Below are 54,680 nucleotides of genomic sequence, written 5' to 3' on the forward strand. Positions count from 1 at the left end.
CGCCTACGCCATCACCCTCTACCGCGAACTCGGCGACCACCGCGGCGCCGGCCTCGCCGGGATCCTGCTGGGCTCCGCCACCGCCCGCCAGGGCAACACCACCCTCGGCGTGGCCCTGCTCCATCAGGCCCGCACCGACCTCACCGCCCTCCAGCCGCCCGACCCGCTCAACTCGGCCCGCTCGCTGGCCTACCTCGGCGAAGCACACTCCCTCGACGGCCGGCACGACCTCGCCGTCACCACGCTCACGCAGGCCCGCCACGCGTTCGCCGCCATCGGCCACCGCCACTGGCAGGCCCGCACCACCGAATTCCTCGGCCAGGACGCCGAACGCTCCGGCCTGCCGGACGCCGCGACCGCCTGGTACACCGCCAGCCTCACCCAGTACCAGGCCCTGCGCAGCAGCCGCGACACCAACCGCCTCGAACACCACCTCCGACGGGTACAACCGTGAACCGCAGCACCCAGCGGGCACGCGCCCCACCGTGGAAACGCCGACCCGGTCAAGCCGACGGCGCTCCTATGACCAACCGCAAATCCGTCAGAGAAAGAAACCCAATGCTTCGTCGTACCATCGCGGCCGCAGCCGTAACCGCTGCCATCGCATCCGTAGCCGTGCTCGCCTCCTCCTCCGCCTCCGCCGCGACCGGCGAGCTGCCGATCTGGGCTGCACCGTCGTCCACGGAAATCCCGATCTGGACCGCTCCGTCGACCGGCGAGCTGCCGATCTGGACCGCTCCGACGTCCACGGAAATCCCGGTCTGACCGGCGGCTAGCCGCTAACTGGCTGGTCTGACCAGCGCCGTGGTCGCGCGGCAGCGGCCCTGCCGCGCGACCACGGCGTCCGGCCGTCGGCTCCGCGTGTACGGTCCACGGCCGATCTGCCCATCACGTCTTCCTGGGAGGAAGCCTTGTACCGTTCCCCCGCGCGGCCCCCCTTTGTCGAGGGCCGACCGTGCACCACATGCGGCACCCGCCTCGTCCTGACCGCCCGCGAGTCAGACGTGCTCGATCTGATCGCTCTCGGCAAGACGAACGATCAGATCGCCGACGCCCATAAAGCGTCCCTGCACGCGGCACGCACCTGGGTCGACAACATCCTCGACGCCCTCCACGCCACCGGACGGGTCCAGGCCGTCGACACCGCCTGCCGGGTGGGGCTCCTCAACCCGCCGGCGACCCTTCGCTCGTCGGACGAGGAACCCAAGGTGCCCGAGCTGGAACTGGAGGCCTTCCGACTCAAGGCAGTCGGACGCTCCAAAAAGAGGATCGCACAGGAACTCAGCCTCAGCCCCCACACCGTCAAATCCCGTCTCCACCGCCTCTACAAACGGCTCGGAGCCGACGGCGCCGCCCACGCCGCCCTCATCCTGCACGGACTCAAACTGCTCCCCAGCAGCCACCCCTGCCACACCAGCGAAACCACCGGAGCCGCCAGGTGATCTCCCCCACCGGCACCGCAACCCACCCCGCACGCCGACCATGCGGGCCGACTTCGTCGAGGACTGGGGAGTGGTGATGGATCCGATCTCGGCGGCCGCGCTGGCTGCTCTGGCAGGGGGCATCGGCGGCGAAGCCGGCCGACAGGCGTGGACCGCGCTGAGCGCGCTGATCCACCGCCCGGTCCGGCGCGGCGAGGCCAACGGTGAGCCCGATACGCTCGTGGTGAGTCCCGGTGAGGCTGAACTCGCGGCGCTGGCACAGGAACCCGACACGTTGGAGCGAGCCCAGCGGTTGAGCACGGCTCTTGCTGTGCGCGCTGCGCTCGACACTGATTTCCGCCTCGCCCTGGAGAGCTGGTGGCAGCAGGCGCAGTCGGTACGCACGAGTGAAGGTACGGTGACGAACCAGATCTGCGGGGGCGCGCAGTACGGCCCCGTCGTCCAGGGCAGAGACTTCTCCAGCCTCACCATCACCGCCCATAGCTCGGCCGGGCCGCGTGCGGCACCCGCCGACACACACGGACCGTCGCGCCCCGCCCCGGATGGGGCGGGGCCTTCCGACACGGGTTATGGCTCGCAAGGAGACTGAACCGGCTCGCGCCCCCAGCGAGGCGACATGGGCAGGGCGCCCCCGCCCCTGGGCCGAGCACCGCATCGGCCTCGTCTTCGTAACCTGGCCTGTCGCCCCCGCCCTTGTCCGCTACGGCGTCCACGTCAGCACGGCCGGCGAGCCAGCGTCCGGCCACCGGCCGGTCTACGTCGACATCGACCCCAGCAAGAACCCCAAGGAGGCAACGTGAGGGAGTTCATGACCGCCGCTCGCCGCTGGGGCCGCGCGGGCGAGCCGGACGAGGACTGGGTGCGCCCGCACGTCCTGTGGCTGCCGCAGGACCAGCCGCAGGTCCTGGCTTACTTCGCTCGGCTGGGCGAGATCACCTCCCGATACCCGGGCGTGATCGCCCCGATCGCCTCCGATGACCTGCACATGACGATCCAAAAGATCGAGCCCACGGTCGCCGACGGCAGCCGGGTGGCCGGCTCGATGCTCAAGACGGCTGCTGTCACGGTCCAGAACGAACTGGCCGAGCTGGAACCGTTCACCATCGAGATCGGCCCGGCCCGGCCCCGCATCACCGCGGACCTTCCCGCCCACCTGCACGAGCCGGCCATGCTCACCGCCGCCCTCTTCGCCACCCACCAGCGGACCAGCGGCTCCGCACTCCGGTACGGACACACCCCACTGCCCCGCCTGGCCCGCGCGATCGGCTCCGGCCGGGCATACGCACCCGCCCGCCGCACGCGCCACCGCCTGACCCGCCTGATGAGCCGGACGACCCGCGGCAAGTGGGGGAAGGTCCGAGCCCCCGGCGACGTCGCCGCGCCGCTGCTCAGCCTGGAACGCGCCGGCTCCCACCCTGGTGACGTCGCCGCCTGGACGGCCGACGGGCACACCCCGCCCGCCGGTCGGCAGCTCCCCTCTGCAGACCGGGCCCCGGCCGTGATCGAGTACGGCGGTGTGGTCCGTGTCCCCCGCACCGGCACCGCCGCGCACGAGAGCCGCCGGCCGTGAGGCGCACCGGCCGCAGACCGGCCCACCACACGCCCACCACCCACCTCCTCAGCCCCAAGCGCCGCCGAGGCGGCCCTGAGCACACACCGGGCACACCATGATCAATTTCCTTCCCTCCGGCGAGACGCCCCTGGCGGACCGCATCCTCGGCGAACACCTACGGCACCTGCTTGAATGCCAGGACGACACCGTCACCGCCGTCGCCGAGCGCCTCCCCGCCCACCTCCGGCCCGCACCCGAGACCCTCACCGCGGTGGAAGCCGGACGCCACCCCCTGCTGCGCAGCGCGGTGCTGGCGGGCGAAGGCCTGACGCTGGCCCGCGCCTACGGCGCCGGCCAGCACGCCGCCGACGACTGGCAAGACTGCGTCCTGGGCCACCAACGACACCTCATGGCCGGCTTCACGCGCCACTGCTACATCGACTCCGGCTTCGGATGGCCGCACCGGTACCAGCTGATCGAGGAGCGCGCCGACAGCATCCTGATCGCCAGCAGCCACCAGATTCCGCCGGTGCCGCTGCGCACCGCCGACTTGGAGGAAGCCGTGTGGCAGAGCAGGCCCGGCACCACGGCACGTCACCACCGTGAGCACGCGTCACTGGGCGCCCTACCGGGCACCGGATGCCGGCTGTGCCAGCCGTACTGCGGCAACCTGCTGGCGGACTGGTCCGCCGTCGAAGCCTGGCAGCGCGAGGCTCACCGGGTCCGCACGGCCGCCTTCGCCGCACGGCTCCGGGCTCCGGGCGCACCGAGCACCGTCGTCCTCCTGGACGAGACGCTGCTCCACCGCCGGTTCGGCGGCACCCAGCTCCACGCCGGGCAGATGGAACACCTCGTTCACCTTGCCGAGGAGACGGCACTGGAGATCCGCGTCGTCCCGATGTCCGCCTGCCTCCCGATCGACACGGAACGAATCCAGCTCGACCTTCCCGAAGGGCCCCTCACCGCCCACGTCAACGGGATGGAAGCCTTCTACGAGGACCTCGTGGACCCGAGGCTGGCCGATCTGCGAAGCCACGCACTTGAGCCCAAGACGAGCCTCGACATGATCCGGCGCGCAGCCGATGGCACGCCGTGGTAGCCCCCGACGCGCCCCAGGGCCACGCGCGCAAGGACGCGATCCCCGCGGCGGACGCGACAACCGGCCTGCCCGCGCCGAACAGGCGTCCGTCACGCACAGACAGTCCGGGAGCCTCATTGGAAGCTTCCGGAACCACCTTCACAACGGATTAGGTATGGACGACATGACTCACCCGGAGGAGCCACGGGAGTCACGGGCCCGGACCGTCGTGCCGCTCCTGTACCACCTGCTGGACGCTCCAGAGCTCAACTGCGCTTCACCTAACAAGTTCCGGGTCCTCTGGCCGATCATGGCCGAAGACGCCGCGAAAGCGTTACAAGAGCCGCGACTCGCTAGGGTCCGGCCCTCCCCGGCTACCTACAAACGGTGGCTGGCCGGCACCCACATCCCCCGCGGAGACCTGCGCACCATCCTCGAGGCCTATTTCGGCAAGAAGGTCGAGGCCCTCTTCCAGCTCGTCCCCGCACGCGACGTCGTCCGCCCCCGCCCCCTGGACCGAAGGACGCGCACCGCGGTACGAACCCTGGACTACACCTGGCCCACGTCCCGGCACGTCCCCGGCGAACCGGACGCTGGCGTCTTCGGCAGCTGGGAGCTCGCCGGCGGACGGCACTTCGACGGCACCTCGATCGGTGTGCAGATCTATGAAGCTGAGCCCCGCGGCGACCTCATGGAGATCAGCTCCGCAGACCTCCCCCACCTGGAGACCTTCGTCCGCTCCTCGCGCAGGGGCGTGATTCTGGCCTCCCCCGGTGCCGCCGGCGGGTCCGGCCTGTACGTGATGGACGCCGCGCTCGCCCGCCAGAACCTCTGTGCGGGCCAGGGCCCGCGCGTACCGCTCGCCTACCAGCTGGACGACCTGGTCTACGCCATCATCTGGGCGCTGTACGTCATGGACGACGGCCTGCTGGCGGACGACAGTCCGCTCTCCGACCGTGCCGAGCAACTTCGGCACTACGTCAGGATCAGCAACTCGGCGCCCCCGCGATCCGAGATGCCCGACCTCTCCCCCATCGGCGCCGCATGGCTGGGCTCCAGTCTCTGCGCCCAGTACATCGTCCGCCATCTCCGTGACCTTCCCGAGGCGCCGGCGTTCTGGACCCGCGAAGCCACCGGGGAGGAATGCGCACCATGGTTGCTCTTCAGGCACAAACACGACTACTTGCAGAACGTCGCCGATCGCTTCTCGGGACCAGGAAGCGCGCTCGGTCGCGCGTTTTGCGTCCCAGAGTCCGCCGTGCGCTCAAGTGAGAGTTATGAGCGGATTCTCCTGTTTCTCACGATCGCCATGATGGAGATGTACGGGGTCAAAGTGTGGCTGACCACCGAGCAGGAGTACCAAGAGGTCGAGGGGTTCGTCCTGGCACTCAACCAGGCCATCCTGGCGAACTGGGTGCGCGAGGAATCCGTCTGGCGGGTCGCCACCACCAGCGCGCGACGGGAGGTGGCTCCCTACCAGGAGGTGATCGGCCACGTGCGGGCCCACAGTCTGGTCGACGGGCCGACGCCGACGGCCCGGCTGCAGGCCCTGGCCGACTACCTCGAGCTGGACTGGAACTGGCTGACCGGCCGGAGCCACGGCCTCGCCGAGGAGGGGCTCACCAGCATGCTGCGCCCCCGCAGCCGCCTTCTCACGCTCAAGGCACTCGACCAGACGCTTCGCTTCATCGGCAGCCTGGGCAGCCAAAATGACGGCGGATAAGCTCAACTCGCCCTGCTCCAACCGCGATCCGAGGAATGTGCGTTGACGAAGCCAAGCCCCCCTTCTCCCAAGGTGCTCGCGATCAGCCTCGGCGGCACCATCACAATGACCCCCACCACCCCGGAGGGCGCGGCGCACCCCACGCTGAGTGCGGAGGACCTGCTCGCGGCCGTGCCGCAGCTGGCCGGCATCGGCATCGTCGTCAAGACGCAGTCCTTCACGACCAAGCCGGGCGCCTCCCTGGCCTTCGACGAGATCGAGGACCTCGCCGGCCAGCTGCAGGCCCTGGACAGTGAGAGCACCTTCGACGGCTTCGTAGTGGCCCAGAGGACCGACACCCTGGAGGAGACGTCCTACCTGCTGAGCCTGCTGTACGCGGGCGAGACGCCTCTGGTCATCACGGGCGCGATGCGCGCCCCCTACCTGGCCGGGGCCGACGGACCGGCCAACCTGCTCGCCTCCGTCACCGTCGCGGCCAGCCCCCAGGCCCGCGGCCTGGGCGTCCTGGTCGTCTTCAACGACCAGGTCTTCGACGCCACGCGGGTCCGCAAAACCCACAGCACCAGCACGAACGCGTTCACCGCACCCGACACCGGCCCCCTGGGCACCGTGGCCGAAGGCCGCCTGCGGCTCCTGGCGATCCCCGCGCACAAGCCCCTCCCGCTGGCCGCGGCGATGACCCGCCCGGCGCGCGTCGGCTTGTACACCGCGTCCCTCGGTGACGACGGCACGCTGCTGGCGCCGCTCCTCGAACAGGTCGACGGCATGGTCATCGCCGGCTTCGGAGTCGGTCACGTGCCCGCCGCCTGGGTGCCCGTCCTCCAGGAGGCCGGTCAGCGGATCCCGGTCGTCCTCGCCTCCCGCGCCGAGGGCGGCACCACCCTCACACGCGCGTACGGATTCCCCGGCTCGGAGAAGGACCTGCTGGACCGGGGCCTGATCGGGGCCGGGCACCTCGACCCGTACAAGGCCCGTCTTCTGCTGACGGTCCTGCTGCGCAGCGGCGCCCACCGCGACGCGATCCTCGCCACCTTCGCTCCCGCCGGGACGACCGCGGAGGGACGTGGCTGATGCGGCACGCAGAACTGACGATGGGGCGCAGCTTCGTGCTGGCTTTCGATGACGGCGACGACTTCGTCGCGGGGCTGACCGGCTTCTGCGCGGAGATGGGGATCCGGCAGGCGATCATCCCGATGTTCCTCGGCGGGTTCCGGCAGGTGAGTCTGGTGGGGATGAACGGCCCGCTGGAGGACCCGGAGGCTCCTGTGTGGGAGGAGACGGTCCTGCACACGGTGGAGGCCGTCGGCTCCGCCACCCTCGCCTGGAGCCCGGAGAACGACGCCCTCGCCCCGCACATCCATGTCGCGGTCGGACGCAAGAACCTCGCCGCCGCGGGGAGCACGTCTCATCTGCTGCGGGCCGAGGTGCAGTTCATCCAGGAGGTGTTCCTTCAGGAGGTCGTCTCCCCCCAGATGCTGCGACCGCTGTGCGGACCACACGCCGTCCCGACCCTGTCCTTCGCCCTGCTCCCCGAGGCCGACACCCTGTGACCCCCGCTCCGCACCGAGCTCGGCGTGACGGCCTCGGCGCCGGTTCCCGCGCCTCCCCGGCGAGCCGGGCCGGGGCGGTCGGGCCAGCATGGCCTCGCCAGGTGAGGAGTGGTCCACGTACGAGGTGCTCTGGCCCTGGCAGGATTTCCGTGAAGCAGGGCGTGCCACCGTATGCCGGTGACGTTCAGGCCCCACGAGGAGCGAGACCATGAAGACCTGCGACAACACCTCGGTCGGCATCGTCATCACCGATCACCAGGGCCGTTTCCTGATGTTCGACCGCGCCACCTTCCCGCCCGGCACGGCACCAACCGTCGGCCACATCGACGACCACGGGACCGCTGAGGACGCGGGCCGCGCCGAGGTCGAGGAAGAACTCGGCCTCACCGTCACCGGCCTCACCCACGTCGGAGGCTGTTGGCGGGGCAACCGATGCCGCCGCCTCCCCGGCGCACGCGGCACCGGCCACGACTGGACCATCTACCAGGCCACCGTCACCGGCGACCTCACCCCGAGCGCCCGCGAGACGAAGAACGTCCGCTGGATCACGCCCGACGCCCTACAGGAGCTGGCAGACCGGACGGTCGCCTACGCCAAGGGACGCGTGACGGACGCCGAGTTCGAGGCTGCGCCCGGCATCGAGCCGGTGTGGGTACAGTGGCTCGCCGACATCGCCGCGATCCACGTCGGTCCCGACGAGCTGCTTCAGGTGGAGCGGCTCATCTGATGATCACCGCCCCGCCCTCCTGACCCACTGCGGTCGCCTCCACTCCACCTCCACTCACTCTCCGGGCGCGGCGGCCGCGCCGTCGGCCGGCCCTGAGTGCCCTGCTGCTACAGCAGGCCCGGGCAGTCGAGTGCGCTGTCCGGGCCCGCGGGTTGCGCGAGTACGCCGGCCATGAGGGTCATGGACTCAGCGAAGAGCATCGCGCAGGGCCGCCTCCAGGACAGGCAGCTGCTCCAGCAGCGTCAGAGCGGCCTCGTGCCGTGCCCGCGCGTAGGACTCGAGTGCGGCATCGACGAGGTGGGGTCGTTCCACGGGTGCCGACAGCGGAAAGGTCGAGCAGAGCATGGCTGCACAGCCGACGCGAAGCGAGGACAGGAGGTCGTCTGCGGGCGCCGTGGGGTTGGCGTCTCGATAGGCAAGGGCGAGGTCGGCGTATCCCTGGAGCCACCTCTCGACGCCGTTGGACTGGAAGCTCTTGGGGTCACAGCCAAGGCGCATGATTTCCCAGGCGAGGTACCCGGGTGTGGGTGGTCCGAAGTCCACGATCGCGGCGACGTCGTCGGTCTTCAGCAGGACGTTGGGGCCGGCCAGGTCGCCGTGCATGACCTGGACCGTCAGCGGTGGAAGTGAAGCGAGGATGCGCTCGACGTCCCCCAGGACGGCGTGTCGCTCACACGCCGCCCGCAGAGCCCAAGTCTCGAACTCCCCCTGCCTGGGCCTGTGCTGGTACGCGAGAATCAGCCTGTCGAGGCGGTCACGTGCGGCGGTAACGTCGCACACCGCGGCACCAGGTTCCAGGGTGGGTGCGGCGGCGGGGTGAGTGGCGAGTCGGCTGTGGAGACGACCCATCGCTGCGCCGACCGCTGCCCAGCGTGCACCAGTCAGGGTGCCCTCGGCAGTCTCGGTGTGCGGCACGTACGACCACAGGGACATCGGCAGGCGGCCGTGGGTCGCGATCAGTTCGTGCTGGCGCGTGCGGGTCGCCCGCGCGGTGGCGACGCCCCCGTCGGCGGCGTACTCGGACAGCTCGACTGACGCCAGATCCAGATCCAAGCTACTTCGAGTGCGATAGACCTTGACGAAGTGCCGACGGCCCGTCTGGTCGACGATGGCGTAGTTGTCCGTCGCGGTGCCCTCCGGGATCCGCGTGATTTCTGCCGGGTGCAGTCCGTAAGCGAGCACCAGCGTGTCGGCGACCGCCATGATCTGCTCCTGCGCGCCGGGTGTGGAAGGCGCGGCGACAGTCTCGGTGGGGCTGCCGAGGCCGGGCTGGTGAGATGCGGTGGACATGGTCTCCTCGTCGAAGCGCACAGCGCTCGTGGTCAGTGAGCGGGCGGCAGGTGGTCGGGTCGATCAGGGCGCGGGCACGGGGTGCCGGTGAGGCGTTCGGCCCGGCGGGCGATGTACGGGGTGAGCGTTGGGAGAACTGGGCCGGCTCCCGTTCGGCTACGACGTTGGACTTCTGGGGGCCTACTCCCTGACTGCGCCCGCGACTGCTGCCCGCATCTACCACGAGTTCAGGCACATCCTCGACACGGCGGCCGGGCCGGGCCAGGGAACTGGCCCGGCCCGCAGTTGCAGGCATGCAGCAGAGGTGATCGCCAGCGGACAACCCTCCGTCAATGCGGTCATCTGATTGCGTTTCCCTCGTTCGGGTGGTGCCAGTGCCCGAGCCCGACCCGGCACCGCCACCAGCTGCCGGCAGGGGACCGGCGGGCCAAGCCGACACCGCGGCGCATTGCCGCGTGAATCGGCTGATCAAGGCGGTGAACGCGGTGAGCGACGCCGGCTCTTCGTGGCGAGGGTGACCAGTGCGGCATCGCACTGGCGGGGCGTAGGGCCGGCCGGCGGGCGACGCGGCACCAGCCAGGGATCGCATAGAGTGCGGGCGCGTGGGCGTGCACGTGGTTCGCCGTAAGGTGATCTTGGACGCCTTCGTTCGCATCTCCGCAGGCATCCCTCGGGCAGCACCACCAGGAGGAACAGTGTCATCCCCGCAAGTGATCACCCCCGCGGACCGGCTCGCCGAGGCGAAGAAGCAGCTGAACTTCCCGCGTATCGTCGCGATCTGCGGCTCCACCCGCTTCATGGCCGAGATGGCCGAGGCCGATCTGCGGGAGACCAAGGCCGGGAGGATTGTCGTCAAGCCGGGCTGCGACCTGAAGTCGCCGCACGAGCTCTGGTCCAATCCTGTCGAGGCCGAGGCGCTGAAGATTCGACTCGACGAGCTGCACCGGTCGAAGATCCTTCTCGCTGATGAGGTGCTCGTGGTCGGCGACTACATCGGAGACAGCACCCGAGCCGAGATCGTCTACGCCCGGTCGTTGGGCAGGCCCGTGCGGTTCACGCATCCCGAGGTCGACCCCGACGCCTGAGGGCCCACCCCCACACCATCCGCAGGCGCTCTTGGAATAGATCATCTAGCGGGTGGCGTGGTGGTGGGAGCGAGCTCAAGCAGCGGCGGAACGCATCGCGGCCGTGATGGCGGCCGCGAGTGGCCGCCGGTGGTTCATCACGTAGAAGTGGTCGCCCTCGTACCTTTCGAGTCCGCGGAAGTGCGTGGTGACCGCTTGCCAGGCGAGTAGGCGGTCCTCGCCGATCAGCTTGTCGCGGCGGCCCCCGAATACCGAGAGCGGAACGGGCAGCGGTTCGGGGTCGCGAGGAGGAGCCCAGGTGTCCATGAGTTTGAAGTCGTTACGGAACACCGGGGCGAACGTGCGCCAGACGGCGTCGTTGTCGAGGAGCTGCGGGGGGCTGCCGCCCACGTTCCGCAGCCAGCCGCGCAGTTCGTCGTCGGACATCAGGTGAGGGCGGCCGTCGGCGCCGGCCTCGCCTCGCGGGGCGCCGTAGGCGGACACACCCAGCCAGGCCGGGAGCTGGGCCCCCTCGTGGTGAAGTCGGCGGGTCAGCTGGTAGGCGATGGGGGCGCCCATGCTGTGGCCGAAGAACCCGAAGGGTCGGTCGAGCAAGGGAACGAGAGCGGTGTGGAAGAAGTCGACCAGCCGGTCGCAGTCGTCGATCAGCGGCAAGGTCTGCAACTGGCCTCGGCCGGGGGCCTCCAGGAGGCAGAGCTCCCAGTCCTTCGGGAAGTGCTCCGCCCAGCCCCGGTAGAGCAGGTGTGAGCCGCCGGCGTGGTGGAACAGGAACAGGCGTGCCGCTGGGTCGCTCAGCGGCCTGGCGCGGATGACCGGGCCAACAGGCGTCTCGCCGACGAGCTTCGAGATGACGAAGGCGTGCAGCTCGGCGAGGGTCTTGGCACCGCTGATGACCACGGTGTTCTCCGGGACGCCGAACGCAGTCTCCACGCGGGTCGAGATCTCGAGCGTCAGCAGCGAGTCGATGTCGAGTTCGTCGGTGAGGTGCGCCTCGTCGGTGACCTCCTCGGGTTCGATCTCCAGTACGCCAGCTATCAGCGCGCGGAGATCCTCGATGTTCACGGACGCAGTGGTCATGGGGGTTCCCTCGTTCCTGCGTGGATGGACGAGTGGTCGGTCAAGGGGTCAGCAGCAGAGCGGATGCCGCGTCGTGGCGAGGGCCCCCAGCCGTGGCGAGCACGTTCCCGGTGGCGTCGCTCTCCAGATGGGCAGCCGCCGCCGCGCACTGCAGGACGCCCAATGCCCCGGACAGTGGGCCCAGCTGGGCTTCCAGGTCGATCCGGCGCGTGGCCGCGAGAAACTGGCCCGCCCCGGCACCCGCCTCGTCCACGAGCCACAGTCCGACGGACTCCTCCTCCGTCACACCGGCGGAGGTCAGCGCCGCGGCGAGATCCCGGGCCCGTGCGTACCCGGCAATCACGGCGCGCGGCCGTGCGCCACGGGACGCGGCCGCAGTCGCTGGTTCGAGGACGATCGCGACCGCCGCGTCGGTGGACTGCTCGCCGAGCAGCTTCGTCGCCACGTCGTTGGCCGGTTCGACGCCGAGGACGACGGCTGCTTCGGCGCGCCCGGCCACGATGAGGTTGCGGGCCCAGGCGAGGGCGTCCAGACCGCTGGTGACGCCGTTGCAGACGGTGAGGTTGGGGCCGCGCAGCCCGTAGCGGATGGCCACCCAGCCGGCGATGACGTTGCTGGATGTCTGAGGCAGGCCCAAGGGGCTGAGGCCCCTGACGCCTTCCCTGGCGATGGTGTCGGTGGCTTCGCAGACGCTGTCCGCGTTGCCCAGGTTGGTGCTGACCACGACGGCGGTCGAGTCGACCACGCCCGTGAACGTGGCGTGGGCGTCGGTCAGGCCCGCGTCGTGGAGGGCGGACTCGGCAGCCCTCAGGGCGAGCCGGGACGCGCGGTCCTTGTGGCGCATCTCGCGTCCGCTGAGCCCGGCTGCCGGGTCGAAGCCGCCCTCGCCGGGCAGCGGTCCGAGGAGGTCGCCGTACGTCGCGACACCGGGCAGCGCCAGTCCGATGCCCGTGACGACGACCTCCCGGGCGCTCGGGTTACTCATCCGTGCGGTACTCGTCCCGCTCATCCGGCTGCCTCCACGATCGCGACGGCGTTGATCCCCCCGAAGCCGAACGCGTCGATCTGAGCGATGGCCAGGTCGACGGATGCGGGAACGCCCTGCACCAGGCCCAGTCCCGCGGCCTCGGGGATCGGGGCGAGGAGTCCCAGGACCGGGGGTACCGTCCCTGCCTTCATAGCGAGCACCGCCATCACGAGGCTGAGCAGTCCCGAACCGCCCAGGGTGTGGCCGGTCATCGCCTTGATAGCGGTCATCCGCGGACCCGCACCCGCGCCGGTAAAGATCCGGCGAAGGACGCTCGCCTCCGTCGTGTCGTTGCGGGGGGTGCCGCTGCCGTGCAGCATCACCAGGTCGATGTCGCTCGCCCGCACCCCGGCTCTGCTGTGGGCGTCGAGTACCGCGCGGGTGATGCCGTCGGGGTCGGGCGCGGTGGCGTGGTGGGCGTCGCAGCCCATGGACACCCCGCGCACCCGGGCGTGCACGGGCCCGCTCCCGGTGCCGGCGCGCTGGACGACGACGGCCGCCGCGCCCTCCCCCATCAGCATGCCCTTGTGGGTCGCGTCGAAAGGGCGCAGCGCGTCGGGGAGGTCGTTCTGCACCCGGTCGAGCGTGCCGAAGCCGCTCTCGGTGGCGGCGTCGGTGCCCGCGACGACGACCGTGTCGGCCAGGCCGGCCTCGATCATGTCGGTGGCCATGCCGAGCGCGTACAGCGACGCGGAGCAGGCGTTGGCGAAGGTGTATGTAGTGCACGCCCCGAAGGCCGCCTTCAGCGCGGTGCCGAAGTGCAGGTCGGCGAGAGCGATATCCGCGCCGTCGCGCCACCACAGTTCGAGGCTGCGCTGCTCGCGCATGGTCGTGCCGACCAGCACGGGCACCTGGGCCAGGTCCTCGCCCAGGCCGGCGTCGGCGGCCGCCTGGCGCACGACGGTGGTCAGCCAGCGGGTGGCGCGCCGCGGCAGGTCGCCGCCACCCTCGGGCCGGTCGTCGATCTCGTAGGCGTAGGCCGCCCGGTACTTGTCCAGGTCGAACGCCATCAGGGGCCTGCGGCTCTCCTGGCCCGCGCACAGCGCGGTGAAGATCTCCTGGGGGCTGGCTCCGATGTTGGCGACGGCGGCCATGCCCGTGATGTCCCAGGTCACGGTCGGGCTGCCGCCTTCCTCAGCTCGAAGGCGGCCACCTTGCCGGTCGACGTGGTCGGGAGCTCGTCGAGGAACTCCAGACGGGCGGGCCGCTTGAAGGCGGCGAGACTGCCACGGATCGCGGCGGTCACCGCGCGCCGCACCACGGCCTCGTCGGATCCTGGCCGGGCCACCAGGTACGCCACGGCCTGCTCCAGGCCGTCGGCGTCGCGGCTGCCGACCACCACGCAGTCCTGGACCCCGTCGACACCGCGGACGACGCTCTCGATCTCACTCGGCACGACCTTGTAGCCGCCCAGGTTGAGCACGTCATCGGCGCGGCACAGATGGGTGAACGTGCCGTCCGGCGCACGGCGCACCACGTCGCCGGTGTAGGCGCCACCGTCGGCGAAGGTGACCGCCGCTGCCTCCGGCCGGCCGATGTAGCCCAGCGCGACGGTCGGACCGGCGATGTGCAGCCGACCCTGCTCCCCGTCGGCGACGGGCGTGCCGTCGGCCGTGCGGACGGTCGCGGTGATCCCGGGCACCGGGACCCCGAAGGTCCCCGGCCGGCCCTCCTCCGGCGGGGTGCCGACGACGATGTAGAGGACCTCGGTCGCGCCGAGGCCGTTGAGCAGCTCGGCGTGGAAGGCGGCGCGGATCCGCTCGCCGAGCGGACCGGGCAGGTTCTCGCCCGCCGCCACGCACAGCCGCACGGAGTCGACGCTGCCGGGGGCGAGCTCCGTTGCGGAGGCGTTCAGCAGTGCCGCGTACAGCCGCGGGACGGAGAACAGCACGGTAGGCCGGTGGTGCTGCAGCGCGGCGGCAAGGGAGTGGACGTCGACGGTGCCGCTGATGAGCGCGACGCGGGCGCCGGCCGCCAGGGGGCACAGGACGGAGCTGCCGAAGCCGTAGCCGAAGGACATGCGGGCGCTGGACAGCACGGTGTCGTCAGGCGTCAGTGCCAGGACCGTGCCGACGCCGTCGGCCATGGCCGCGATCGCGCCCGCCGAGTGCCGCACCCCCTTGGGCATACCGGTGCTGCCGGAGGTGTACTGCATGAGCGCCTCGCTCCCCGCACTCCACTCGGTCGGCGGCCCGGCCGCTTCGGGGTGGTACGCGGGGCTGGCCGAGGCAGTCGTCAGGCCGGCGCGGACGTCGGCGCCGACGAAGCGGGTGGTCGGGGTGAACAGTTCCTCCAGGGCGCGCTGGCGCGCGGGCGCTGCGTCCAGGTGCACCATCGCGGCGGCGCAGTCGGCGGCGATGTAGCGGACTTCGTCGTCCCTGAGCACCGGGCTGACCACGACGGGGATGCAGCCGTGCCACCACAGGCCGAGGACGGCGACCACGGTCGCCGCGGAGTCGTCGGCGACCAGGAGGCCGCGGGCGCCTTCAGGTACTCCTGCGGCCCGCAGGGCGCCCGCGTACCCCCGGGCCGCCTCCAGGAGGCCCGCGTAGGTGATCTCCCCGGCCTGGGGGTCGAGGTAGCTGGCTCGGTCGCCCCGGCCGGCGGAGACATGGCGCGCCACCAGGCGGTCGATCAGGTCGATCCGCTGGAGGCTCCTCACCCGCTCGCCGAGCACGGCCACCGCGGCGTCCAGGCTGGTGAAGGCTGCCGCTTCCTGCGCGGACAGGGCTCCGAAATCGCGCTCGACCGCGACCACGACCTCGGTCTTCTCCAAGGAGCTCATGCCGAGTTCCTCGTAGAACTGGGCACCAGGCTCGATGGCGTCCTTGTCCACCTCAAGGACAGACGCCACGATCTCTCGCAGCCTGTCGCGCGCTATGTCAATGTGTTCCACCGGCGGGAGTCCTTTCCGTATCTTCGTAGCCGAGAAGCGGGGTCGGGCTGGGCAGAGAGGACGAGCAGGCGACCTGCTTCCGGGGACTGCACCGTTCACCGCGACACGATCCGGGCGTGGATTCGGGAACGGGGCGGGTGCGGCGGTCCTCAGCGGGTCGGGCTCAGGCGCCCAGGCCCACCTCGCAGGGGAAGGACACCGACACGCCCTGGGGCTCCTCCGTGAAGATGACCCTCTTGCCGAGCGCGGACATGAAGCCGAGCTCGAAGACAGTGCCGCTTCCGACGCGACCGCCCGGGTTGCACACGACGATGGCGTCGGCCTGCCGAAACGCGTCCATGTGCACGTACTTGTGCCGCCAGGTGTCGCGGTGGTTCTTCAGCAGGTCCTGGTAGTCGAAGAGGATGAAGTCGGTGCCCTCGGTCTCCGGCTTGATCCTGGTGCTGCGGGGGCTGAGCACCTCGGTGCCGGTTTCGCGCAGCCGGGCGATGGTGCCCTCGATGTCCCCCAGCGACTGCTGGAAGCTGCCGCAGACGACGGCCGTCCGGAACTCGCCCCGGACCAGGCCGTCCAGCATGTCGGTCGACCCGCAGGCGGCCAGGGCCGTGTCCAGGTAGAACCGCTCCAGCTCGGGCCCGACGATGTTGAAGTACAGGCTCGTGTCGACGTAGACGCTGTTGACCAGCGCGGCCGCTTCCGGCTGCGGGAGCTGCTGGAAGACCCCGGTGGCGTGCAGTCGCGTGGTCTTGTTGTCGATGGCCTCGGCGTACTCCTTGAGCCCGGCGCAGAACTCGCCGACGTGCTCCGCCAGGGCCTCGCCGGCGAGGCCGGCTCCGAACGGAAGCCGTTCCCTCGTGAGCAGCTGCAGCTCGCCGTCCCGGGAGCGGTGGACGCTGACGTGTTGCGGGCCGAAGTGGACCAGGATCCTGCCGTCTGACACCACGGTGCTGTTCTCCTTCTTCTCGATCCGTCGCGTTGGGAGCCCTCGGCCGGGGAGCCGGCCGAGGGTGGCACTACGTTGGGCGCCGCTGCTAGTCGCCTTATCCGCGCAGAGCGCTGAGGTACTTCTCGGCGAATTCTTCTTTTCTGCCGCCGTTGTATTGCGCGATGAACCGCGGGTGCTCCAAGGGCACGATCTTCTTGAAGTACCCCTGGGTGTCGTTTAGCGCCGAGAGGAATTTGAAGTTCTCGCTGCTGCCGATGCAGTAGCACACCGAGGTGTCGGTCCCGAATGTCAGCTGGCGCTCCAGGGTGTCCACAAGGAAGGCTCGCAGGGACTCCGCCAGCTTCTTGTTCTCGTAGTAGTTGCAGTTGACCTCCCTGCCCTGGGGGTTCGTTCTCACTAGGCCGAGCGGGCACACGAAGCTCATGACGAAGTCGGCGTAGAACCGTGTCCGGCCCCCGTAGCGCGCGATGACGTCGTGCAGGAACCCGGCGGAGGGCCGGCTCACCGCGTAGCCGTCGGCGATGTCGATTCCCGTGTCGCTTTCCAGGAGCTTCGCGTCTTCGAACGGGACCCCGGTCACGGCCGTGCCCCGCCGGGCGGGCGAGCTGCCTAGGACCAGCCGGCGGGGCCTGTCGTCGTCGTAGTACCTGCGGTAGAACGCGGTCGTCACCTCGCGGACGCGCTCCTTCTGGGGGCCGCTGAAAGGGTTGACGACCCTGAACCCGGGGGGCGGTTCGAGCGTCGTGCCCGCGAGTCCCTCGTTGAACTGCAGGATGCGGTCGGCGACCGTCGTTGGCTCGTTCATTGCAGAAGCCCTTCCTTCACGCTGCCCCTCCGGGCCGTCCGGCCGCCCCTGCCCTTCGCCGTCCTTCCCGCGGAACCGACGGGACGTCGAGACCGTGGCCGGCCGGGCGGGTGGGAGCGTCAGACGGTGACCGCCGACAGGTAGATCTCGGTACTTGTGGGGAGCATTCGAACGTCTTTGAATCCGGCGCACTCGAGGTCCGCGCCGATCAGGTTCGCCGTTTCCATTCCCCGGTAGAGGTCGACGAATTCAGTTCCGGGAATGATCAGCCCCGGCACGACGCAGCCCCGCTGAGTATACAGAAAACCGTTGGCCACGGAGACGATAATTACCGCACCGGGCTTCAGTACCCTGTGCGCTTCCCGGGCCGCTGCGGACGTGTCGAAGAATGACGAGTTGTACGTCCTCAAGGACACATAGAGATCGAAACTGTCGTCCGCCAGGGCGGACAGATCCTCAGCGCTGGAGACGACGGTTCTCGCGCGGGAAATGCGTCCGCTTATGTTTGCGAGGCCGCTTTCCGCGATGTCGGCGAAGGTGATTTGAGGGCAGTCGGAGAACAGGGCCGTGGCCTCGTGGCCGGCGCCGACGCCGACGTTGAGGACGCTGACGGCGGACAGAGGCCTTGTGGAGGTCCTCCCGTACACCGACATGAAGTCGTCGGCCCACCCCGCGTTGGCGGTGCGGGCGTCGAACGCGTAGTCGTAGGTGCCGTACTTCGCGTCGAACGCGGCGGCCAGTGCATCGCCCACGGCGCGATCCGCCTCCGTGTACTCCGCTCCGTACCGTTGGGAGATGAGAGAGGCGAGCGCCGTCCGTCCCCGGTGTGCGTTGACGTCGTCCTTGGTCAGCGCGAACCCCATGGACACCAGCGTGGCGGTGACGGCTTCACTGATCCGGTGGGTGGAGTAGTGGGGGTTGCATTCGATGCTCTGCCCGCTCGCAGCATAGAGGGCTCGGTTCTGGTCCAGGATCTGGCGCTGGAGTTCGTCGGGGAAGCGCAGGACGTGGCCTCGCTCGGTGACGGGATCGCCGCTGAGGTAGCTCGTCAGCGCGGGGTCCGGCAGACCGATGTACACCCTGTCGATCCGCACGTCGTTCAGGAGCTCGGCCAGTTCGAACGCGCCGGCCTCCGACAGGGTGTTGATCGTCAGATAGATGCTGTGCGCGTTGGACACTCCGAGTTCTTGCACCTTGTGCCGCAGAATGCGGGACCAGGACGTGCCGGGCACTTCGCCTTCGAAGGCGGAGCAGATCAACCGGCCGTGTTCGGAGACGAGCGCGGCGCCGACCCGCCGGCCCGGCGGTGGAGTCTCTTGCGCGAGGCCGATGGCGTAAGTCATCCAGTAGGTGCTGTCTGGGTTCATGGGGTCTGCGGCGTGCACGGGGCGTCATCGCTCCTCGGGGACGTGGGTAGGCTGGCCGGCTCCGGGGGTGCACGGCACGGGCGCCGCCTCGCGACAGCGGGGTTGCTGGCCGACCTCCTCCAGCTCGGCCCGCATAGCCGCGTACGCGGAGTCGACGAACTCGTAGTCCGGTTCGCTCAGCTCGGTCTTGAGGCCCTGGTAGTTCAGGGCCACCTGCTGCGCACTGGTGAATCCGGTCAGGACGATCGAGTCCGGGCAGCGCCGGAGGCAGTACAGGAGGGCGACCCGGGCGAGGTCGTGCGGGGCGGATCCGAACCGGTCCCGCAGGGGCTGCAGGCCTCGCTGGACGGCGTCCAGGACCGGCGCGGTGAGGGGCGAGCGGACGTCCCCGGGGCCGAAAGCCGTGCCAGGACGGTGCTTGCCGGTGAGTAGGCCCAGCCCCAGAGGCCGGGTGATCATGGTGGCGGCGCCGTGGCGACGGGCGAAGCTGAAGATGTCCTCGTCATCTTCGCGGCCGCCGGCCCCGTGTTCGGGCGGTGGCTGGCTGAGGGGGCTGAAGGGGACGGTGATGACCTTGGGGTCGAACTGCTGGACGAGGAACGCGAACCGGGCCGTGGCCACCTGGTGGCGGTTGCCCGAGGTCCCGGCGCCTGCCCTCAGCCGTTTCGGCGCCCTCATTCCGAGCGCCTTGACCCTGCCGAGGTCACGCAGGGCCTCCAGCGTCTCCCGAGCTTCCGGGAGGTACTGATCGCGAGGGCCGAAGTCGGTGTGGTGCAGCGTCAGGACATCCAGCGATTCCACGCCGAGGTTCTCGAGGCTCTGCTCCACCTGCCCGTGCAGGGCCAGGGAGCGGTAGGCGTTGTCGCTGGTGCCCTTGAAGGCCCCGACCATGCTGGTGATGCGGACGCTTGCGCGGGGCACCTGGGCAAGCATGCGGCCCAACAGCCTCTGGGAGTGCCCGAGACCGTAGACGTCCGAGGTGTCGAAGACAGTCGCTCCCTCTTCGCGGGCGCGCAGGAGGGCATCGACCGCGCAGTCGTCGTCCACGGAGGCCCATCCTGCGACCAGGCGTCGCCGGGGCAAGTGTGAAGCGGTCACGACGGGGCTCGCTCTCATCGCGAAGGACAGGGCGCCGGCTCGGATCGCCGTGGTGCGGCACAGCGACGAGGCAGTGGGCCCGGGGAATCTGGAGAGAAGTGGGGCGGAGCACGGCTCTCGTCAGCCCCGCCCTCACCGTCACATTTGTCCGAACGGGAAGTCCAGCTGCCCACCGGCTCATATCGGGGGTCATCTCCAAGAAGAGACGACCCGCCTACAAGCAATTTGCCCGAATATGCCAGGATTTGAGGCTTCCTGCCGCGTGGTGGAAGGCGGAACTGAATGACCCTCGATATGAGCCCCCGCGCCTCTGGCCCGACCGATGGCGGCAGGGCGGGCTGGTGATTCGACGTGCCGGGGCGTCGCCCCTGTCCCCCGTTCACCCCTAGCCACCGGGGCTTCGGACATTAGGCACCCCGTGGTGACCCTGGTCTCCGAAGCTCCGGTTTCACTCCCCGAGGAACCTGTACCCGTGACTGCGACTGCGACCACCCTGCCGTACTCGGTCATCACCCCCGGCGAGGGTGGTGAGACGCGCTTCGCCGACGCCACCCGCGCCTACGCTGCCCTGCCGGCCGACCTCCGGGCACGGGTTGACGACCTGAGCGCCGTCCACTCCGTCCAGCACCTCGGCGCCCAGCAGGCCGAAGCCGCCGACGGCCGCTCCTCCACCCAGGCCAGCACCCTCGCACAACTGCCCGAGGTCATCCACCCGCTCGCCCCCGTCCACCCGGCCACCGGCGCCCGAGCGCTCCTGCTCGGCTCCATGGTCATCCCCCGATCGAGGGCCTGCCCGAGACCGAAGGCCGGATGCTGCTGGCCAACCTCCTCACCCACACCACCGGCCCCGACTGCCTCTACACCCACCGCTGGGAGCAGGGCGACCTGGTCGTCTGGGACAACCTCGCCGTCCTGCACACCGCCTTCCCTTCACGGACGAGCCCGAGCTGCAGCTCGGCTGCCGGCCGCCGGGCCCGCTCCTGGCCGGGGGCGAGTACGTTGGTGTCCCGACCGGGCAGAGCTCGGGCGCCGGCTTGCTGGCCGTCGCCCTCCAAGATGTCCGTCTCGGGCCGGGCGACCGGTTCGTGGAGCTCGGGGCGTGCACCGGCTACCTGTGCGCGGTCGCCGCCGAGCTGACGGGTCGGCAGGCGAACGGGGTGGAGATCGACCGGGAGCTGGCGCGCGATGCCGCGCCGCGCCTGGCAGCGATCGGCGCGGACGTGCATCTGGTGGTCCGCGACGGGCTGCGAGGACTGCCCGACGGCCCGTGGGATGCGATCGCCGCCTCGTTCGCAGTCCGGCGCATCCCCGCCGCCTGGCTGCACCGCCTCGCTCCGGGCGGGCGGCTGCGCACCACCATCACCACCGGTGCGCCAGGCTGGCACGCTACCGCTCTCGTCCACCGAGACGAGGCGGGGGCGTTGTCCGGGCGGCTCGCCGGGGAGCGGTGGGGGCATGTGCCGGACCGGGTCGGCGGGTGGATCCCGCTGCCGAACGCGCCGGTCGGCACCGGGTGAAGCCGTTCCGAGGTGCTGGTGCCGCCCGCACCGGCCGAGCGCGGCTTCTGGGTCGCGCTCGGCCACACCCTGCCAGGGGTGCGGACCAGCATGGCCGGGGACTCGTTCACAGCGCCATCCCGTCGCAGTCGACATAGCCGTCGGCCGAGCGGTGCGGTTCGATGCACCCGGCGTGCGTGTCTTCGTGGTCGTACTCGTCCTCGTCGTCCGGCCCGTCCTGCGAAGCCAGCTCGGCGCTCGCCTCCAGGTCGACCTCGCCGCGCCCGTGGTAGATGATCATGGTGTCGTCGGAGCAAGTCTCGGTGTACGTCGGCAGCGCGCCGTCGTCGTCCTCGTTGCCGGTGCCGTACGTCCGGCGTCCGCACGCGGGGCAGCGCCAGATGTCCTCACCGTCGACCGAGAACGGGAGAGTCGAGCCCGAGCACTCCGGGCAGTCGGGTGCGGCGTCGGCCACCGACTCGGCCGGGTCGGTCGCGTTGGTCATCCCAGCTCCCCGGTCAGCCGTTCCGCGGCGGCAGCCAGCTCGCCGTTCTCGGCGGCTTCCTCCGCCTCGGCACACTTCCAGACCGACCGTTCCGGTGTGGTCGATGGCGTCATTTCCGGTCCTCTCATGGGGAGTTGGTCAGAACTGGCGGCGCATCCAGGCCGGAAAGGCGTCCGCGTAGCCGCGGCGCAGGAGGCGTCCCAGCACCCGGCGCCACCCGGCGCCGGCCGCGTGGACGAAGGTGAGATCCGTCGTCCCGCAGTCGGCGCACGCGGGCTGCACCGGACGGCTGGTGCTCACGGCTGTTCCTGCGTGGTCTCGGGGAGCGGCTCCCACGTACCGGTCAGCCGGTCGAGGGCCGTCCAGGTGCCGTCAGCGGCCCGGGTGGCGTAGGCGTTGGTCTGGTTGCCACCGCGCTCCGTCCAGACGGTGACGCCGCCGGATGACCGTCCCGTCGGGCTTGGTTCTGGTGATGCTCTCGGTGGCGTAGAACACCTTCTTCGCGTTGCGCGGGATGCGGGTGATCACGGGTCAGCTCCGCGGGGTGCAGTCGGTGTCGAGTCGGGTGTCGAGGTGGGAGAGGTTGTTCTCCTCGTCGTCCTGGTCGGCGTCGGCCGGTCGGCCGGCCATGCTCCGTGCTGCCCAGGGAGGTTGCCAGGCGGCGGGCCCACCACAGCGAGGCCGGATCGGTCGGCATCCGCACGTCGTCCGGGACGCGGATCACCGGGCACCGCCCCCAGCCGCCCGTGCTAGGCGACGGTCAGCAGCGTTCGGATCCGGTCCGCCCCGAGCGCCAGCAGCAGGGTAGGCAACCGGGGGCCGGTGTCCCGGCCGACCAGCAGCTCGTACAGCAGCACGAATAGCTCCCGCTGGGCCACCTTCAGCTCCGGCGACGCAGGAGCGTCCAGCGGAAGCCCCGCCTGGACCTTCGGCACCCCGTACACCAGCGACGTCAGACCGTCGAACGACCAATGCCTGTCCAAGCCGTCCAACAGCAACTTCAGCGCCTCCCGCTTCGCCGCAGGCAACTGCTCCAGCCGCTCCCGGTCCGGCTCGGTACGTACCTGGGTCCGCTCCTCGGCCGGGACGTAGGTGCTCACCCACGCCTGTGCGCGGTCCAGCCGGGGCCGGGCCTCGTCCAGGTCCGCCAGCGGCTCCTCAATGGTGACGTCCCGCAGGATACGAAGGGTCTGCTCCGGGTCGCCGGCCGCCACGTCCGCAACCGAGGCCAGCGTGCGGAACGGCAGCGGGCGAGGCGTGGTCGACAGCGGCCCGGACGCCGGGCCCACCGAGCGGGCCCGCACCGCCACCTCAAGGTCCGTCGCCGTGCCCGAGGACACCTTACGGCCAAGCGCGTCCCACTCGTCGTAGACCCGCAGGATCTCTGCGTCCAAATCGATCTGAAACGACTGTCGGGGCTGGCGCCGGTTGTAGAGCCAGCGAAGCACCGAGGGCTCCAGCACCTCCAGGATGTCGATCGGGGTGGGAACGCCGCCCTTCGAGCTGCTCATCTTGGCCATGCCGCTGATGCCGACGAAGCTGTACCCAAGGTACGACGGCGGCAGCCCGTCGAAGACCTCGCGCGCCAGCTGCGACCCGACGGTGAAGGACGAGCCAGGAGAGGAGTGGTCGACCCCGCCGGCCTCGAAGGTCACCCCTTCGAAGACCCAGCGCATCGGCCAGTCCACCTTCCACACCAGCTTCCCGCCGTCCGCCTCGGACAGTGCGAAGCCGCCCTCGTGTCCGCACTCGCATCGGTACCGCATGTCCGTACTAACGTCCTCGAAGCTGACGACGACTGTGGAGTCCCGGCCGCAGACCTCGCAATACGGCCGGTACGGGTAGTACCCCCCGGCGCCGGCGGCGACCAGGTCCTCGTCGTCCTGCTCCACCTCCACGTCGGCTTCGGTCTTCTTCGTCCGGTACCGGCAGAGGACCCCGTCGATCTGCTGCCGGTGCCGCATCGCGTGCACGATCTGCTCACGGTAGGTCCCGGAGCTGTACATCTGCGTCTGGCTGACCTCATCGGCCTCGACACCCAGCTGGGCAAGTGCCGCGCGCAAGGGTGCCTTGAAGTGCTCCGCCCAACTGTCGTGCTCGCCGCAGGGGTCGGGCACTGCCATCAGCGGTCGGCCGATGTGCTCGGCGAAGCCAGCCGGGACGCCAGCTGGCACCTTGCGGAGCCGGTCGTAGTCGTCCCATGACAGCAGGTGTCGGCACTCCACACCACGGCGGCGAATCTCGTCCGCTACGAAGTGCGGCACCATGATCTCGCGCAGGTTCCCCAGATGCACTGGCCCGGACGGGCTGATCCCGGATGCGCACACCAGCGGAGCGCCACCCCGACGTTTACCTTCGGCGATCACCTGGTCCGCAGCGGCGGCCACCCAATCGCTCTGCTTCACGCCCACGACAATTCCTCCGGCTGATGGGGATTCAGATGGTCATAGATATGGTCAGCGCGTCTCGCTGTAGCCGCACTCGGGACACGTGTGCGTGACGCCCTTGCGGGCGTGCACACCGTAGGCGTCGGACTCCATGGGTGCATCGTCGTTGGGGCAGGTGATGTTGTGCATGGCGGTCTCCAGACGTGACGAACGAGGATGTTCTTCCTCGCCAGATCCGGATCAGCTCCGCTGATCCCCGTGCATCTCCACCGCGCGACCGGCGCAGGTGGACGGAGACCAGAAGAAGGGAGGGAGAGCGAGAAGCCCCCGCTAGCACTTGCCGCTCAGCGGAGGGCCTTATGCAGGACAGCGGGGGCTTCAGGCGAGCGGATGCGGGTTCAAGAACCAGTTGCCGGGCTGGTGGGCTCCGCGTCCTCGGGCTCACCGGAGGACGACGGCGCGTCCGGGACGGCGTCCTGGGGCAGGTGCGCCCACCAGATCTTGGTGGTGAGCTTGATCATGGCGTAGGTCTTGTCCGTGGCCGGGTCCCACAGGATGTAGAGGCCCTCGTCCGTGTACACGACGTTGACGGGCGCGGACTGAGTCGGCCCGGTGGAGCGGGCACCGCCCTTGCCGCCGTACAGGATGCGGGTGTTGTGGCTGTTGGCCTTCACCCCGGGGACGTAGCGGAGCTCGGTCATCGACCACTTCCCGGGTTCCGGTTCCGGGGTGCGCTCCACGGAGCCCGCGTCGGGGAAGAGGGTGGTCCAGGTGGAGCGTTCGGCGGGGTCGGTGCCCGTCGCGCCGATGCACAACCGGAGCCCCTTGGCCGGGGATTCGCTGCGCCGGGCGTTGACGAGCTTCGGTTCGGCAAGCAGGTAGCCGGTGCGGGTGACCTCGTGGCCACGGGTATCGGAGCCTACGGCGGTGACGTGGTCTCCGGCCGAGAGGCCGTCGATCATCTCCTGAAATTCGGCCTTCATGCGTGCGCTCCTTCGTCTGGGGGTCAGGGCGAGTTCGTGCTCGGGGATGTCTTCGAGGACGGTGAGCCGCGGGGCGTGCAGGGTGCCAGCGCACACCGCGCAGTCACAGGTGTGGCAGCAGTAGCGGCAGTTCGTGTCGTCGCAGAACGGGTCGGGACCGTGGTGGTGACTGGGATCGGGTTCTTCGCAGCCCCAGCTGCGGCAGGACCGGTCTCCCGACTTCGGGAAGACCCGGTGTTCGGGGGTCATTCCGTGGGCGAGCGGCACGCCAGGGCAAGCGAATGTCGAGTGGCGGGCGGCAGCTTCAGTGGGCCAGGCCGCGCGGCATGCGGTGCACTGGTACCGGCCCTCCGGGTGGAGGCGTGTGGAGTGGGTCATGGGGAATGGCCTTTCAGCGTTCCGTCGGCGGGAAGCGGCCGTTGGGATCGAGAATTGGTTCCCGTTTGTCAGGTGGCGTGTGTCGTCGGGGCGCTGGGGCACAAGGCCGCCGCGATGTCTGGCCGGCCCGGATACCGGACCCTGCGGCACCGGGCCACTCGCCCGGTCCGCGTGGTACCCGACCGGGTCTGACACCGGTCTGGGGAACAGTGCCGCCCCCGGGGTTGCGGGGCGTGGGGCCGGTCAGAACGGAGCTTCCTCGGGGTGGCGCTCGGGCCGGGTCAAGGAGGCCTCCAGCCGGGGCCGGGGCCGGATCCGGGGCAGGTGCACCCTTCGGGGTAGCAGTGGGGCCCGTCGTCGAAGGGCTCGTGCCAGGGGCAGTCGAACTCCGGCAGGCGCTCCACGATCACGCTCAGGCGGTGGACGGCGATCAGCCACGGCCCGGCGGTGAGAACGCCGGGCCGGGTGAGGCCGCCGGGCTGGTAGCGGGCCGCGGGGTGGCGGTGGGCCCAGCGCTGCCACAGGCGCAGTGCCCGCTGGCGCAGCGGGTCGTGGGCGTGGATCGGGTCCGGGGTGGGGGTGTGGGGGGCGGTGAGGCGCGCGTTGACGGTGAGTTCGAGGGCGGGCTCGGGGCCGCGCCACCGGCCGGGGCCCGGGAGGTGGGGGCGGGTGAGGGTGGCGTACAGGTGGCCGGGGGCGGCGGTGAGGGCGAGGGTCCAGCCCCGGATCTGAACGGCGTGGCGGATGTGGGAACCGCGCCCCAGGGACTCGGCCGTCTGCTCGGGGGGCGGGGGGCCAGAAGGGCGAGGGTGTCCTCGAACGCTTCCTCGGCCGCGGCGCGGTAGGCGTAAAGCGCCAGGGTACGAGGGTCGCAAAAACCGTACTCGCTCCACTGGTTCAAGAAATCGGTGCAGGCGGCGACGGTCTCGTAGACGAGGGCGCCCAACTCGGGCTCGTACGCGAGATCGGACAGGTGGCGGCGGGCGGTCATCGGCTGGTGTGTTCCTTCACTGGTCGGTGGCGCGGGCGGCTGGGCCAAGGCACGGGGTGCACGGGACGGAGGCCCCGACACGGGGACGGAGAGGCAGGTACGTGGTGTGCGCGGAACGGTCGGGACTCCGCTCGGGGTGAAAAGGGGTCCCGGCCGTCGGTGCTGGCCCGTACCCGGACCGGGCGGGTGCGGCACGGCCGGGCGCCGGGCTGCCGGGTGCTCTGTCTGGGAAAGTAGCCACGAGACGGAGCCGGTCAACACCCCAACCCCAGTGGGTGACAGGCCCGTTCAGGCCGGGTGAGGGGTGGCTCTGAACGGGCGGCCGGACGCGGCGCACCCGCCCGGCACCGGGCCTCCCCCTCCTGGTTGCCTGAACGGGAGCGACGGCGGACACGACGGTGCGCGCCCGCCGGAAGCGCCGCCGGAGGTGGCCGCCCCCGAGGGAAGGGGGCGAGGGACAGGGAGCGGGAAGGTACCCCGGCCCCCACCCGGCCGCACCACGAGGGGAGAGCACACACCGCCTAGCGGCCCTGGGATGCCGGCCAGGACCGCCGGAAACGCAACGGCGACGCAGCCGGCACCAGGCCTGGAGGGGGGCCGGCCGGGGCATCAGCAGCGGCGTGGCCGGTTCCGTGTCCTGGCCGGGGGTGAGGCGCAGCGCGCGGTGCGGGTCGGGCGGTGGTGTGGTGGCACAGCCGGACGAGTCGTGCGCGGCCGGGCGGTGGTGTTCAGCCGAGACGAAGGTTCCGCCGTGTGCGGATGATCTAGTCGATCAGGCTGTTGGCCTCGACGAGTTCGTAGTCGGCGGGGAACGCTTCGATCAGCTCGGCGGCCTCGGTGAGCGCGGCGCTACGGGCTCCATCGAGGACGGCGCCGAGCCGGTCGATCTCGGCGAGGGTGAGAGCGGTGCAGGGCGGGCGTAGACGGTCACGGCTACGGCTCCCCGGCGTCCTGGACGAGCACGTAGCCGCTGCGGCGGGGTTGCCCGGTTGCGGTGACAGCACTGGCGTGGAGGCGGCTGGCGAGAATCTGACGCTGGCGCTTGCCGGTGATGGCGTCGACGACCTGGGCCCGCACGTCGCCGGTGGTGTAGCGGAGGATGCGGGTGGTGACGCTGCTACGGGGGTCGCAGTCGCGGTAGACCTGGTGGCGCTTGATCATGTGGTACCTCCGGGTCGCGGGAACGAGGCCGCTGGTCTGCGGCGCCGTCACACGGCGGGAACCGACCTCGAACTGAATCTGGATCGCGTGGCCTCATCGCTTGATCACCGGGCGTCCTCGGCTTTGCCATCGGCGTTGATCCGCCATCCGGTCACACGATCGGTGACGGATACACGGTCGAGGAGGCCGCGTCGTTCCCGGCGAGCAACCCGCCTTCAAACGCTCAGGTGAGACCGCTGCACTCCGTTGCAGACGGCCAGACCCCGAGCAGTGGCCGGGCCCCGGCTCCGGGGCGCAGCAGGCCGGGGCTGGGAGCCGGCAGCCGGGACGGACGGTCCGTCGGAACCATCCCGGCCGGGATGGGAGCAGCACCGCGTCGGCTTCGAGGGCCGGCGTTGGAGCGGGCGCCGCCCTGCCGGTTGCCGTGGGCCCGGCGGGGCCTCGCGGTGCTGCTCCGCGCGGCCCCGGAGAGTCGGCGGGGTCAGGGGGTGTCTGAGATAGGGGTGTTGGCGGCGAGGAAGAGGCGGGCGGCAGCGAGGACGTCGCCGTCGAAGCCTTGCCGAAGTCGGGCGAGGGCACGCGGACCTTACCTGTTGACCAGGTCGGGGGTGACGTCGATGTGGTCGCTGGCGGCGGACGTGTCCTCGGTGACGCGGCCGTCCGCGAGCGCGCGTATGGCGTCCCCTGCGAGGTGTCATCCCTCCAGGTACGGGTTGTCGTACCGGGCGGTGAGTTCGGGGTGGAGGGCGGCGAGGTCGGCGGGCGTGGTGTCGGCCGCCGCCTGACCGCTGATCAGTGCCTCGGCGTAGGCGGCGGTGAGACGCAGAAGTCCCAGTTCCCCCCCTTGCAGTTCGAGGCTGAGGAGGACCTCGGTCGGGGGGAGCGCGGGGGCGCCGGGACGGGCGCCGCGCTCCTTCATCCAGCCGGACAGGGCGGTGACGGTGTGCTGGTGGCGGTACTCGGTCGTCAGCAGCGGGGCGTCGGGGATGTGCCAGGCGCCGGTGCCGTTGACGCTGATCTCGCCGTGGGCAGTGGTGAGCTGCCACAGCACGGTGTCGCCCTGGTCATCGGTTCGAGGTAGAGGACGTGGTAGTCACGGGATCCTGCGGGGCCGGTACGGATGGTGAGCTCGACCGCGACGGCGCGGTCACCGGAGTGGTCGGTCCTCTCGGCGGGGATTCCGTGCTGAGAGAGAGCGGTCGCGAGATCGTGTGCGGTAGCGGTGGGGTCCATGGTGTGCTCCGGTGAGTTGGTGGACGGCTCTGAGGGCCCGGAACGGATCGAACGGGCCCGCCTACCCGGGGGCAGGCCACGCGGCGAGGAGAGGCGCGGTAGCGACGGCCGGCCGAAGAGCGTGGTCTTCTTCGAGATCGCAGCCGGAGGGAAGGAGGAGCCGCTCAGCGTGTCTCGCTGTAGCCGCACTCGGAGCACGTGTGCGTGACCTTCTTGGTCCTCTTGCTGGCGCGGACACCGTGGGCGTTCGACTCCATGTCGATGGTGCAGTTCGGGCAGTTCATGGCTCGGCTCCTGACGCGACAAGGATGTTCTTCAGCGCCAGATCCGGATCAGCTCCGCTGATCCCTTGTGCTCGCCGCCTTCACGGGGCGAGTAAGGCGAGCCACGAAGAAAAAGAACACAGCACCCCGGCGCCGCAACTGCCCGAAGACAGAGCGCGCACCGGGGTGCTGGGGAAGCCGGATCCGCGGAGATCTCCAGGGACGCGCTGCGGGGATCAGCTGCAGCGCTCAGGAATCGAACCTGTTCCGCGGTCGGTCTGCACGGTGTGCCTACTGGCGCACGCCGAGGATCAGTCGGCGCACTGCGGATTCGAACTGTTCCGTGCAGAAGGCGCGGTGGTCTGTCGTCGATCGCCGGCATCAGCTGTGCTGATCACTCAGGAGCAGTTGAGATCTGGCCGGCAGTGGGGTCAGATCCGGTTGAGGACGTCGAAGCGCAGGCCGCGCCAGCGGGCGCCCCCGAAGGGGCGGGATTACGAGCGGTGGGCGGCCATGTTGGGGCACGAGTCGTGGTCGAGCGTTCCCGTGCCCCGGCAGGCGGGACAGCGGGTGTTGAGCATGTCCAGCAGCAGCGCGTTGAGGGCCTGGATGGTCGCGGCGTGGGTGCGCTGGTCGCGGTCGTGCCCGATCGCGGCGGCCTCCAGCATCCGGCGGGCGAAAAGGCCGATAGCCTCGCGGACACCTTCGACGCTGCCCACGTCCAGGGCGGTGATCTCGGTGTCTACGGTCCGCTGATGGGAGCGTCGGGCAGGGACGGTTGGGGTAGAAGCGCTCAACGCGTACTCCTATCTCGGCGAGTTGGGTGGGCGGTGGCGGGGGAACGGACTCCGACGGACGTGGGGCAGCCCCCGATGAGGTCCCAGGTGCTGGAACAGTCTTTGAGGCGATGTCAAGCGGTCGGGAAGGGCAGCTGTTCGTCCACGGCGCTGGCGTACGCGACGGCCGGAGCGACAGCCGCGACCGGGGCGGGAGCCTGGGCCTGCAGGGCCTGGTTCCGGGCCTCGGCGTTCTGCACGCGCTCGTTCAGGCGGGCCTGGGTCACGGAGCGCGGCTCCAGGAAGGTGATGTCCTCGGAGATCACCTTCAGGTCGAAGACCAGCTCGCCACCCTTGGAGTACCGGTCCATGCGGAGCGTGTAGCTGACGGCGACGAGGTCGCCCTTGTGGATGTTGGCGTAGGGGCCCGCGCCCTGGGTCTGTGCGCGGACGAAGGCCTCGACGGGCACGGCGTCCGAGTCGCGCTGGTTCTGGGCGTTGGTGTAGGCGCGGTCGGTGAAGACCGTGAACAGGACCTTCTTGGAACCGTCCCTGTTCTCGAAGACCTTGGGGTCGTTCGCGAGTCGGCCGATGAGCTGTCCGTTGTTGCGGGGGTTCGCCATGAGTCTTCTCCTCGAAACAGCAGAGCGCCCGGATCGATGTCGCCGTCCGCGCGCAGTGGGGTGGGGTTGGGTCGCTGAGATATTCAGTTATCTGTCATGCCACCATCCGGATCAGCTTCGCTGATCAGATGAAGTTCTCTTTCAATGCTTCATCCGAATCAGCTGCGCTGATCGAATGCTTCGTCATTCCGAGTCCCGAATCGGCTTCGCCGATCAGGCTCGATCGGGCTCATCGTCGGGCCTCCTCGACGGTCGGGATGCCGTTGAAGTTCGCAACCCATGCTCCCGGCGGTCCGCTCAGGCGGGCCGTTGCGGTGCCGTCCGGGCTCTGAGCCCAGCCGGCCAGCGCCGACCGCCGGGCGTCCTCCTCGTTCAGCGCGGTGACCGTAGTCGTGAGCGGCACCGTCAGGGTGACCGTGAACAACTTGAACGGCGGCAGGGTCTTGCGCCGCGCGTGGTACTTCCTGCGGGCGTGCTGGAAGTGGACCAGCTCGTCCACGTACTCCTGCATGCTGACGAAGGAGTGGGCGCGGTCGCGGGTGTCGGTTTCGATCGAGCTGAACCTCACCCACTCACCCGTGCGGACGCCGCCGGGGCCGGAGCGCTCGTAGATGACGTCCGCAGGCGCGCCTGCGGCCTTCGCCTCGGCGCACCGACCCTCGATGTACTCGCTGTAGGAGCCGAGGTGGACGGACCAGGCGACCAGGTGGAGGTAGCCGTGGTGCTTGGCGGGGTCGGTGACGTGCTGGTTGGCTCCCCCATAGGGCGGGTTGAACGTCGGTTCCTGCACTGTCAGTTCTCCTTCACGGTGAGGGCGTGGTTGGTCTCGATTTCGGCGCTGTCGTTGTTCTTGCCGAGTTCGATCAGGCTGATCGTGCGACCCTGGACCTGGTTGCCGAGGAGCTGTATGACCGCTTCGGCGATCTCTTTGTGGGGGGGCGTATCTCCCCGGGGTACTGCAGCTCGCCGTCGCAGTGCGGGTCGTCGGGCTTGGGGGTGGCTTACAGGTAGATGAAGCAGGCCACGGTCAGTCCTTGGTGGTACCGATCGGGATCTGGGTGGGGAGGAGGTCTAGGAAGCCGAGCGGTTGGAGGCATTCCTCCTACTGTCCGGTCTCGTCGGTGTGCAGGAGGTTCAGCAGGATGTGCAGTTGGAAACCATGGAGGAACTTGTCTTACACCGCCCGGACCTTGGGGCAGTTGTCGCAGAACTCGCGCTCGTCGTCCTTCCCCAGACTTCGGTCACGAGCCTCCAGCCGTCGGGCGTGGCGATCACGTCGATCGGGGCGAGGTCACCGGCACCGAGGTGGGCGTGGTCCAGAGCCGTCGGGCCGCGGTCAGTTCTCGGATCGGTGGGCGTGGACGGCGGAGTAGCGACTGAGCCAGCCCTCGACAGTCGAGCGCAGGTGCGTGTGCTCGGGCTGGTAGTAGTCCTTGTAGTCGCGGACCCTGCTAGCGAGCAGGAAGGAGACATGGTGGTCGCCGGCCGCGACCGGAACGTTGTCCCAGTCGATCGCGGCGAGCTGCTCGAAGGCGGCGGTGCCGTCGTCGATCTGCTGTACGGCGGCATAGTCCTTGCCGTCGGCGACTTCCAGGCGGGCGAGGACGTCCCGCGGGTTGCCGTTGCCGCGCGCAGCCCACCACTGGGAGTTGTCGGCGGTGTAGCAGTACGCGGCCCACTTCGTCTCGCTCTGGTTGCAGTCGACCATGTAGCCGAGCCCGCTGGTGGTCTCCTCGGGCTTGAGTATCCCGACGTTGTACTTGAAGCGGCTGGGCAGCTCGGAGGCGCGCCTGCGCCAGTTCACGCCGTCGAGCGCGGGGGCCTGGGTCTTGCTGGTCACGGATGTCCTCTCATCGGTACGTGCTGGCGGGGCGGCCACCCGTCACGCCGCCGAAGGGGCGGGCGGAAGCTGACCGGACGTTCAGGTGTCGTCCTTGTCGACGGGCACGCGTGCGTCGTTGAAGCAGTAGGTGACGGCCGGCTCGCCGGGGTGGTAGTCGATGGACTTGATCCGCCACTCGGCCGGGTCTTCCTCGTTGTCGTCGATGAAGGCCCAGTTCGCGGTGGCCATGGCCTCGTTGTCGTTGACGAGGTAGGAGTACTCGCCGCGGCACGGGTCGTAGTCGTTGATGTACGTGAACATGAACGACCCGCCGTCGGGGTACCGGTTGATGCTGAAGCTCGGTCCCTCGGTCACCAGGATGTCGAGACCGTCGCCCATGTGTTCTGTGAACATCGGCCGGTTCATGATCTCGTGGTGCTCGACAGTTCTGTAGACGAAGTGCCGCTGGATCAGGTAGAGCGCTCGCAGGAGCGTTGCGGCGTGGGCGATGTGTTCGCCGTCCAGCGTGATGCGGTAGTCCGCGCCGTCGTAGGTGCCCTTCGGCATTTCAATGACGATGTAGGTGCGCGGGTGCGCGCCGCCGATGCGGACCTCGCGCTTTGTCGCCTCCACGGACTCGCCGACGCTTACCCACTCGGTGACGGTGCCCACGACCCTGTCGGCCGTGCCCCGGCGGTTGTAGCGGTACTCGGTCATGAAGTCGTCGCCGGAGTGGTGGTGCATGTTCTCGTACTCGGTCTCGGACACCGGGTCGAGACCCAGCGGTTCCAGGCACTTGTTCTGCGCAGCACGGACCTCGGCAACGGGGATCCGGGTGTCGTTCACTTGGATTCCTCCCCGGTGTTGGCGGCGGTGATCACGGGGCACCGATCACCCCACACGCTGGTGCCCGGACGTCCGGCCCGGCGGCCGTTGATGGACGGCACCGTGCGGTGCTGCGCCGTCGCGAGGACCGCGCGACCCGACTGCTTGCCGTCGTAGAGAGCGGCGTCCGCGGCCCTCTGCAGCACGGTCAGGTCGCGGGAACCGACCGAGGCCGGGGTCGCGGCGCCGACCGACGCGGCCACGTCGACGGTGCTTCCGTCGTCCAGCGTGACCGGGGTGTGCAGCATCCGCACCAGCTGCTCCAGGCGCTGCTCGAGGTTAGCCGCGGTCAGCTCCAGGACCACGGCGAACTCATCACCTCCGAGACGGCCGACGGCGGCACGTGGGCCCGCCCAGGCGGTGAGCCGGGCGCCGAATGCTGCGAGGACGGTGTCGCCCGCCGCGTGTCCGAGGCCGTCGTTGATCCGCTTGAACCTGTCCGCGTCGACCATGACTGCGGTTGTGTCGTCGCCGTGGCGGACCAGGAGCCGGCGGGCGCGGGCGGTATAGGCGTCGCGGCGCAGAAGGCGGGTCAGCGGGTCTTTCTTCGCTGCGGCGAGCTTCATGTGGAGCGCGACGGCGTGCACCACCCAGCCGGTCAGCGGCACGGCTGCGGTGGCTATCAGGAGGGTGCGCGGGCCGAACCGGCCCCTGGTGCGCAGGACGAAGTGCATACTGAGGTATCCCTCTCGTCTCGTACGGGATGGGTGGCCCGGGGCAGCCGTCGAAGCCGGTCAAGCAGAGCGGCTGTCCCGGGGCAGAGCTACAACTCGCAGGTGCTGGGCTTGGTTGAGCGGTAGAGGTTCGCCCAGCGGCCCGCGGTTGCGGCGGGCCAGTCGAGCGCCCAGCCAGGCCGGAATCCACGGGCGCCCCAGCCGTCCGGCCGGCCGTGGGGGACCTTCCGTCCGACCTCCGTCGCGGCGCGTGTCGCGTCGTAGACCTCGTGCGCGATCCGTAGGGCGGCACTGCGGCTGTCGGCCCGGCCGGTGAAGACGTGCAGACCGCGCACGCCGGTCTGCACGGCGCTTCGCATCGGGACATTCACCTCGAAGTAGAGCAGCGGCACGTCCGTCTCCTCTCTGGGTTGAGGGGCCACTGCGACCGCTCCGGCCCCGGCGGGTGCGAGGTCCGGGGCGGCACAGAGTGCGCTCAACTCAGGCGGGGGCTCAACTGGCCGACGCGATCGCGCCGCGCAGGTGGATACGCGCTTGGGCCAGGAGCGCGGCCTGATCGGCGCCGGGTTCGGTCAGAGCGTCGGTGAGGTGGGTGGCGGCGGAGTCCAAGTGGTCGCTGGCGGCCCGGAGTTTGCCGAGACTGGAGTCGGCGAGGACGTCGCGGACTTCTTCGACCAGGTAGATGAACCGGTTCGGGGTGAGCCCACGCGGCGGTTCGCTGCCGATGAGGACCGCGAGCTCCGCGGTGAAGCAACTGTCGAGCGCGGTGAAGGTGTCGGTCCGGGTGGTCTGGACGGCCATGAGGGCCTCCTCGTCAGAAGTCGAGCCGGATGGTGATGGGGGTGCTGGTGATCGCCGTAGTCGCGGCAGGGGTTGTGGACGGTGCGGCGGTGTGCGGCAAGGGCGGCTGCGCCGACTGAGGAAGAGTCGGTGGTGCAGTCCGGGCAGCCCTGCCACCGTGGCCATCAGTGGAGAGTTCGGCCGGGGTGAGCGGGTGCGGGTGCGGCCCGTCGGCGGCGAGGCTCACTGGACCTCGCCTCGGGCCAGCTGCCAGGGGGCGAGCACCAGGAGCTCCGTGGCGAGTGATACGGCGCGCGGGTGGATCTCGGGCACGCTCACTCTTCGGTCTCCTTCGCGCCCTCGGTCTCCTCTGCGGCGCGGGCGTCCACGCGCTCCCGCGCGGTGTCGGTGATCAGCGGGCAGGTCTCCGTGACGCAGTTCTCGCAGGAGGTGCACTGCTCCTTGTGGCAGTCGTGGCCACTGGTCTCAATGGCGTCGGCGAACTTGGCGCGGACCTCGGCGGGAATTCCCGAGTTGGACGCGGAGTCGTACATCGAGCAGGCCCACGCGTGGTCGTGTCCGGAGCGGCCCGGGTCGATGACGAGCTCATGGATGCCCTGGACGGACGGGAAGTCGAGCTCCTTGCCGTCGAGGAAGTACTGGGTCTGCGGGTTGCCGTCGCCGTCGATGTAGACGATCACGTCCGTCCTCGGCCCGCTCTCGATCTTCGGCAGCACCTTCGGTCCGAAGTTCTCCACGGCCGCGATCCGGCGGTCTCGTCGTCCAACTCGTTCATCGTGGCCCTTTCAGCAGAAGCGCGGCGAGAGACGCCTACGACTTCTCGGCCTCGACCCGAACGTTGTGGGCGAGCTGCCTGTCGAACTGTGCGTCCGTCAGCTTCTTCGTGCCGTCGGCTGCGGTCACGCCGACGTTCTCGCGGACCTCCTTGACCGTTGTGAGTAGCTCGGCGTCGGCGTCAGTGTCCCAGCGGGAGCACTGGACGGCGAGCTCCCACATCCGGATGCGGACCCACACCATCTCGGTGTTCCGTGTGGTTATCTTCTCGATGCCGACGATCCGCAGCATCTTCGCCAGGTGCTTCTGTACGTCGTTCACCGGTGCCCCTTCATCTCGCGTACCAGGTCCAGGAGCTCACCCGCGAACTCGGTCCTGAGCTCGCCGATGAGCTTGCGGCCGGGGTATCCCTCGGCAGGGTCCGGGATGTTCTCGTACACCCGCGAGTGCCCGATCCGCTCTCCGCTGGCCAGCCGGAACCGAAGCCCGTCGAACTCCGCGGCGTACCGGCAGACTTCGGCGGACATGGTGCAGTCGCACAGCGGGACGACCTTCTCCACGATGGGACGCCCCGCGATCCCCCTGGTACAGGACCCGCTCGATGTCCTGCTGGTTGTTCAGCGAGGTAATCGGCTCCGAGGCGTGATCGGCGAGAACGACCTCGTCGACCTCACGCAGCATCCCGTCGTACGACAGCCCATTCTTGATCGCCAGGTAGAACACCCACGTCACCTCGACGCGCTGCGTGCCAATCAGACTCATGTTGAACTCTCCTGTAGGAATTTTCGGCTGGGCCTCGACTAGCTTTTGGGGGTGGGCCGGATGTTGACCCATTCGTCGGCCTGGTGATCAAGCCACTCGAACACGTCCTGGTCCCCGGACTGCGTCTGGGGCCGGAGAACCCAGAGGTAGTCCCTCTCCGGGAGGGGCTTGCCGAGTGGTGCCGTCCGGGAGGGTGTGCTTCTACACGTAGCCGTGGACCGTGTCGTGGGCGATCCTGCGGATGACGAGGAAGCCGCTGGTGTAATCGTTGTGCGCGGGCAGGAGGTCGACGTGCTTGGCGAGTCCGGGCAGCACGCTCACGCCTCCGGGGTGGGGAAGATGCGGTACTGGCGGATACGACGTCCGACCGGCCCCCAGGCCCCGACGATTTCCTGCACCGAATCCGAGGACATCAGTCGGCGCGGCATCCACGCCAGCACATCGCAGAACGCAGCCTCCGGGGACCACAGCCGCACGAAGTGCTCACCGCTCGTCCACGTGGCGAAGGCCAGGCTGCCCGAGTCGGTCACCATGTTGTGGAAGTGCCACACGACCGTGCGCTCGCCCTTCCCCTCGGTGTTGTCGATCTCCCCGGTCCGCGGCAGGTCCGGCTGCCGCTGTCGCCAGTGCCTGCCGCAGGCGCGGGCCTGCTCCAGAATCTCGTCGGCCAGTTCCGTGCCGGCTGGCGTCAGCGTGTACGTGCACGGGCCGCCGTCCGGGTCGTCGGGCTCAGGAACGATGTTCAGCAGGCCACGGCGCTTGAGGCTCCACGTCACGTCAACCAACTCGGCGATCGGGTTCGTGGTCTCACGGTGAAGGATCTTGCGCAGGCGGTCGGGCTCGACGCCGGTCCAGGGGTGGGCCAGGGCAAGCAGCAGGACCTGGCGCTCCAGCTTCCGCTCGGGCGTCAGGTCCTCGAACCAGTCGAAGTAGGACTCGGTCACCAGCGGATGTTCTCCTCGTTCTCGTTGCTGGGCTTGCGCCACTCGAAGACGCCGGGGCTGACGTAGGTCTCCACCAGCTCCCCGTTCTTGATCAGGTCGATCTCGGCCCGCTCCTCGTCGGTGAACTCGCGGTACCGCCAGTGCTCGTCCGAGAGCGGCAGCCTGGTCGTGTCGAAGGACTGGCCCTGGAGGCGCACGCCCTGCTCGCGGGCGGCGTCGACCTCCGCCGCGGGCGCGATGCGGCGCTCCGGGCAGTTCTCGCAGTACGCGCCCCATCGCTCCGGGTTGCCCTCGCGCGGGACGAACTCCAGGACGTGCGTCGCCTCGTTGTCGCAGAACGCGGCGCTGCACGTGACGAGCATTCCGCGGCTGTTGAATCGGGGGCCCGACCCGGTCGACAGGCCGCAGGGGAGCTTCACTCGGTTCTGCATGACTCACCTGTTCCAGTTCTGGCCGTTGGTGACGGCCTCGACGAACGTTCCGGTCGTGTGCTGGGGCGTCTCGGCCGCCGCGGGCTCGTCTTCGCTGTCCTCCTCAGGCGTGTTGGCAGGCGTGTAGAGCCCCAGGTCCGCCAGGAGGCGGCCCATCTGGATGGCGGACTCGGCGATGTCGTCCTCGGCTTTGAGGCGGATGTGGGCCTCGCAGCTGTCCGTCCCGAGCGCCTTCTCGAAGTCGTCGTGCGCCGTCGCCAGGTCCGCCGCCCCGGCCTGTACCCGGTTGATCTGCTCGGCGCTGAGGACCACGGAGCCCTCCGGGGCGACCATGAGGCCCAGGCCCTCGGCCATGCGCTTTGCGTAGCTCTGCCACCCGGCCTTGCGGGTGCCGAAGTACTTGCCGTTGTCCTCGCCGAGGAGCCCGGTCGCCCAGGGGTCCTGGGTGCCGCCGTAAGCGAGGATCAGCATCCGGCCGTCCGGCATCGGGGTCTGGTGCACGATGGCGCGCCCGGCGTAGGTGTAGGTGTTGTCGGTCTGCATTCGGTTCCAATCGCGATGGCGCCCCCGCGCTCTGCGCGAGGGCGCTGCCAGTCAGGGGTGGTTCACGCCTCGTCGGTCTCGACCGAGACCAATTCCGCGGAGACCCGGCGGCGCTCGCCGCTCATGTCGCGGATGAGGACGTAGCCGGTGTGCTTGAGGCCGTGTTCGTAGGGTTCGGTCTCGGTCTCGATCACGGTGCAGAGGGTCATGAGCCGGCCCCAGAGGGCCTTCGCCCCGGCCTGCGCTTCGAGCGTGGCGCCCCACATGTCGGAGGCCCAGAGCCGGGTCTCCTCGTCGGCGATCTCCTCGAAGTGCGGGTACTCGCCCACGAAGTTGATCTTTTCGGCCTTGCGGACCCAGACACCGTCGTCGCGCCGCCTCTCCAGCCCGATGGCGGCCAGCACCATGCGGCCCTCGCGTATTGCTGCGGCGTCCTTGAAGTTCCCCCCTGATCTTGGACAGCGGATGCTTACGCTGCGGGGGTGAAGTCGTTCTGCAGCCTGGCTCGGGTTTCGAGCGGGGTGAGGTACCCGAACTCGGGGTGCTTGCGGAGCCTGGTGCGGTTGTACTCGACTTCGATGAAGCGGAAGACATCCGCGCGGGCCGCCTTGTGGCTCTCCCAGACGGTGGTGCCGATCTCCGCCTTCAGCAAGCCGAAGAAGCTCTCGGCTGCGGCATTATCGTAACATATGCCGGTTCGCCCCATGCTTTGCCGCAGGCTCAACTTCCTTATCGTCCTGCGGAATTCGCTACTCGTGTACTCGCTTCCGCGATCGCTGTGCATGATGCAGCCGGGCTTCAGGTCGCCGCGGCCGGCGGCCATCTTCAGGGCGTCGGTGACCAGCTCGGCGCGGTGGTGGTCAGCCATCGCGTACCCGATCACCTCGCGTGTCGCCAGGTCGATGACTGTGGCCAGGTACCACCATCCCTCGATCGTCGGCAGATAGGTGATGTCGCCGACCAGCTTGGTGCCGGGCCGGGCCGCGGTGAAGTCGCGGCCGACCAGGTCCGGGGCTGGGGCGGCCTTGGTGTCCTGCTTCGTCAGGTGGCGGCGCCTGCGGCGGGTGATGCCGCGGATTTCGCGCTCGCGCATGATCCGCTCGACCCTCTTCCGGTTGATCGCATGGCCGCCCCGCCGCAGCTCGGCGTGCACGCGCGGGGCACCATAGGCGCCCCGGGAGGCGGCATGGATCTCCCGGGTCCGACCGGCCAACTCATCCTCGGCGCACTGCCGTTCAGCAGCGGCCGGCCGCGACGCGAGCCACGAGTAGTAGGTAGAGCGGTTGACGCCCATCACGCGACACAGCCGCGCGACGCTGTAGCCGCCGGGGTTCGCCTCGGTAGCCTTCTCCGCATCGATGAAGAGGCAGACATCGCCTACTTCACGATCTCCTTCGCGAAGAAGGCCGCGGCTTTTACCAGGATCTCGTTCGCCTTCTTGACCTCGGCCAGCTCGCGGCGAACGCGTCGCAGCTCCTCGCGTTCATCGGTGGTCAGCGCGCCGGCCGGCCCCTCGCCCCGGTCTGTCTTGTCCTGCTTCACCCATCCCCGCAGCCCCTCGGGACTCACACCCAGCTCCCGGGCGATCTCGGTGACGTTCCGATGCGGCGAGGACCGGACGAGCGCGATCGCGTCCCGCTTGAACTCGGCCGTGTACCGCTTGCTCATGTTGCTCTTACCGCTCACTATCAGGACTGCTTCCTCTGGGACTCAACGTCCCAGTATCAGGCTGTCCAGTTCAGTGGGGGAACTTCAGGCGCCCCCGGCCGCCGAGGAACCGGCAGCTGCTGCGGCGCCCCGCAAGCGGGCCTCGAAGAAGGCCGCAACGTCTAAGGCCTCCGGCAAGGCGGCTCCGGCCGGCCGCTCCGGCAGCCTCTCGGACGCCATCCAGGACGTCCTGGCCAAGGCCAGCGCACCGCTTCGGGCGAAGGAAGTCCTCCAGGCCGCGGGCTTGGACGAGACCAGCAACAACCTCGCCAACGTCACGGCGGCGCTCGGGCGTCTCGCCGGCCAGGGTCGGGCGCAGCGTCCCAGCCGTGGCCGGTTCGAGGCAGTACCGCAGGGCTGACGGCGCCGAGGCGGGGCAGTGCCCCGGAACCTGCTGATCGGCGCTCAACTGCCCCGGCGGACCGCCGCCGCTGACACCTCGCTCCCCCGCCTGCGGTCTCCGTGCGGCCCCACTGCGGTCCGCGCGGGGAATCGGGCAGGCTGTTTCTCGTTGCGCCGCGTCGTGAGGGTTACCCGCCCCCGGGTCAGAGTTCGGTGATCTGCCCGTCAAGGCCGTACCCGAACACGCGGTGCGACTTGAACGGTGCGGGGCGAAATACCGGAATCTGACCGCCACCCCGTGCAGGTGACATGAGGATGTCGTAGGAGCGCGTGATACCCAGCACCCACCGCTGCGGCTTGGCTTCCACCCACCCGGCGCCGGTTGTCGCCCCGGCCAGCACGTGGTTCTCGCTCGCCCGCCGGGCACGCTCCAACCGGATGTGCGGGCACAGCGTCAGGGATGCCTCGGCGCAGGCGGGGTGCATGGGTGGGTCGTAGTAGCTGCGCAGCTGGAACGGCTTCTCGCCGCCGAGGAACGCCACCCAGTAGCCGAGGTCGCCGCTGCAGATCGCGCAGCGGCGCTGCTGGGCGAGCCACAGGCTCTGCTCGGAGTTGATGGCGGTGAAGTCGTGGGAGTCGCCGTGCTGGGAGACAGCCGGGATGGGCAGCTTCCGTCGCGGATCGACGGGGAGTTCCGGCATGCGCTCCGGGAGCTTGGCCAGGAGCGCGGCAACGTCGGGTTCGATGGGCATCGGGGATCCTTGTCCGGCTGGCCGGGCACGGGCCTGGCCTTCCTCGGGTGGTCAGCGGGTGACAGCGGAAGCGAGTTCAGCGGCTCACGTAGGGCGGCCAGGAACGCTTCGTCTCCGTGACGGTGGGGCCGACGGTCGGCCCCACCACACACCTGTCGGGGTCAGTCCGTTGTCAGGCATGCCAGCCCGAGGGCGACGTCGCCGAGAGAGAAGTCCGACAGTTCCAGCCGCGCGAGTCCTCCAACGAGTACCTCGACCCGCATAATCCCGTACCTGCGCCGGTCACCGGCGGGGTTGTCATCGCACTCGAACGTGCTGCCGGGCGGGCAGTCTTCCAGCGTCTCGGCTCCGTCGAAGTGCTCGTGCGGCTCGCCCCAGGCCGTCCTGTATACCTGGGCGGCGCGGTGGGCCTGCCACACAGAGGGGAGAGTGGACATCAGGGTGAGTTTCTCCTTGAGGTGAGGGGGGACGGCGGGGCCGGGCCGCCTGCTGCCGCTGTGGTCCGGGCCTGAGCGGGAGATGCGGTTACGGGGTGCTCGTCGGCCGTCCGAACTCACCGGCCAGCACCGCTATGACGAGCCCGAGCATCTCCACGGCCTCCTCGGCGTGCCGGTCGGCGACCGCGTCGTAGTCGTTGCCGAGCAGTGCTCCGTCGGCGTCCTTGTACGGCGCGAGCTCGGCTTCGTGGCGGGCCAGCATGGCTGCATGCGCGTCGATCAGAGCGTGGAGCACGGCCTGGCCGTCCCCTTCGGGGATGTCGGCGGCTTCGGCGAGGTCTCGGTCCTGCCACATCGCGGCGCAGTGCAGCCATCCGGCCAGGTTCTGGATACGCGCGCTGTATGCGCGGTCCCACCGGTGAAAGGGGAGGGCCTGGGCCTCGGTGAGCTGGGTGAGAACTTCGGCGATATCGGCGGGGCCCGCGTCGCGCGGGAGCGCAGCCAAGGGAGTTTTGAACACGGCGTTCCTTTTCATGGTGAGTACAGGCGGACGAGGCACCGTCGGGGAGGACAGGCAGCGTGGGGTGGCCGAGGCCGGGCGCGGAGGCAGCACTGCCGTTCAGATGTGTCGCACTTAGCCGCTTCCGAAGGTCGGGCGCGGATGTCAGAGGGTGGGGCTACTCCCAGAGGCCGGCCACGCACAGGTCGGTGACACTGGGTAGTTCGGACAGGATCGAGTGGAACTCCTGCGGCTCGTACTTCCCCTGGCGCGTGGCCTTGATCAGCCGCAACCAGAGATCGATCTTCACGGGAGATTCCTCGTGGTCGCGTGTGGCGATGTATCCGGCGTCCATACACGAGTGCTGGACTCTGTCGACGACCGTGATCAATTCACCGAAGGCGATCCGGTCTCCTCGCCGGGGAACCGGGAGCTCGCCCGTCTCCCAGGCGAATTCGGCGGGGTGCTCGACCCCGTCGTATTTGAAGCCGAGGTCGAAAACCGCGTAGACGCGCACCACTGTTCTCCTTCTCTGACTGGTCCGGGTAGCGCCCTGTGCACAGCCCGGCTGGGTGGAACGGAATGAAGGAGCGGAAGCCGGCGGACAGGGACCGGTGCATCCGCATCCGTCTCGCCGTCCGCTCTACGGCCGCTCTTCCGCTGGGACTACAGGATCTGGGGAGGCAGCGGGTCTACGCTCCCTCGCTAGCTCAGTACGTGCTATGCCCAGTCGCCGGCGGTCAGCTCAGTTCCGACCTTGACCGTGTAGGACGACCAGCGCACCACCGTGTCCTGGTCGCCGACGATGTTGTAGAGGATCTGCTTGTGGTGCCCGCCGTCGGGATACTCGTGGTACTCCTCGGCATACTCGCGGGCCAGGTCGATGGTCGGGAACGGGATCTCGACCGGCTCCCCGTGCCAGAAGTGCGTGGTCAGGTTGCCCTTGATCGGCATGATCCGGAACCGCTCACCCTCCGGCGGCATCTCGCCCTCGTACAACCATCCATCCGTCGACCCCCAGCCGCGCGCCTTGCCCTGGTACTCGGCTTCGGCCTCCTCACGCGTCTCGTACTCCGTGACCGTCGCCTTCCGCCGCTCGCTACGGAGGTGGTTGCACGAATCCGACCAGCCCGGGGTGCGCACGCAGTAAGGCTTCGGTCTCGGTGTGTAACCCGGCTCCGACTTCTCGCAGCACGGCTCCAGAATGCAGACGGTGACTACATCCGCCATGAATCCCCTTCCCAGGAAAATCTGCCGACTCGGGCTTATCCACTGTGTGCCGTGCGGCGTGAACGGCATCGCAGATGCCGATGGACTTCAGCTGCAAGCCAGCTCGGTGGCTCGCGACCAACTGCCCATCCGGAAGCGGATGGTGGTGGCCGGCGGAACATCGGACTTCGGATTCACCGGATCCGTGCGCCAAGCCTCGTAGGCCGCCAGCGTCGTGGACCCCGTTACCAGCAGACACCAGCGGATCGCGGCGATGAGCTGATCCTGGGTCCACTTCGTCGTCGCATCCCGCAGCTGCTCGGGCCGTGCGACCGCGTCGAGGCCCGCGAGCTCCAGCGCGCGGCTCCAGCTGCCGAAGCGGCGCTCGTAGAGCGGAGCCGACGGGCCCGCGCCCCTGCGACGCTGTTCGAACGTGCGACGTCCGAGAGTGCTCTCCCCCTGCGCCAGGCGGATGAGCACGCACAGGAGCTCCCGGTCGGTGTAGACGACCGGACCTGACTTCATAGGTGCGGGGACGTGCGCAGCATACATAGTCAGCCCTTCGCGGGAGGAGGTGAAAAGCCCATGAACAGCCACCCGGCAGGGGGCCGCTCGCAGTCGGCACGCGCACGACGCGCCACAGAGCGCCCGGATCAACTCCGTTGATCCCCGTCAGCCAAACCAGCCCGCACGCACCCTGTGCGCCGGACGGGGCTCGGGCACGCCCTCTGCACCTCCTCACCTCACAGCCTTTCCAACTCGCCACAGACTGGCACTCGATAGGCATTCGCGTAAGGTACCCTCAAAGGCCAGTCGATTCAATCCGACTAGACGGCGACAGGGCAGACAGGGTGAGAAGCGATGAAGACCTGGAGAACGAGGAGGGCTGCGCTCGCGGCCGCAGCACTCGCTGTGGCCGCGGGCGGTCTGCTGGCCGGATGCTCCAGTGGCGACGGCAGCACAACCCAGGCGCCACGGTCGCCGTCTACGCCGGGTCCGACTGTGAGCACCGCCAAGGTCACCGACGCCGGGTCGCTTGTCGAACATCTACCCAATGTCAAGGACCAGGCGATCTAGCCGCCGAGGTTCACCCGTGGACTCGCCGACTGCACGACGAACGCGACGCCGAGTCCCACCAGCGCCGAGGTGGCGCCGGGTCAAGCGAGAACGGGCGTGGCCCGCAGCAGGTGACCCTGCTCAGCTCCTTCCTCCTCCGACAGGGTCGCCTGCTGCGGCAATGCCCCGCCAGGGAGGACCGACGGGGCACGTCAGCGACTCTACGGACATTCGAATGCCAACGAAAAGAACAAATATGACTTATTGAGTAGCGCCTACAAAGCGCCCCATCGAATGAGTCGACCATGGCAAGGAGAAGTCGCGCATGACCGCCCCACAGGAGTTGAAGAAGAAGACGCAGTCCGTGCGCGACACGAAGAAGGGCGCAACGCAAAGCAGCAGTGGCCGCCAGGGCATGTTCATCCGGCTGGACCCGGACGACAAGCAGCGGGCGGAGTACTGGGCTGACAAGCGCGGGTTCTCCTCGTTGAACGAGTACGTGGCCGAGGCGGTGGTGGAGAAGATCCGGCGCGAGAACCTCGACTACGACCTGCCGACCCTGGAGATCGCGCGGCTCAACGAGCTCGTCGACCAGGTTGCGGCACTGGCGAAGAACTCGGCGAACCTCGAACGCGTCGTCACCACGGGCTTCGACTCGCTGATCGGGCTCACCCGCGGCGACAACTACCTCCTGGACGACGAGAACGGTGAGCTCGCATGAGTCGGGATTTCGCAGAGATGCTGGAGGCGACCACTCCTACCAACGAGGTAATGGAGGTGGACACGTCATTCCTTGACGCCTACAGGCGCGGTGGGAGCGAGGAGCTCAAGCGTGTCCAGGCCCAGGCGGCACAGCCTGGGCCTGAGGCGGCAACGCTTGAGCCGAAGGTGCAGTTCGATGAGGCCAGCGACGTCGACTCTCAACCCGCGGTTGGAGGTCCGCAGGCGGATCTCGACGTGGAAGCCGCAGCGGATCGCCCGAGCCTGGAGCCGGACCACGAGCCCGACGCCGGCGACTCCGAGCGGGCCGGCGGATCCCATCAGCGCGGTGGTGCCGGCGGCGGACAGAACACCGCTGACGGGGTGCTCCCGGGCGGTGCGCCGGCGGGCCCTGCGGCTGATGCCGTTCCGGCTCCCGGGGCACAGCCGGACGTCGAGGATGCCGCTACAGCCGAAGTCGCTGCTCATGACGTCGTCGCCGCACCGGATGAACCCGAGCATGCAACGTCCGGATCGCTGCAGTTCACCGATCATCAGGACGCCGCGCAGAGCGCGACCTCGAAGGGAGGTTCGGGCAGTACAGCCGAGGCCGCCACGCTCCCCCAGTCTGGCTTCCGGCTCATCGGCGTGCAGAGCCAGCCGCACATCAAGGCGCTGCCCGAGAGCATCATGAACGCCCTGCGGGAGCAGCTGCGAGCAGCCGCAGTCCGTGAGCTGGGCGTAAGCGACAGCGCTGCTCGGGAGTTCAGCCGGCGGTTGAGCCAGGGCACGCTGGTGACAGCGTTCCTGCTGGCGCAGCTCGACCTGCACCTTGATGCCGACCCCGCCACCGAGCGCGCGGTCGAGCTGTTCCGCTCCCGCGACCCGCTGCTGGGCAGCGTGGTGGCACGCCTGGCAAACATCGAGGTCGCCGAACGCGAGCGGGACGGGCTGCTGCGCAAGCTGCGCGACGAGCTGGGCGAGGTGCGTCAGACCAGCGCGGTGGTCGAGCAGGCGCTGGCGTATTCCATCGCCGACCGTACGGAGAACTTCCTGCGGGGCTCGCACAACCTCCACGACGCGCCGATCACGCACAAGGAGGCGATCTATCTCCGGGACATGGCCCGGGAGGCGACCAGGAAGCAGTCGAAGCTTGAACGCGAGCGGGAAGGACGGCCGATTCGATGACCACGACGGGCAAGACGAAGCTCTTCCTCGTCCGGCAGCGCTGTAAGACGTGCGGTAAGAGTCTGGGCCTCCGCGCCCAGGACCCGGTGCACCTCGGCCTGTACTGCACTCCGCGGTGTGCGGGTATGGCCGCGCCGGCCTCGCAGCCCGAGGACGCGCCGCGCGGATGCCGGACGCAGTGTGAAGGGGCGTGGGCCTTCAAGCGCCGCTATCGGAGCGAGCAGGAGATCCCCGCGAGGCTCCGGGAAGATGCGTCGACGAGCTGGTACTGGTGCGAGGAGAGTTGTGGCGCGATTCACCTCGGCCACACGCGCATGGGCGAGCGGGAGAAGTTCCGGATGTTCGAGGACCTCGCAGCAGACCTGCCGGATCTGCTGATCAAGCTCAGGGGTCAGGCGACGCGCAAGCAGGTCGCTGAGGTAGCTGGAGTGCGGCCCATCCGATTGAAGGAGCTGGAGGAAGGCCTGAAGCACCCTGAGGGGCTCGAGACGTCGGCAGGATACTGCGGGTGTACCGCGTCCGGCTCGGCGTGGCGATGCCGACTCGGTAGTAGCGCTCGACAGACGAAGGCCCCGAGAAGTCTCTTCTCGGGGTCTCCTCCTTTTTCGACGAGCGGTGATTGCCCGAAGAGCGCGCCAGTACCGGGTTTTCTCTACACACCCGTAGCACCACCCAAGGATCTCCTTGAATAGCTATTCAAGTCCCATTCGACCACCTCTTTCAAGTAGGATTTAACTCGCTTGCGAGTCGATGACGAGAAGGAGTCAGGCATGGTCGCGATCGTGGTGGCGGAGAAGCCGAGCGCAGCGAGGAACATGGCCAGCGCCCTCGGCGGGACGAAGGGCAGCTACAAGGGCACGGCCTATGAGGTGGCGAGTCTGCGGGGCCATCTCTATGAGTTCGCCCAGCCGCACAAGATGGTGGACTCCTCGCTCGCGGACGCCTATCAGAAGTGGGACCTGAGCAATCTGCCCTGGGATCCCGATGATCTGACGTGGAAGCGCGAGCCGCAGAAGAACGTCGCGGACGTCATCAAGACGCTGCGCAGCGCGCTCGGCCGCGGCGACGAGATCATCATTGCCACGGACCTGGATCCGTCCGGCGAGGGCGACCTGCTCTTCTGGGAGGCGATCGACGAACTCGGCTTCCATGGCAAGCAGTTCAGCCGCATGGAGTTCACGGATGAGTCGAAGGCATCGATTCAGAAGGCCTTCGAGCAGCGCCGGCCTGTGAAGTCCATGCAGGACGAGAGCGATTACCGCAAGGCGATGTACCGCTCGCAGTGGGACTTCCTCTCGATGCAGTTCACCCGTATCGCCACGGCGATGGGCCGCCAGTCCGGCCAGGACCTCGTGCTGCGCCAGGGCCGGCTGAAGTCGGCGATGGTCTCTCTCGTCGGCGACCAGCAGAAGGACTACGACGCGTACGTCAAGAAGCCGTTCTTCCAGAACCGCTTCCGCGACGAGAACGACGTCATGTACACGAATCCGGACGAGTCGCGGTTCGATCAGAAGGGCCAGGTGCCGCAGCAGTACGGCCCTTCCGCTGTCGTCCTGGACAGCAAGGCGGACAAGAAGACCGCGCCGCCGAAGCTGCTCGACCTTGCCTCCCTGTCTTCGATGCTCGTAGGCAAGGGGGTGAAGGCGAACCTGACGCTCTCGACCTACCAGAAGATGTACGAGGACCAGGTTGTCTCGTACCCGCGCACCGAGGACAAGACGATTACGCCTGAGCAGTTCAATGACCTTACGCCGCTGGTCGACAAGATCGCCTCGGTGGTCGGCGTCGACGCTGGGCTTCTGACGCACCGCCGGCCTCGTTCCACCCATGTGAAGCCCCAGGGCGCTCACGGCGCGAACCGTCCGGGTCCGAAGGTGCCCTCGTCGCTAGAGGAGGTCGAGCGCAAGTACGGCAAGGCCGGGCGGCTCATCTACGAGATGCTCGCGAAGAGCTATCTGGCCATGCTTGCCGAGGACTACCTCTACGAGCAGCAGAAGGGCCACGTGGAGAAGTACCCGGACTTCGTCGGCATCGCCAACGTGCCCAAGAGCCCCGGCTGGCAGGCCGTGTTCGATCCGGACGCCGGCGACGGCCCGACCGAGGACGACGGGAACGAGTCCGGCAAGGGCCTGGGCCGGAACGCTGAGCCGTTCATCTTCGAGGGCGCGAACAAGCGCCCCGAACACCCGACGATGAAGTGGCTCATGAAGCAGCTGGAAAAGCGTGACGTGGGCACGGGCGCGACCCGTACGTCGACGTACTCGGAAGTCACCAACGACAGGGCGAAGTACCCGCTGCTGACCGAGACGGGCCGGAAGCTCAGGCTGGCGCAGGCCGGCGAGATGAGTTGGAGGCTCCTGCCCGGCACGCGCATTGGCAATCTCGGACTCACCGAGAAGGTCTACGCCGACATGCGCGACATCGCCGCCGGGACGGCGACCGCCGAGGAGCGCCTGGCCGTCGTCGCCGACTGGGTGCGCGAGGACATCGCCACGATGGCGAGGAACGCCACGTCCATGCGCGCTGAGCTGGGCCTGAAGGAGCAGGTCGGCGCCGCCCGCGCCGAGGGCGTGTGGCAGGCCGCTCCGGGTGGCCCGAAGAAGGTCACCTTCAAGAAGGTCTGGTCGGGCCACAAGTTCAGCGATGACGAGGTGGCGAAGCTGCTCGCGGGCGAGACGATCTCGTTCGAGGCGAGGTCGAAGGAGGACAAACCCTTCACGGCCACCGGTGCGCTCGGTGTCGGCGACTTCAAGGGCCGCAAGTTCGTGGGGTTCCAGCTGGATGTGCTGGACAGGCCGACGAAGTGGTCTGGTCGGACGTTCACGCCGGCGGAGGTCACAGCGCTTCTGGCAGGCCAGTCGCTGGAGATCGACGACTTCGTCAGCGCGCGGACGGGCAAGACCTTCGGCTGCAGGGTCAGCTGGGACGCGAAAGCAAAGAAGATCACCTCTGATCTCGGCTCCGGAGACGAGCCGCCTCGGTCCTGGTGCCAGGTGACCTTCACCGATGCGCAGCGCAAGGACCTGGCGGCAGGCAAGACCATCCAGGGCACGGGCTTCGTCTCGTCCAAGGGCAAGACCTTCGACGCCCGTATCTCCTGGAAGGCAGAGGCTGGCAAGAAGAAGATCGTCCCGACGTTCGGTTGATGCCGGACGGGCACTGACGAGCAGCAGCGGGTTCCGGACCTCGGGGCCCGCTGCTGCCATTTCACGACAGCGACAGCATGAGGATGCGATGGGGACGATGACCGAAATCGTTCAGCTGGGCGATCGGGTGGCTTGGTCGGCGATGCCCATGACGACGCCAGGTTCTTGCGCGACGCAGTGGTGACGCTAATGTCGAAAGCCTGTACCTCGTTGGTGCGGCGGCGCGGCGGCCCGCGGCGTAGGGTCAGCGCGACGGCACCGCTCCCGCCCTCCACCCCCCTGACCTCGCACCGATGACCGCCGTCGAGGAGACCATCGCCGACCTGCGGGCCACCGGCACCTCCGCCACGAGCCACCCGTCCAGCACGCCCGGCCCCACCTGCAGCGGTGCGGCGCGATCACCGCCGCGTCTTTCAAGGTCGAGGCCGAACTCGCCCGGACCTGCGCCACCACCTCGGCCGCCCCCGAACTCGCCCGCTGGCTCGGTGTGTCCGCCTCCGCCGTCCACCAGTCCCTCGCCCGCCAGCGAGCGGCATCCACGCTCGTCACCCGCCAGCGGTTCCGCGAGGCCGGAACCGTACAGGGCCTGCTCGTCGGAGTCCCTGAGCAGATCGCGGCACTGCGGGCGGGCGACCGCCTCCACCCGCTCGCCCTCGACCGCCCCGCGCTGGCCACGCTCCTGCGCCTCATCGAGCGGCTCTTCGGCCCGGGCTGGCACCACCGGGACGGCCGCGAGACCCCGCCCGGGCTGCTGGCCTCCCGCACGGGCCGCGGCGCCCCCACCGACCGGCTCGCCCTGCTCCTCCTCGTCCTGGAGGCCCGGCCCGACGGGCGGGTCCGGCTGTGCTCCGGCCGGGTGTGCAAACGCGGACGGGCCGCGGCGACGCTGGCCAGGCTCCTCGGCAACAACTGCACCCCTGCGGGCGCTGCAGGGGTCCTCCAGCGCCTCCAGAGCGCCGACACGATCCGCCTGGTCAGATGGGCGACCCGTAGTCAGCTGCACCAGCGCAGCGCCATCGTGGTGCCGAACGTCGTGGAGGACTGGGCGACGCTGAAGGCCGCCAGGCGTCGAGCCTCCGTTTCCCAGGGCACCACCGGTGCTGCTGTCACGCGGCCACGCAGGCGCTCTGCCGCCACGCCCCCGCAGGTAGCGGGACCGGGCCTGCCCGGCAGCGCCGAGTTCGCAGAGAACTGCGCTGGTGAAGCCCTTCACGCCTCTCACGCCGGTCACCGCGGCAGCCCAGGTCAGGCTGATGTCGCGGATGGTGTTTCCGGCGAAGCCGAGACCGGGGCTCCCACCATTGCCGGTGGAGCGCGTGCGCACGCGAGGAAACCCGGTACGGTCCAGACGCGTCCTGGCAACGCCCCAGCCGCCGCGGTGCCGGCCACGTTCAGGCCCGCTCACACGCCTGAACACCGGTCCAAGGCGACGCTGTCGCAGCTCAGCCTGTCGAAGACGGTCTACCGCGTGCTGCAGGAAGCCGCCGCTCTGCTGCCTCGGATGACCGCGCGGGAGCAGCGGGAGGCCGCTCGGGCCGCTGGTGCGGCGGTCCGGGACGTCGCGGGCGATGCCGGGCGCTGCCGCGGGTCGAAGTCGATGCAGGATCGCAGGATCTCGCGGAATTCGGTGGCGAGGTCCAGTTCGTCCAGAGCTGGGACGAGGTCGGGGTAGTCGCGGGCCTTGCTGCCGGACAGCGTCTGGATGGCGAGGACGCCGTAGCTGAACACGTCCCGGACATAGGGGACGGCGTCCTCCTGCTCCGGTGGGGAGTACAGGTTGGAGCGGTATTCGGCGACGGTCTCGTCGTTCACGGCGACCTTGGAGCGGATCTTGGCGATTCCGAAGTCCGCGAGCTTGGGCACTCCGGCGTCGGTGAGCAGCACGTTGCCCGGTTTGAGGTCGCGATGTTCGATGTTCAGGGAGTGCGCGTGCGCCAGTGCGCTCGCCAGTGGCTTGCCGATTCGCTCGAAGGAGGAGTCCCAGCCGACGGGTCGGCCAGCCTGCAGATCGTCCTTCAGGCTGCGTTCCACCCACTCCAGTGCGATGTAGTAGCGCTCCAGGAGCGGGTCCCAGCCTGAGTCCAGCATCCGCACGATATGGGAGTGCTCGAGGGCTTTGAGCGCGGCGGTCTCTCGTTCCAGGAAGACTTTTATGATCTCGTCGTCGCGCCGCTTCAGCAGCTTGACCGCAGCGAACTGCCGGTCGCTGTCGCTGCTGGATGTGTCGACCGCCTTGCGGACCTCCGACAGGCCGCCGCTTCGCGCGCTACCTCCCAGTAGCAGGAATCGACCGTTGATCACCTGTGATCCCACGCACTCTCCTTGTCCAGCACCGGTGGCAACACGCCGGTCCCGCCATCCTGCCAGCCAGGGCCACCTCGGTTGGACGATTCGGCCGATCGGCGCTTCATCGTGCTGGTGCGCGCCGGTTCCGGCCCGGATGCCGCAAACCCTGGCCGGAATCGGCGCGGACACCGAATCCGATGGCAGGAGCGAGACGAGGTGGTCCAGGGTGCGGGAGCGGGCCTGCCAGGACGTTGTTCGGTAGAGATCGAACGCGGCCTTTCGTACCGTCACGCCCGGCGTGCCGGTTCCTCCCGCTCACCGGACTGTCCTAGGCATCTGGCAACATGCGGTGGAACCCAACTCCGTGATCGAAAGTGAGCAGCACGATGAACCGTACCGAGGTCGTAGCAGCAATCGCAGACCGTGCCGAGGTCTCCAAGAACGATGCCGACGCAGTGCTGTCGGCGTTCGCCGAGGTCGTCGGCGAGGTCGTCAGGAAGGGCGACGAGAAGCTCACGATCCCCGGTTTCCTGACCTTCGAGCGCACCCACCGCGCCGCCAGGACGGCCCGCAATCCGCAGACCGGTGAGCCGATCGAGATCGCTGCCGGCTACAGCACCAAGGTGACGGCCGGCTCCAAGCTGAAGGCCGCCGCGAAGTAGCAAGCCGCGGCCCGGGCGCGCCTCGCCGACCCGGGCCACCTTGGCCGCCTTGGCCGCCTTGGCCGCCTTGGCCGCCGCCAGATCAACCGCCGACCGAAGCGCGGGGTGTCACCGCGACGGAACCACCGGCGCAGCCAGCTGGCTCCCCCACCAAGCCCTCCGCTACCTCACGCAGCGACCCCGTGCAGTCCGACAGTTCCCGGGCCGGCCGGTGCTCGCCGAGCGACTCCGCCCGCTCCAAGGCCCGGCCTCCCAGCCCGGGCGGCCGGCACTGGTCCCGGCCAGGTACAACGGCGGACTGCCGTCGGCGGTGTACTGGCGTGGGTACTCGATCAGTCTCGCCGCACGCCACCGGATTCGGCGAGGTCCGGTCGGCTGAGGAGGAGGACTGTGACGACGGCGTGGGTGCGACTGCTGGCGCCTATCGCGGTGACGGCTCGGGTGATGACGCTGCCGATGGTGTCCTGGCTGATACCGGCCAGGCGTGCGACGGTGCGGACTTCGTGGGTGGCGAGCAGGGTGAGGACCTGGAGCATGCGCGGGGGAAGGTCGGGGAGCTTGTCGGGCAGCGCGGCGCGCAGCTCAGTGGTGTCGAGCAGCCCGGTGGTGATGAGGTCGGCGATGGTGCGAGTGCGGTCGCTGCGGCCGTGGCGGTGCATCAGCCTGGACATGGTGTTGGAAGCCCTAGCGATGGAGCAGCCGAGTTCCTCGGCGGCGCTTTCGTACGTGTGTCCGAGGGCGATCAACTGGGCGAGGGCGTGTTCGTATTCGTTCAGCCCGGTGATGGCCGTGGCGGAAGTGCTGAGGACTCCGGTGCGGCTGAGCAGTACCCGGCGTGCACCGCTGGCCTTCGCTGCGGGCGGTGCGGGGTCGGTGGTGATGTTATGGGGGCCGTTCATTCTGTCCGTTTGTCCGCTCTGGGCCGCGCACACCACCACCCGGGAGGCCTCACAGCGGGCCTGCACCCGCGATGGTGCAGGCCCGCCCTCTTCCCTCTTCTCACTCAGCGTGATCTTTGCCGTAGACGTGCTCGTGGAGCTGGAGCTCCCTCTGGACAGCTGGCTTCGAGCGATCCGGGTACCCGCCGCCGCCCGGGTGGCTACCTTCAGAGCCATGGGTCTTGACGACGCGATCAGCCAGGCGAGGCGACAGCAAGAGTTGCAGGACGAGTCGAAGCGGCAGGAGGAGACACAGCAGCAGCGCGACCAGGAAAAGCTGGGCCGGCTTCTGGCGGAGGCAGCGCAACGCCTGCTACCCCACCGCAGCGAGACGTTCCACCGGATGCGACTCTCGCCGACCGGAACATTCGTTGGCCAGGACCGGCGCCGATACCAGCAGGTGTCCGGCCACTGGTGCTGGGTGATCAAGGAAATGACGAAGAACCCGACGCCCTGGAACCACCCCGTGATGCTGCTCGTGCTGGAGGGCACCACCCCGCACGCGGTCCGGGCAGAGCTCAACCTTCGCAGTGGCAAGGCCGGCCAGTACGTGAGTTCTTTGCCCCTGACGCCGGTGGGCCCGGGTGACTACTCGAACCGAGGCTTCACCGCGCTCTTCTTCGGCGAGTGGATCGGCGAGCTGGAGAAGGATCTGGCTGCCGCGATTGTGCGCTACGAGCGCGGTACGTGACGTACCACGCTCGATCCACCGGACGAAATGGCTGAGGGCCCCCGGCATTCCGGTGGCCCTCAGCGTTCGCGCCCAGTAGCTGGGCTGCTGGAAGCGTCTCCTCACAGGGCGAGGGCGTGCCGGTAGGCGGTCCGCAGCCTGGCGCGGAGGGTGGCGTCGGTGATGGTCTGCAGGGCGGTCTCGTGGTCGTCGGCGACGATGCGGAGCTGGGTGCGCTGGCGGTCGAGGTAGGCGGTGAGGAAGGTGTGGGTCTCACCGCTGGTGGTGGGCAGGACGGCGGCGGTGTAGAGGGCGACCAGGGAGAACGACCAGCAGCCGTGGAGGAACGCGTAGGCGGGCCGGCGGGTCTTCTTCCAGGGTGAGTAGAAAGTCTGGGTGTTGTCGATCTCGCAGGCGGTGGCGGTGAGGGCGTCGTTGAGCCAGTTGTGGCCGGCCTCGTGGACGAGGTCGCGGGCGACCATGACGGGGTTGTCCGGGACGTAGTCGAGGAAGACGGTGCCGGGCATGCGGCTGATGGTCCAGGAGCGCAGGGGGCTGCCCAGCGGCTTGCCGGTGAGCAGGCACACGATGGGGGCGTGGGCGTCGACGAGTTCGCCGAAGCCGTGCTCGGCGGCGAGGCCGGCCGACTTCAGGGTGAGTTTCTGTAGGTGCTCCGGGGCGGCCTGGGTGGCGGGGCCGAGCACGTAGTACGGGGTGTCGGAGATGGGTGAGGTGATTAGGTTCGCCTCGTCGGGGGCGACGGTAAGCGGAGCCGCCGGGGCGAGGTCGGCGGTGCCGGCGTCGGGGTGCTCGGTGTACCAGGCGAAGGTGTCGGGGTTGTCGGTGCGGGCGGCGTGTTCGGCGCCTTCGAGGACGTGGTGCGCGAGCGCGTAGGCCGCGGCGGTGGGCTCGGGCGCGATGAGGGTGCGGCCGGCGCCGCGTTGGAGGGTGTGGTGGATGCGCTGGGTCTTGGCCAGGTGGTGGGCGTGGATCG

Annotated in this window: 63 protein-coding genes and 1 pseudogene (2 of these 64 cut by a window edge); 20 read left to right on the top strand and 44 right to left on the bottom strand. The window is 69.2% G+C overall.

All coding sequences use genetic code 11. The annotated features are described in order from the left end of the window. From ACIO5D_RS16580 to ACIO5D_RS16625, 10 genes are all read left to right on the top strand, one after another. On the top strand, positions 1-454 hold the 3' portion of the coding sequence (locus ACIO5D_RS16580; protein WP_400795812.1) for a hypothetical protein. It extends 1,658 nt beyond the left edge of the window; 454 of the gene's 2,112 nt are visible here — the last part of the coding sequence; its start codon lies off the left edge, out of view; its stop codon occupies positions 452-454. A 68-nt stretch (positions 455-522) separates the two neighbouring features. Then, positions 523-765: a hypothetical protein gene (locus ACIO5D_RS16585; protein ID WP_400795815.1), complete on the top strand. Its 243-nt coding sequence runs from the start codon at positions 523-525 to the stop codon at positions 763-765. 146 nt (positions 766-911) lie between these two features. Then, on the top strand, positions 912-1,442 hold the full coding sequence (locus tag ACIO5D_RS16590) for a response regulator transcription factor (RefSeq protein ID WP_400795818.1): 531 nt from the start codon (positions 912-914) through the stop codon (positions 1,440-1,442). Between the two features lie 40 nt (positions 1,443-1,482). Next, the gene (locus ACIO5D_RS16595) at positions 1,483-2,031 is read left to right on the top strand and encodes a hypothetical protein (RefSeq protein ID WP_400795821.1); all 549 of its coding nucleotides are present in this window, start codon (positions 1,483-1,485) and stop codon (positions 2,029-2,031) included. 207 nt (positions 2,032-2,238) lie between these two features. After that, on the top strand, positions 2,239-3,012 hold the full coding sequence (locus ACIO5D_RS16600; RefSeq protein ID WP_400795824.1) for a hypothetical protein: 774 nt from the start codon (positions 2,239-2,241) through the stop codon (positions 3,010-3,012). Between the two features lie 97 nt (positions 3,013-3,109). Continuing rightward, positions 3,110-4,093, top strand: a complete 984-nt coding sequence (locus tag ACIO5D_RS16605; RefSeq protein ID WP_400795827.1) for a Scr1 family TA system antitoxin-like transcriptional regulator — start codon at positions 3,110-3,112, stop codon at positions 4,091-4,093. A gap of 154 nt (positions 4,094-4,247) precedes the next feature. Continuing rightward, positions 4,248-5,795 (top strand): hypothetical protein, encoded by a 1,548-nt coding sequence (locus ACIO5D_RS16610; RefSeq protein WP_400795830.1) that lies wholly within the window; start codon positions 4,248-4,250, stop codon positions 5,793-5,795. Positions 5,796-5,837: 42 nt separating this feature from the next. Further along, positions 5,838-6,866, top strand: a complete 1,029-nt coding sequence (locus tag ACIO5D_RS16615) for an asparaginase (RefSeq protein ID WP_400795833.1) — start codon at positions 5,838-5,840, stop codon at positions 6,864-6,866. Next, positions 6,866-7,345 (top strand): PPC domain-containing DNA-binding protein, encoded by a 480-nt coding sequence (locus ACIO5D_RS16620; RefSeq protein ID WP_400795836.1) that lies wholly within the window; start codon positions 6,866-6,868, stop codon positions 7,343-7,345. Before ACIO5D_RS16615 ends, ACIO5D_RS16620 begins: the two co-directional genes overlap by 1 nt. A 208-nt stretch (positions 7,346-7,553) precedes the next feature. Beyond that, the gene (locus ACIO5D_RS16625; protein WP_400795839.1) at positions 7,554-8,072 is read left to right on the top strand and encodes an NUDIX hydrolase; all 519 of its coding nucleotides are present in this window, start codon (positions 7,554-7,556) and stop codon (positions 8,070-8,072) included. A gap of 186 nt (positions 8,073-8,258) precedes the next feature. On the opposite strand, the gene ACIO5D_RS16630 is transcribed toward ACIO5D_RS16625, so the two are convergent. Further along, positions 8,259-9,383: a phosphotransferase enzyme family protein gene (locus ACIO5D_RS16630; RefSeq protein WP_400795842.1), complete on the bottom strand. Its 1,125-nt coding sequence runs from the start codon at positions 9,381-9,383 to the stop codon at positions 8,259-8,261. A gap of 674 nt (positions 9,384-10,057) precedes the next feature. Between ACIO5D_RS16630 and ACIO5D_RS16635 the strand changes: the two genes are divergently transcribed. Then, positions 10,058-10,447, top strand: a complete 390-nt coding sequence (locus ACIO5D_RS16635; protein ID WP_400795845.1) for a hypothetical protein — start codon at positions 10,058-10,060, stop codon at positions 10,445-10,447. Between the two features lie 75 nt (positions 10,448-10,522). Here the strand turns inward: ACIO5D_RS16635 and ACIO5D_RS16640 are convergent, their stop codons facing one another. The 8 genes from ACIO5D_RS16640 to ACIO5D_RS16675 form a co-directional block, all read right to left on the bottom strand. Continuing rightward, entirely contained in the window at positions 10,523-11,524 is a 1,002-nt protein-coding gene (locus tag ACIO5D_RS16640; protein WP_400795847.1) for a thioesterase domain-containing protein, read from the bottom strand. A 40-nt stretch (positions 11,525-11,564) separates the two neighbouring features. Beyond that, positions 11,565-12,509 carry a beta-ketoacyl synthase N-terminal-like domain-containing protein gene (locus ACIO5D_RS16645; RefSeq protein ID WP_400795850.1) on the bottom strand — a complete coding sequence of 315 codons (945 nt, stop codon included), beginning with the start codon at positions 12,507-12,509 and terminating at the stop codon, positions 11,565-11,567. A 20-nt stretch (positions 12,510-12,529) separates the two neighbouring features. Next, positions 12,530-13,666: a beta-ketoacyl synthase N-terminal-like domain-containing protein gene (locus ACIO5D_RS16650; protein WP_400795853.1), complete on the bottom strand. Its 1,137-nt coding sequence runs from the start codon at positions 13,664-13,666 to the stop codon at positions 12,530-12,532. Then, positions 13,663-15,447 carry an AMP-binding protein gene (locus ACIO5D_RS16655; protein WP_400795855.1) on the bottom strand — a complete coding sequence of 595 codons (1,785 nt, stop codon included), beginning with the start codon at positions 15,445-15,447 and terminating at the stop codon, positions 13,663-13,665. The genes ACIO5D_RS16650 and ACIO5D_RS16655 overlap by 4 nt, the downstream gene beginning before the upstream one ends. Before the next feature lie 163 nt (positions 15,448-15,610). After that, a complete protein-coding gene (locus ACIO5D_RS16660) occupies positions 15,611-16,387 on the bottom strand; it encodes a nucleoside 2-deoxyribosyltransferase (RefSeq protein WP_400795858.1) in 777 nt (258 codons plus the stop codon). 100 nt (positions 16,388-16,487) lie between these two features. Further along, the gene (locus tag ACIO5D_RS16665) at positions 16,488-17,198 is read right to left on the bottom strand and encodes a uracil-DNA glycosylase family protein (protein WP_400795861.1); all 711 of its coding nucleotides are present in this window, start codon (positions 17,196-17,198) and stop codon (positions 16,488-16,490) included. 119 nt (positions 17,199-17,317) lie between these two features. Beyond that, positions 17,318-18,583: a methyltransferase domain-containing protein gene (locus tag ACIO5D_RS16670; RefSeq protein WP_400795864.1), complete on the bottom strand. Its 1,266-nt coding sequence runs from the start codon at positions 18,581-18,583 to the stop codon at positions 17,318-17,320. A 6-nt stretch (positions 18,584-18,589) separates the two neighbouring features. After that, on the bottom strand, positions 18,590-19,612 hold the full coding sequence (locus ACIO5D_RS16675) for an aldo/keto reductase (RefSeq protein WP_400795867.1): 1,023 nt from the start codon (positions 19,610-19,612) through the stop codon (positions 18,590-18,592). A gap of 373 nt (positions 19,613-19,985) precedes the next feature. Between ACIO5D_RS16675 and ACIO5D_RS16680 the strand changes: the two are divergent. Together ACIO5D_RS16680 and ACIO5D_RS16685 are read left to right on the top strand one after the other, a co-directional pair. Beyond that, a pseudogene (locus ACIO5D_RS16680) lies at positions 19,986-20,800 on the top strand (TauD/TfdA dioxygenase family protein). Next, the gene (locus ACIO5D_RS16685; protein WP_400795869.1) at positions 20,698-21,180 is read left to right on the top strand and encodes a protein-L-isoaspartate O-methyltransferase; all 483 of its coding nucleotides are present in this window, start codon (positions 20,698-20,700) and stop codon (positions 21,178-21,180) included. The pseudogene ACIO5D_RS16680 and the gene ACIO5D_RS16685 overlap by 103 nt, the downstream one beginning before the upstream one ends. A 106-nt stretch (positions 21,181-21,286) precedes the next feature. Here ACIO5D_RS16685 and ACIO5D_RS16690 read toward each other — a convergent pair whose 3' ends face one another. The 25 genes from ACIO5D_RS16690 to ACIO5D_RS16810 all read right to left on the bottom strand — a co-directional run bounded on the left by ACIO5D_RS16690 (position 21,287) and on the right by ACIO5D_RS16810 (position 39,781). Further along, positions 21,287-21,664 carry a hypothetical protein gene (locus ACIO5D_RS16690; protein WP_400795872.1) on the bottom strand — a complete coding sequence of 126 codons (378 nt, stop codon included), beginning with the start codon at positions 21,662-21,664 and terminating at the stop codon, positions 21,287-21,289. Positions 21,665-21,802: 138 nt separating this feature from the next. Next, positions 21,803-21,964, bottom strand: a complete 162-nt coding sequence (locus ACIO5D_RS16695) for a hypothetical protein (RefSeq protein ID WP_400795874.1) — start codon at positions 21,962-21,964, stop codon at positions 21,803-21,805. A gap of 72 nt (positions 21,965-22,036) precedes the next feature. Continuing rightward, a complete protein-coding gene (locus ACIO5D_RS16700; RefSeq protein ID WP_400795876.1) occupies positions 22,037-22,192 on the bottom strand; it encodes a hypothetical protein in 156 nt (51 codons plus the stop codon). Between the two features lie 221 nt (positions 22,193-22,413). Continuing rightward, positions 22,414-24,069 carry a lysine--tRNA ligase gene (gene lysS / locus ACIO5D_RS16705; RefSeq protein WP_400795879.1) on the bottom strand — a complete coding sequence of 552 codons (1,656 nt, stop codon included), beginning with the start codon at positions 24,067-24,069 and terminating at the stop codon, positions 22,414-22,416. Positions 24,070-24,449: 380 nt separating this feature from the next. After that, on the bottom strand, positions 24,450-25,034 hold the full coding sequence (locus ACIO5D_RS16710; protein ID WP_400795881.1) for a hypothetical protein: 585 nt from the start codon (positions 25,032-25,034) through the stop codon (positions 24,450-24,452). A 659-nt stretch (positions 25,035-25,693) separates the two neighbouring features. Then, positions 25,694-26,287 carry a hypothetical protein gene (locus ACIO5D_RS16715; RefSeq protein ID WP_400795884.1) on the bottom strand — a complete coding sequence of 198 codons (594 nt, stop codon included), beginning with the start codon at positions 26,285-26,287 and terminating at the stop codon, positions 25,694-25,696. A gap of 1,049 nt (positions 26,288-27,336) precedes the next feature. Then, positions 27,337-27,564, bottom strand: a complete 228-nt coding sequence (locus ACIO5D_RS16720; protein WP_400795887.1) for a hypothetical protein — start codon at positions 27,562-27,564, stop codon at positions 27,337-27,339. Between the two features lie 694 nt (positions 27,565-28,258). Beyond that, a complete protein-coding gene (locus ACIO5D_RS16725) occupies positions 28,259-28,615 on the bottom strand; it encodes a hypothetical protein (RefSeq protein ID WP_400795890.1) in 357 nt (118 codons plus the stop codon). Positions 28,616-29,554: 939 nt separating this feature from the next. Next, complete coding sequence (locus tag ACIO5D_RS16730) at positions 29,555-29,857, bottom strand: hypothetical protein (protein WP_400795892.1); 303 nt, start codon at positions 29,855-29,857, stop codon at positions 29,555-29,557. Between the two features lie 113 nt (positions 29,858-29,970). Beyond that, a complete protein-coding gene (locus ACIO5D_RS16735; protein ID WP_400795894.1) occupies positions 29,971-30,459 on the bottom strand; it encodes a single-stranded DNA-binding protein in 489 nt (162 codons plus the stop codon). A gap of 229 nt (positions 30,460-30,688) precedes the next feature. Continuing rightward, positions 30,689-31,249, bottom strand: a complete 561-nt coding sequence (locus ACIO5D_RS16740) for a hypothetical protein (RefSeq protein WP_400795897.1) — start codon at positions 31,247-31,249, stop codon at positions 30,689-30,691. Positions 31,250-31,795: 546 nt separating this feature from the next. Then, positions 31,796-32,299 (bottom strand): hypothetical protein, encoded by a 504-nt coding sequence (locus tag ACIO5D_RS16745; protein WP_400795900.1) that lies wholly within the window; start codon positions 32,297-32,299, stop codon positions 31,796-31,798. Positions 32,300-32,380: 81 nt separating this feature from the next. Then, on the bottom strand, positions 32,381-33,127 hold the full coding sequence (locus tag ACIO5D_RS16750; RefSeq protein ID WP_400795903.1) for a hypothetical protein: 747 nt from the start codon (positions 33,125-33,127) through the stop codon (positions 32,381-32,383). After that, a complete protein-coding gene (locus ACIO5D_RS16755; RefSeq protein WP_400795905.1) occupies positions 33,124-33,840 on the bottom strand; it encodes a GGDEF domain-containing protein in 717 nt (238 codons plus the stop codon). Before ACIO5D_RS16755 ends, ACIO5D_RS16750 begins: the two co-directional genes overlap by 4 nt. A gap of 89 nt (positions 33,841-33,929) precedes the next feature. Then, positions 33,930-34,232, bottom strand: coding sequence for a hypothetical protein (locus tag ACIO5D_RS16760; protein ID WP_400761845.1), 303 nt, complete (start codon positions 34,230-34,232; stop codon positions 33,930-33,932). Between the two features lie 100 nt (positions 34,233-34,332). Continuing rightward, complete coding sequence (locus tag ACIO5D_RS16765) at positions 34,333-34,641, bottom strand: hypothetical protein (protein WP_400761846.1); 309 nt, start codon at positions 34,639-34,641, stop codon at positions 34,333-34,335. A gap of 314 nt (positions 34,642-34,955) precedes the next feature. After that, the gene (locus ACIO5D_RS16770) at positions 34,956-35,378 is read right to left on the bottom strand and encodes a hypothetical protein (RefSeq protein WP_400795908.1); all 423 of its coding nucleotides are present in this window, start codon (positions 35,376-35,378) and stop codon (positions 34,956-34,958) included. A gap of 73 nt (positions 35,379-35,451) precedes the next feature. After that, complete coding sequence (locus ACIO5D_RS16775) at positions 35,452-35,736, bottom strand: hypothetical protein (protein ID WP_400795910.1); 285 nt, start codon at positions 35,734-35,736, stop codon at positions 35,452-35,454. Further along, positions 35,733-35,975, bottom strand: coding sequence for a hypothetical protein (locus tag ACIO5D_RS16780; RefSeq protein WP_400795913.1), 243 nt, complete (start codon positions 35,973-35,975; stop codon positions 35,733-35,735). The genes ACIO5D_RS16775 and ACIO5D_RS16780 overlap by 4 nt, the downstream gene beginning before the upstream one ends. A gap of 519 nt (positions 35,976-36,494) precedes the next feature. Then, positions 36,495-37,121, bottom strand: coding sequence for a hypothetical protein (locus ACIO5D_RS16785; protein WP_400795915.1), 627 nt, complete (start codon positions 37,119-37,121; stop codon positions 36,495-36,497). Further along, positions 37,118-37,483, bottom strand: coding sequence for a hypothetical protein (locus ACIO5D_RS16790; RefSeq protein ID WP_400795918.1), 366 nt, complete (start codon positions 37,481-37,483; stop codon positions 37,118-37,120). The genes ACIO5D_RS16785 and ACIO5D_RS16790 overlap by 4 nt, the downstream gene beginning before the upstream one ends. A 72-nt stretch (positions 37,484-37,555) precedes the next feature. Beyond that, positions 37,556-38,095: a hypothetical protein gene (locus ACIO5D_RS16795; protein ID WP_400795921.1), complete on the bottom strand. Its 540-nt coding sequence runs from the start codon at positions 38,093-38,095 to the stop codon at positions 37,556-37,558. Positions 38,096-38,157: 62 nt separating this feature from the next. After that, on the bottom strand, positions 38,158-38,502 hold the full coding sequence (locus tag ACIO5D_RS16800) for a hypothetical protein (protein WP_400795924.1): 345 nt from the start codon (positions 38,500-38,502) through the stop codon (positions 38,158-38,160). Positions 38,503-38,564: 62 nt separating this feature from the next. Beyond that, positions 38,565-39,455: an IS3 family transposase gene (locus ACIO5D_RS16805; protein WP_400796084.1), complete on the bottom strand. Its 891-nt coding sequence runs from the start codon at positions 39,453-39,455 to the stop codon at positions 38,565-38,567. 17 nt (positions 39,456-39,472) lie between these two features. After that, positions 39,473-39,781 carry a transposase gene (locus ACIO5D_RS16810; protein ID WP_400795927.1) on the bottom strand — a complete coding sequence of 103 codons (309 nt, stop codon included), beginning with the start codon at positions 39,779-39,781 and terminating at the stop codon, positions 39,473-39,475. Between the two features lie 55 nt (positions 39,782-39,836). Between ACIO5D_RS16810 and ACIO5D_RS16815 the strand changes: the two genes are divergently transcribed. Beyond that, positions 39,837-40,163: a hypothetical protein gene (locus tag ACIO5D_RS16815; protein ID WP_400795930.1), complete on the top strand. Its 327-nt coding sequence runs from the start codon at positions 39,837-39,839 to the stop codon at positions 40,161-40,163. Between the two features lie 184 nt (positions 40,164-40,347). Here the strand turns inward: ACIO5D_RS16815 and ACIO5D_RS16820 are convergent, their stop codons facing one another. The 6 genes from ACIO5D_RS16820 to ACIO5D_RS16845 form a co-directional block, all read right to left on the bottom strand. Continuing rightward, positions 40,348-40,896: a hypothetical protein gene (locus ACIO5D_RS16820; protein ID WP_400761866.1), complete on the bottom strand. Its 549-nt coding sequence runs from the start codon at positions 40,894-40,896 to the stop codon at positions 40,348-40,350. 161 nt (positions 40,897-41,057) lie between these two features. Beyond that, on the bottom strand, positions 41,058-41,333 hold the full coding sequence (locus ACIO5D_RS16825) for a hypothetical protein (protein ID WP_400795933.1): 276 nt from the start codon (positions 41,331-41,333) through the stop codon (positions 41,058-41,060). Between the two features lie 88 nt (positions 41,334-41,421). After that, complete coding sequence (locus ACIO5D_RS16830; protein WP_400795935.1) at positions 41,422-41,838, bottom strand: hypothetical protein; 417 nt, start codon at positions 41,836-41,838, stop codon at positions 41,422-41,424. Positions 41,839-42,010: 172 nt separating this feature from the next. Further along, entirely contained in the window at positions 42,011-42,349 is a 339-nt protein-coding gene (locus tag ACIO5D_RS16835; RefSeq protein ID WP_400761871.1) for a hypothetical protein, read from the bottom strand. A 203-nt stretch (positions 42,350-42,552) separates the two neighbouring features. After that, positions 42,553-42,975: a hypothetical protein gene (locus ACIO5D_RS16840; RefSeq protein WP_400795938.1), complete on the bottom strand. Its 423-nt coding sequence runs from the start codon at positions 42,973-42,975 to the stop codon at positions 42,553-42,555. Between the two features lie 174 nt (positions 42,976-43,149). Then, positions 43,150-43,593, bottom strand: coding sequence for a homing endonuclease associated repeat-containing protein (locus ACIO5D_RS16845; RefSeq protein ID WP_400795940.1), 444 nt, complete (start codon positions 43,591-43,593; stop codon positions 43,150-43,152). An 829-nt stretch (positions 43,594-44,422) separates the two neighbouring features. On the opposite strand from ACIO5D_RS16845, the gene ACIO5D_RS16850 reads away from it, so the two are divergent. The 4 genes from ACIO5D_RS16850 to ACIO5D_RS16865 all read left to right on the top strand — a co-directional run bounded on the left by ACIO5D_RS16850 (position 44,423) and on the right by ACIO5D_RS16865 (position 49,130). Further along, on the top strand, positions 44,423-44,818 hold the full coding sequence (locus ACIO5D_RS16850; protein WP_400761875.1) for a hypothetical protein: 396 nt from the start codon (positions 44,423-44,425) through the stop codon (positions 44,816-44,818). A 50-nt stretch (positions 44,819-44,868) separates the two neighbouring features. After that, complete coding sequence (locus ACIO5D_RS16855) at positions 44,869-45,984, top strand: hypothetical protein (protein WP_400795943.1); 1,116 nt, start codon at positions 44,869-44,871, stop codon at positions 45,982-45,984. After that, positions 45,981-46,676 (top strand): hypothetical protein, encoded by a 696-nt coding sequence (locus ACIO5D_RS16860; RefSeq protein WP_400795946.1) that lies wholly within the window; start codon positions 45,981-45,983, stop codon positions 46,674-46,676. Before ACIO5D_RS16855 ends, ACIO5D_RS16860 begins: the two co-directional genes overlap by 4 nt. A gap of 78 nt (positions 46,677-46,754) precedes the next feature. Beyond that, positions 46,755-49,130: a DNA topoisomerase gene (locus ACIO5D_RS16865; protein ID WP_400795949.1), complete on the top strand. Its 2,376-nt coding sequence runs from the start codon at positions 46,755-46,757 to the stop codon at positions 49,128-49,130. Between the two features lie 244 nt (positions 49,131-49,374). On the opposite strand, the gene ACIO5D_RS16870 is transcribed toward ACIO5D_RS16865, so the two are convergent. Further along, a complete protein-coding gene (locus ACIO5D_RS16870) occupies positions 49,375-49,848 on the bottom strand; it encodes a hypothetical protein (RefSeq protein ID WP_400795951.1) in 474 nt (157 codons plus the stop codon). 743 nt (positions 49,849-50,591) lie between these two features. After that, positions 50,592-51,443, bottom strand: a complete 852-nt coding sequence (locus ACIO5D_RS16875; protein ID WP_400795954.1) for a serine/threonine-protein kinase — start codon at positions 51,441-51,443, stop codon at positions 50,592-50,594. Between the two features lie 359 nt (positions 51,444-51,802). Between ACIO5D_RS16875 and ACIO5D_RS16880 the strand changes: the two genes are divergently transcribed. After that, positions 51,803-52,078, top strand: a complete 276-nt coding sequence (locus ACIO5D_RS16880) for an HU family DNA-binding protein (RefSeq protein WP_400761885.1) — start codon at positions 51,803-51,805, stop codon at positions 52,076-52,078. A 332-nt stretch (positions 52,079-52,410) separates the two neighbouring features. Here ACIO5D_RS16880 and ACIO5D_RS16885 read toward each other — a convergent pair whose 3' ends face one another. After that, positions 52,411-52,977, bottom strand: a complete 567-nt coding sequence (locus tag ACIO5D_RS16885; protein ID WP_400795957.1) for a hypothetical protein — start codon at positions 52,975-52,977, stop codon at positions 52,411-52,413. Positions 52,978-53,191: 214 nt separating this feature from the next. Here ACIO5D_RS16885 and ACIO5D_RS16890 point away from each other — a divergent pair, with 214 nt between their 5' ends. Then, entirely contained in the window at positions 53,192-53,707 is a 516-nt protein-coding gene (locus ACIO5D_RS16890) for a hypothetical protein (RefSeq protein WP_400795959.1), read from the top strand. A 101-nt stretch (positions 53,708-53,808) separates the two neighbouring features. Here the strand turns inward: ACIO5D_RS16890 and ACIO5D_RS16895 are convergent, their stop codons facing one another. Continuing rightward, on the bottom strand, positions 53,809-54,680 hold the 3' portion of the coding sequence (locus ACIO5D_RS16895; protein ID WP_400795962.1) for an aKG-HExxH-type peptide beta-hydroxylase. 31 nt of this gene lie beyond the right edge of the window; only the last 872 of its 903 coding nucleotides appear in the window; its start codon lies off the right edge, out of view; its stop codon occupies positions 53,809-53,811.

The organism is Kitasatospora sp. NPDC087315 (assembly GCF_044744345.1).
Classification (GTDB): Bacteria; Actinomycetota; Actinomycetes; order Streptomycetales; family Streptomycetaceae; genus Kitasatospora.

What these genes read in the sequence shown, in the direction of transcription:
- ACIO5D_RS16795 (WP_400795921.1), bottom strand. Translation starts at nt 38,095, where the DNA reads ATGCAGACCGACAACACCTACACCTACGCCGGGCGCGCCATCGTGCAC.
- ACIO5D_RS16755 (WP_400795905.1), bottom strand. Translation starts at nt 33,840, where the DNA reads ATGCACTTCGTCCTGCGCACCAGGGGCCGGTTCGGCCCGCGCACCCTC.
- ACIO5D_RS16605 (WP_400795827.1), top strand. Translation starts at nt 3,110, where the DNA reads ATGATCAATTTCCTTCCCTCCGGCGAGACGCCCCTGGCGGACCGCATC.
- ACIO5D_RS16765 (WP_400761846.1), bottom strand. Translation starts at nt 34,641, where the DNA reads ATGGCCGTCCAGACCACCCGGACCGACACCTTCACCGCGCTCGACAGT.
- ACIO5D_RS16620 (WP_400795836.1), top strand. Translation starts at nt 6,866, where the DNA reads ATGCGGCACGCAGAACTGACGATGGGGCGCAGCTTCGTGCTGGCTTTC.
- ACIO5D_RS16790 (WP_400795918.1), bottom strand. Translation starts at nt 37,483, where the DNA reads ATGCTCGTCACGTGCAGCGCCGCGTTCTGCGACAACGAGGCGACGCAC.
- ACIO5D_RS16800 (WP_400795924.1), bottom strand. Translation starts at nt 38,502, where the DNA reads ATGGTGCTGGCCGCCATCGGGCTGGAGAGGCGGCGCGACGACGGTGTC.
- ACIO5D_RS16690 (WP_400795872.1), bottom strand. Translation starts at nt 21,664, where the DNA reads ATGACCAACGCGACCGACCCGGCCGAGTCGGTGGCCGACGCCGCACCC.
- ACIO5D_RS16820 (WP_400761866.1), bottom strand. Translation starts at nt 40,896, where the DNA reads ATGCCCATCGAACCCGACGTTGCCGCGCTCCTGGCCAAGCTCCCGGAG.
- ACIO5D_RS16595 (WP_400795821.1), top strand. Translation starts at nt 1,483, where the DNA reads ATGCGGGCCGACTTCGTCGAGGACTGGGGAGTGGTGATGGATCCGATC.
- ACIO5D_RS16860 (WP_400795946.1), top strand. Translation starts at nt 45,981, where the DNA reads ATGACCACGACGGGCAAGACGAAGCTCTTCCTCGTCCGGCAGCGCTGT.
- ACIO5D_RS16585 (WP_400795815.1), top strand. Translation starts at nt 523, where the DNA reads ATGACCAACCGCAAATCCGTCAGAGAAAGAAACCCAATGCTTCGTCGT.
- ACIO5D_RS16640 (WP_400795847.1), bottom strand. Translation starts at nt 11,524, where the DNA reads ATGACCACTGCGTCCGTGAACATCGAGGATCTCCGCGCGCTGATAGCT.
- ACIO5D_RS16645 (WP_400795850.1), bottom strand. Translation starts at nt 12,509, where the DNA reads ATGAGTAACCCGAGCGCCCGGGAGGTCGTCGTCACGGGCATCGGACTG.
- ACIO5D_RS16885 (WP_400795957.1), bottom strand. Translation starts at nt 52,977, where the DNA reads ATGAACGGCCCCCATAACATCACCACCGACCCCGCACCGCCCGCAGCG.
- ACIO5D_RS16825 (WP_400795933.1), bottom strand. Translation starts at nt 41,333, where the DNA reads ATGTCCACTCTCCCCTCTGTGTGGCAGGCCCACCGCGCCGCCCAGGTA.
- ACIO5D_RS16625 (WP_400795839.1), top strand. Translation starts at nt 7,554, where the DNA reads ATGAAGACCTGCGACAACACCTCGGTCGGCATCGTCATCACCGATCAC.
- ACIO5D_RS16890 (WP_400795959.1), top strand. Translation starts at nt 53,192, where the DNA reads ATGGGTCTTGACGACGCGATCAGCCAGGCGAGGCGACAGCAAGAGTTG.
- ACIO5D_RS16735 (WP_400795894.1), bottom strand. Translation starts at nt 30,459, where the DNA reads ATGGCGAACCCCCGCAACAACGGACAGCTCATCGGCCGACTCGCGAAC.
- ACIO5D_RS16850 (WP_400761875.1), top strand. Translation starts at nt 44,423, where the DNA reads ATGACCGCCCCACAGGAGTTGAAGAAGAAGACGCAGTCCGTGCGCGAC.
- ACIO5D_RS16855 (WP_400795943.1), top strand. Translation starts at nt 44,869, where the DNA reads ATGGAGGTGGACACGTCATTCCTTGACGCCTACAGGCGCGGTGGGAGC.
- ACIO5D_RS16865 (WP_400795949.1), top strand. Translation starts at nt 46,755, where the DNA reads ATGGTCGCGATCGTGGTGGCGGAGAAGCCGAGCGCAGCGAGGAACATG.
- ACIO5D_RS16710 (WP_400795881.1), bottom strand. Translation starts at nt 25,034, where the DNA reads ATGAAGGCCGAATTTCAGGAGATGATCGACGGCCTCTCGGCCGGAGAC.
- ACIO5D_RS16720 (WP_400795887.1), bottom strand. Translation starts at nt 27,564, where the DNA reads ATGATCAAGCGCCACCAGGTCTACCGCGACTGCGACCCCCGTAGCAGC.
- ACIO5D_RS16880 (WP_400761885.1), top strand. Translation starts at nt 51,803, where the DNA reads ATGAACCGTACCGAGGTCGTAGCAGCAATCGCAGACCGTGCCGAGGTC.
- ACIO5D_RS16845 (WP_400795940.1), bottom strand. Translation starts at nt 43,593, where the DNA reads ATGTATGCTGCGCACGTCCCCGCACCTATGAAGTCAGGTCCGGTCGTC.
- ACIO5D_RS16665 (WP_400795861.1), bottom strand. Translation starts at nt 17,198, where the DNA reads ATGAACGAGCCAACGACGGTCGCCGACCGCATCCTGCAGTTCAACGAG.
- ACIO5D_RS16610 (WP_400795830.1), top strand. Translation starts at nt 4,248, where the DNA reads ATGGACGACATGACTCACCCGGAGGAGCCACGGGAGTCACGGGCCCGG.